Source organism: Chryseobacterium panacisoli (assembly GCF_008274625.1).
Lineage (GTDB): Bacteria > Bacteroidota > Bacteroidia > Flavobacteriales > Weeksellaceae > Chryseobacterium > Chryseobacterium panacisoli.
Genome location: NZ_VTRU01000001.1, coordinates 749,239 through 806,020, shown reverse-complemented (window position 1 = coordinate 806,020; position 56,782 = coordinate 749,239). Strand labels below are relative to the sequence as shown.

Below are 56,782 nucleotides of genomic sequence, written 5' to 3'. Positions count from 1 at the left end.
GGTAAACGAAAACATCTTGATGCTTTAAGCTATATGCTTTTCTTAATAATCTTAAATCTTTAAATTATCTTAATGGTTTAATGTAAAAGTGAGATGTTATTTTACTGCTGCAATAGCTGCTTCATAATTCGGTTCTTGAGAAATATCAGGTACCTGCTCTTCATAGATGATCTTTCCGGAAGGGTCTATTACTACAACAGCTCTGCTCAGAAGACCTTTCATGGCAGAATCTATCAGTTCTACACCATAGTTCCATCCAAAGTCGGAACGGAAATCTGAAAGCATTACTACATTTTTAATTCCTTCAGCACCGCAGAATCTTTTCTGTGCAAACGGAAGATCTTTGGAAATACAAAGGACTACTGTATTGGGAAGGTTCCCTGCCTCTTCATTGAAATGGTGTACGGAAGCTGAACAAACACCTGTATCTACACTGGGAAAGATATTTAAGATCACATTCTTTCCTTTGTAAGATTCCAGTGTCTGATCATTCATATTCACATCTGTAAGGGTAAATTTAGGAGCTGGCTTATTCAGCGCCGGTAATTTTGCATAAGTATGTACTTCTTTTCCTCCCATTAAAACCGTATTGATTGCTTTAGATTTTTGTGCAAAGCCTATTGCAGAAAAGAATAACAGTGTACTGAAAACTAATTTTGAAAACATGAAATTTTATTTTTCAGCTAAATTATTCTTTTTTCAGGAGCTGAGATTAATTTTAATTCAAATAGATCAAATCTATTGTCAGATTGTTTTTTTCAAAACATTTTACTTCTACCTTTATATTACAAAAACCTCCTTAGAAGGAGAATCTTATCACATAAAAAATACAGAGATTTATGAGTTCAGAAAATACAGCATCATTCCATCACATTTTTAAAAGTGAAAATGAAATTCCGGAAGAGTATAAAGTTCCGGTGATCCACCAGAGAACTTATTTGTTGAATGGTGAACTGGTAGAATGGAACGGAGATGTCACCGAAATTTATTCCCCGGTATGTATTCCTACAGAAAACGGATTAGAAAGAAAACTTTTGGGAAGTATCCCGAATATTGGCCCGAAAGAAGCCATGGATGTCCTTGAAGCCTGTGTAAAAGCCTATGACAATGGTCTTGGGGAATGGCCGACTATGTCTGTAGAAGGACGCATTAAATGTATGCAGAAATTCGTGTACCTGATGATCCAGCAAAGGGATCTGATCATTAAATTACTGATGTGGGAAATTGGAAAAACGCTTGCTGATTCTACCAAAGAATTTGACCGTACCGTAGATTATATCAACCAGACCATTGATGCCCTGAAGGATCTGGACAGAGAATCTTCCCGCTTTCAACAGGCAGAAGGTACCATTGCACAGATCAGAAGAGCGCCACTTGGAGTGGTTTTAAGTATGGGACCATTCAATTATCCTCTGAATGAAATTTTCACCACACTGATTCCTGCCTTGATCATGGGAAACACCATTCTGTTTAAACTTCCGAAACACGGCGTACTGGCTCATTATCCTTTATTAAACGCTTTTAAAGAAGCATTCCCGAAAGGAACTGTAAATACTTTATACGGAAAAGGATCAGAAATTATCACGCCAATCATGGAAAGCGGAAAAGTGAATGTTCTGGCCTTCATCGGATCAAGTAAAGTGGCTAACGGATTGAAAAAGCTGCATCCGAAAGTGAATCGTTTAAGAGCTATTCTGAGTCTGGATGCCAAAAACGCAGCTATTGTGACCAAAAATGCGAATCTTGATGTAGCCGTGAGTGAATGTATTTTAGGTGCACTTTCTTTCAACGGACAGCGATGTACAGCACTGAAGCTTATATTTGTTCAGAAAGAGATTGCTTTAGAATTTACAGAAAAACTAAGTGCAGCGGTTTCTGCTCTGAAACCAGGATTACCGTGGGAAAAAGACGTAAAAGTAACACCGCTTCCGGAAGTCAATAAACCTCCTTATCTGAAAGAATGTATTGATGATGCATTAAACAAAGGAGCTGCTGTTTTGAATAAAGACGGAGGTTATACGGATGAATCTTTTGTTTTTCCGGCAGTAGTTTATCCGGTAAACAGTGAGATGAAACTATATCATGAGGAACAGTTTGGTCCGGTGATTCCTGTTGTTCCGTTTGAAGACATAGAAGAACCTATAGAGTATCAGGTGAATGCTTCGCACGGGATGCAGGTAAGTATTTTCAGTGAAGATCCACAGGAAGTAGCAAGGCTGATTGATCCATTCGTGAACCTTGTAAGCCGTGTCAATATCAACTGCCAGGCACAAAGAGGTCCGGATGTCTTTCCGTTTACCGGAAGAAAAGACAGTGCGGAAGGAACACTTTCTGTTTTTGATGCGCTCCGTTCATTCTCAATCCGGTCTCTGGTAGCGGCAAAACTTACAGACTCCAATAAAGAATTACTCAATATTATTGTCAGAGAACATGATTCCAATTTTTTGAGCACAGATTATATTTTCTGATCCTATTGTATTTAACATAAATAAAAATCCTCAATAAATTTCTTTATTTGTTGAGGATTTTTTTAACTTAATGCCGAAAATTAGAGTTTTGTGTTATAATAAGATGATATTTTTTAGAAATATTATCTAAGGATCAGTGTGTAAATCATGTCTTCACCGGAAAAAGAATTTTTAGAGAAAATTGAAAAGCACAAAGGTGTTGTTTTCAAGATCTCTAAAATGTATATGGATAATAAGGACGATCAGAATGACCTCTATCAGGAGATCATCTACCAGGCCTGGAAATCATACGGTGATTTTCAAAAGAGGAGTGACTTCTCCACATGGCTGTACAGAACTGCGCTCAACACAGCAATTGTTTTCCTGCGAAGTGAAAAAAAACGTAGTTTTATACAGAATCAGAATGTAGATGGGCTGAGTGCCCGGCAGGAACCTTATAATGATACGGATGATGTGAATATGAAGCGGATGTATGAAGCTATTCATCAGCTGAGCCCTATTGATAAAGCGCTTATATTTTTCTTTTTGGAGGGTTTTTCGGGAAAAGAAATTGCCGTTCAGCTAGGAATTACTGAAGTCAATACAAGAGTAAAGCTGAAAAGGGCAAAAGAGAAGCTGAAAGAGATTATTACCAAACAAGGAGCAGGTTCTCATTAAAAGATAAAACGATGGAGTTAGAAAACTTTAAAGAACTTTGGAATAAAGATACAGGACAGGAATCTCCTGAAATTTCTCTTGAAAAACAGAAGGAAATACATTCCCCGTTACAGATGCTCAAAGTGAATATGGAAACAGAGTTCTGGCTGATGATTGTAACGCTGCCTTTACTGTTAACCAATTTCCCGTTTGCTTCTGCTGATTCTAATATTAAAATCATATCTGCATTTGTCACAATTCTGACCCTTGTTATTATCGTCTATTTTTATTCCCGCTTTCTGAAACTGTATAAGCTGCTTCAAAAGAATAGCATCAATACAAATTATGATTTGTTCAATCTTAAAACCCAGCTTCTCATATCGAAAGAAATTTATATAGCCTATTATGTCTCCTATATCCCTCTTGGGTTTCTTCTTTCTCTGATCAGGATTAATTTCCATTTTGAGATGGAATATAATCTGGCTATCTTCGGGATCAGCCTTCTGATCACTCTGCTCCTGATTGCTTTTATCATAAAATACTGGATCTATTATATGTACGGAAGGTATATTGATGATGTAGTACGCTTGGTAGATGAGCTTAATGAGATTGAGGTAAGTCCCGGACCTGAAAAGAAAAAAACGTGGTTTGAACGTTCACAGAAATTTTTCATGAATAAAATGGGTATCAAAGGAAATATTCTGAATACCGTTATATGGTTTGTTTCAATGTATATTTTTATCATTTTATTTTTGACAGCAGTACTTCTTCTTATTATCATAGTGGGTGCCAAATTTCATTTTCTTGATATAGGAACGCTGCAAAAAGCTTTAGATCAGTTGAATTAGAAGTTGCTCTGCCTTTCTTTAAATTTCCTATCTTTAGGACGTCGAGGTAAAAAAATGTAATATGGATGAGATTAAAAATCAAGTGTTTCCTATAGAGGAATTTCTTGAGCTTGTAAAGAATAAACAGGACCGGAAGACATCTTTTGATCCGGATTATAATTATGCAGTGTACTCTTCAAAAGATGAATTTGAACAGCAAATGAAAATCTTTATTGGTGACCCTTTGGACATTGGTGAGAATGATAATGAAATCTTACCCGATTTTGTTTTTCAAAATAAACTGAACTATATGTGTTCTGATGAGAATATTCAGGATGTTGTGGATCTTGCTTTTCGGCAATATGCTGGTGTCACTTCATCTCAGCTTATTGATGCCCTGAACCATTATCTTGAAAAAGACGACTTCTTAGATTTTAAATAAAGACTGAACGATGAACCTTATATTTCCCATATCAGGTTCTTTTTTTATACACATTTTAACTGCTTTTTACCAGCTGTTTAGGTTAATAAGGAAGATCCCTTTAAGGATGATTAAAATTCAACAAGAATTATTTCAGGTACTATTCAAAAAAAATAATAAACTTATAAGGACGCACAATGAGAGCCTGGCAGCATCTTTCTGTCTGGTTTTTTTATTTCTTTTGTAAAAATACTGTAACAATTTTTTTAAATGAAAACTAACTCTATAGAGTAACAAATCATGACCTCATTAGAACAAGAGTTTATAAGTCAAATTGAACAGCATAAAGGAATCCTATTTAAGATTTCTAAGATGTACATGACTGAAAAGGACGATCGGGATGATCTTTTTCAGGAGATTACCTATCAGCTCTGGAAAGCATTTCCTGGTTTCAGAGGTGAAAGCGAATTTTCAACATGGCTGTACAGAATCGCTTTGAATACGGCCATTATTTTCCTTAAATCAGAAAAAAGAAGAAGCTTTATTGCCCATGAAGATTTTTCCAATCATATCATTGTACAGGAAGACTATGATTACCGCAAAGAAGAGCGCCTGGCTGAAATGTATAAGGCTATTCATCAACTCAATCCTATTGATAAAGCCTTTATATTCTACTATCTGGAAGATTTTTCAGGAAAACAGATTGCAGAGCAGATGGGAATTTCTGAAGGAAATGTAAGAGTGAAAATGAACCGCGCAAAAAACAAACTTAAAGATATCTTAAGCCAAATAAAAACCAACAAACATTAAAATCAGTAATCCAATGAATATCGATGAATTGAAAAATACCTGGAATGAAGATATTATGGAGGAAACTCCAGAAATAAGTATTGAACAAAGAAATAAACTGAATCTCCCCCTTGAAAAAATACGTAAAAATATGCGTGTGGAATTCTGGTGGGTAATAGGGATTTTTGTTTTCGCTTTTTTGGTTTGCTCAGTCTGCAGGCCTTTTAAACTACAATTGTATATAACGGTTTTAATTGCTTCCATGCTTATTGTTACCGTTTTCTTTTTCAGTAAGTTCTTTAAACTGTATAATGACATCAGTAATCCTGCACCTAAAACCTACGATTCTCTGAAAGATCTGGTGATGCAGCTGAATCTGAATAAACAATATTATCTTTCATACTACATCAGTTTTGCACCGTTTCTGGTATGTGAGATCCTTATTGTTCTGGAATTTATCCCGTGGCCCAAACCTTTGAGTGAACTGAAAATTGCAGTAATCTTAATAGGTTCTGTGATTGGAGGATTGTTTTTGCTTTATCTGGCCGGAAAATTCTGGTTTCACCGGTATTACGGAAGATATATGCAGCATATTGAAAATCTTCTGGAAGAGTTGAAAAGATAGAAAAGAGTTCGGCGGGCTGAAAACCCGCCGAACCTTTATAAATTATTGTCCTTTATTGTCTTTTTCCTTAGCAATCTCATTTTTTATCCAATCCAGCTGTGGGTCTTTTTTGTCGATGATATCCTGCATGCTTTCAGTCACTACTACATCAGGAATAACGCCTTTCCGTGAGTCTGAAAATTTAATATTAGGCTGTACCAAAAGTAATCCGATAGGGAATCTGATTTCAGAATTAGGAAGTTTCTGGTAAGAATAGAAACCTGCAACTGTGCCGTCATTGGCCCCGCCGGTTTCTTCACCTACAAGAGTTGCCCTTTTATCATTCTTAAGCTTGGCGGTAATAATAGAAGATGCTGAGAAGCTTCCTCCGTTGATCAATACAAAAACCTTTCCGTGGAAAGCCTGTTTATTGGGCTTTGTGGGTTTATCAGCTTTCATTTTATAGAAAACCTTTCCGTCTTTTTTGTAGGTGCTGAAAGCCTGTGCAAAGAAATAACTTGGATAGGCAATACTTTTAAGAGCGTATTCTAAGGGATTGCTTTTTCTGAAATAATTGGTACGCAGTGGGGTATCCCTTGACGTTACCTGGGAAGGTTTGATCAGGGTAAAAGGAGCATCTGCTAAATAGGAATACAGGTTATTGATCTCATAGAGAGAGCCTCCGTAGTTATTTCGGACATCTATGATGAGGTAGGGCGCTTTGGCCTCATTGATCCTGGCAAAGGTTTTTTTATAAAATTCATCAGAATAATCTCTGGAGAAACTTTGTACCTTTATATAAGCGATAGAGCTGTCTTTGTCCAGGAATTTAAAACTTCTGTTGTAAGAATTACTTGACACTACATAATCGTTCAGTTTCTTTTCAAGCGTCTTTTTCTTCATTTCCTTATCTTTCTCAAGATCGAAGTCAGATTTTATTTCTCTGTTTAAAGTATACGTTCGTTTTTCTCCCTGATAAAGCGTTTCAAGAGTCGCTTTACTCCCCAATCCGTTCTCTGCAGTATAAAAATTAAAGAAAAGATCTTTTAAAAAATAGGGATGGAAAGTCGTATTATCACCGTCACTGCTGATCAGGCTTCTGTACTTCTTTATATAATCCGAAACAGGAACATTGTTAATTGATAAAATTTCAGTCCCCGGTTGTATATGCTCAACAGAATCTTTGTTTTGAATAATATACATCTGATCGCCTGATATATAATACTCGAAACGGCTGAACATTCCTTTCTGATGTTCCAGTTTTTTAAACTCCCTTTTGGTGAATTTTTTTCTGGGAATTCTCAATGAAAGATGCCCTTCACGGATTCCCGCAATGACAGGCTGAAGCTTAAAATAAAACTGAAGAGGGGTAAGAGATTCAGTGAGAGTCTGTTTAAGACTGTCAAATTTATGATCCAATTCCTTCTTGGGAATATACCAGTATAATTGAGGATGCATTTGCTGTAATTTTGAATAAGCAAAGTCCACATCCTCTTTGAGTTGCTCCGGTGGAATACATGAGGCCCGCTGTTCGTTGTGTTTTCTTATAGAGGCACAAGACGAAAGTATTGCGAGAAGAAATATTACCGAATAATTTTTCAATATATCTGAGTTTTTTTAAGGTGCTAAAATAGAAAGTTTAAAATTAATCATGACTTAAATGAATAATAAATTTTCTAAAATACATGATAAATTTAGTTAAAAAATGCACTAAAATGAAATAAATTTTCATTTAAAAGCAAAAGTCAATACATTTGATATTTATTTTCTACAGATGGTTTATTGGATTATTACGACAGTAGCTGTTCTTACAGTTACCTTTTTTATAGTGATCAATATGAAGGCATTTGGCGGCATGCCAAAAGGAAAGAGGCTGAAACGGATCAAGCAGTCAAAACTCTATAAAAAAAGACAGTTTCAGAATATCAGTTATACACCATCTATCACGGAAGGCTACAAAATGTCGAAAGTGACTTACGATTTCTTTTTAGGGAAAAAAGATCCGCTGTTGAAGCCGTTGAAAGAAATTCCATCTCTTCATACTGATTTAAAAAATATAGATAAAAATACCGATGTGTTTATCTGGCTGGGACATTCATCCTATTATCTGCAGACCGATGGTATTTCCTTCCTGATTGATCCTGTATTGAGTTCATATGGCTCACCTTTTAAATATTTTAACAAGGCATTCAAAGGATCAGATATCTTTAAACCTGAAGATATTCCCAATATTGATTATCTGGTAATAACCCACGATCATTTCGACCATCTGGATTACCCGACTGTAAAATCTATCAAAGACAGAACGGAAATGGCTATTTTACCTTTGGGAGTGGGAGCACATTTAGAGAGATGGGGATATACTGAAGATTCGTTTATTGAAGAAGAATGGGGAGCTGAAGTGAATCTGAAGAATGATATAAAAATTGTCTTTACCCCTGCCAGACACTTTTCAGGCAGAAGAATCAGGCAGAATGATACGCTGTGGAGTTCCTATGTTTTGATAACGCCAACCAAGAAAATTTTCTTAGGTGGAGACAGTGGTTATGATAGCCATTTTAAAACGATTGGTGAGCAACATGGTCCTTTCGACTATGCTATTCTTGAGAACGGACAATATGGAGAAGCATGGAGATATATCCATACACTGCCGGAAGATGTTATTCAGGCCGGTATTGATCTCAAAGCCGAGCGTATCATTCCTGTTCATGCAGCAAAATTTGCATTGGCTCTTCACCCATGGAATGAACCTTTACAAAAGATAACTGCTCTTGGAAAAGAAAAAGGATTGAATATCCTCACGCCGATGATTGGGGAGGTAGTAGATCTGAATCAGCAAGAACAGAAATTTACAGCCTGGTGGGAAGATTGATCAGGCATGCCAGATGTCTTTATACCTTACAGGATGGTTTTCAAACTGCTGCCGTACAAAATCACATTCAGGGTCTACAAGCAAATCTTTTTCCTCTGCGTAGCGTACCAGTTCATCCAGTAGTAATTTGGCGTATCCTTTTCCCTCACGTTCTTCATCAAGTTTCGTATAATACACAATAAGCAGTCTTCCATCAACCTCTATGGACATATAACCTGCCTTTTTTCCATCAATAAGTAGCTGTAATTCATCCTGATATGGAGTTACCTGAAACTTTATATTTTCCATGATAATGTAAGATTTGGTTGATAAAAATAATTTGGAGAACTTTCCGAGAAACATTCTCTCCACTAAAATTACGAAATTAAATAATATGAAATAATAGTTTTCAGGAATCTTAACGAAATTTATAACATAATGATGAAAAGATAAAAGATAAAAGATAAAAGATAAAAGATCTTATCGTTAAAATTCAATAGCGCTGGACTTTAGTCCAGCCAGACTTTAAAATATATCCATTGGCTTTAGCCAAAACTTACAAAACTTACTCTTTAAAACCCTAAAATTGATTATAATTCGCTGATTATTATTTGATTGTGAAACCCTGTTTAATAAAATGAACTGCATTCTGATTATAGCTTCAGAATGATTACCATGTAATAATTTCATGAAAATGTATGAAATATTTCAAAGATAATCAGTTGTTTATGATTTTTCTTAACAAATATTAGTATTTGCAATTAAGATTTGGCACTTTAATTGACTATGCCATCATGTTTAATTTAAAAGGGGAATGAAATGAAAAAGTTATTATTAACAGCATTTTTGGTTGGGGTGTTCAGTTTGACTTATGCCCAGTCAGATTATTACAACGATTACAGAAGGAGTATTTCGGATGTTAACTGGCAAAGAGTTGTTGCAGATCTGTTGCTGTCCAAAACACAGGCAAACCAGATTTATGTACTCAATGACCGATATCGTGATTACGATACATGGAACAGGGTATATGTGGTAGAGCCGGGAAGATGGAGAAACGACCGTTATTCAGAGTTGGAAAGAATTTTGGGCAGAGAAAAATATATTATTTTCAAGAAAAAATATTACCGAGGTCAAAATCCTGTGATTGTTTACGGAAGAAATAAGAATGATTATAAGAAATATCGTAAACAACAGGAGAAATATTATAAAAACCAGGAAAAATACTATAAAAAACAATCTAAACATCACGGTCATGGTCATGATGATGATTGGGATTAAATTATTATCAACTATATATTCACTTTTGAATGGCTGGCATCTTTGTCAGCCATTTTATTTTTTAAATAATTTTTTTTATTGATTAATTTGTTTGAATTTTATAATTTTGATTCATGGAATCACACGAATCACTCAAAGGTTTTTATGAAAGAAATGCTCCCAATCTGGCATCACAGTGCATCGGGGTCAGCAGAATGGGACACTTCAATGTCTTTTCACGGGAATACTGTTCTCCGTTGACTCCCTATAGCAGAAGAGATTATTATAAAATTTCACTGATCATAGGGAAAGGAAAACTCCATTATGCAGATAAGTGGATTAAAGTAGACCGGCCTGCTTTATTGTTTTCAAACCCTATTATTCCTTATTCCTGGGAGGCGGATGATGAAGACCAGAAAGGCTGGTTTTGTCTGTTTACCGATCAGTTTTTGCATAACGGAAGCCGCATGGGAAACCTCCAGGATTCTCCGCTTTTCAAAATTGGAGGAACTCCTGTTTTCTTTGTGGATGAAGAACAGCAGAGAATACTTTCTGATATTTATACCAAAATGATGACAGAGATTCAGTCGGATTATATTCACAAATATGATATGCTGAGAGCTTATCTTCATCTGATGATTCATGAAACCATGAGAATGCAGCCTGCAGAAAGTTTTGAACCTTATCAGAATGCCTCACAGCGGGTTGCTTCCTTATTTATGGAACTTCTGGAAAGACAATTTCCGATTGACAGTCCTGAAGCCTTTTTAAAATTAAAAACACCCAACGACTATGCCCAGAGTCTTTCCATACATGTGAATTCTTTAAACCGTTCCGTAAAGGAGATCACAGGGAAAACAACCAGCCAGCAGATTACCGGAAGGATAATTCAGGAAGCCAATGCTTTACTGAAGCATACAGACTGGAATATAGCTGAAATCGCCTACGGATTGGGATTTGAAGAACCTGCTTATTTTACCAATTACTTTAAAAAACAAACAGGAATTACTCCTAATGCCCTAAGAATGGATATTGTTTGAATTTTATAATTCTTAGTTTGAATTCTATATCGGAATTGGCCTTTTCATGTTCTAATTTTGTCATATAATTAAATCATACCTATCATGAAATTTAAAAAATTAGGAAACACAGACGAACAGTTATCAGCAATTGGGCTAGGCTGTATGGGAATGAGCTTTGCTTATGGTCCTACAGACGAACAGGAAAGTATCAATACCTTACACAGGGCTTTGGACCTAGGCATTAACTTTTGGGATACAGCAGATATGTACGCCAATGGAGAAAACGAAAAACTGATCTCTAAAGTTTTGGTTCCGAACAGGGATAAGATTTTTATTGCAACCAAATTCGGATTCAGGTTTAAAGATGGTAAAGCAAGCCACAGCGGAGCTCCGGGAACTTATTTTGACGGTTCTCCGGAATGGATCAGAAAGGCAGTCGATTTAAGTCTTCAGAGATTAAAAATAGACACTATTGATTTGTATTACGCTCACAGAGTGGATCCTAATGTTCCGGTAGAGGAAACAGTAGGAGCAATGGCAGAGCTGGTGAAAGCAGGAAAAGTGAAATATATCGGATTATCTGAGGCTTCAGCTGAGTCCATTAGAAAAGCTAATAAAATTCACCCGATTGCAGCTTTACAGTCAGAATATTCTATCCTTACGAAAGATGTTGAAAAAGAAATTTTACCAACGATCAGAGAACTGGGAATTTCTTTAGTACCTTATTCACCGCTGGCGAGAGGTCTATTTACCAATATCTATGATGTACAGAACCTGGGTGATGATGACTTCAGAAAATCACTACCACGCTATCAGCAGGAGTATCTTGAAAATAATACCAAATTAGCCAACGAGATTAATGATTTTGCAGCTTCCAAAGGAGTAAAAGGAACTCAGCTTGCCCTGGCCTGGGTATTGAATCAGGGAGACGACATCATCCCTATTCCGGGTACCAAACGAATTAAATACCTGGAAGAAAATATTGCAGCCGTCAATATAGACCTTTCCCAGTCAGATCTGGATACCATTGATACCATTCTGAAAAAATACCCGAATGTAGGGGAGCGATACACTGAAGGTTCAATGAAACTGGTGAACAACTAAAGACTAAAAACTGAGTTCCTGCTTATGATGGGAGCTCAGTTTTTTGTTATTATTCTCAATGAGAATGTATAAATAATGAAAAAAAAATTATGAACAGAAGAGAACTATTAAAGAATGGTTTACTGGCAGGAACATTAAGTATGATCCCTTTTTCCAGTGTACTGGCAGAAACTCCAAAAACACCTGAAAAAACAGGAGATGATCTTTCCGGATTTAAAAAACTGAAACTTGGAGAACTGGAACTGTTTGTTCTTACAGACGGATATATTCATGAAGAAAATCTCAATGCATTTGCTCCCAGAGGAACTGTTGCTGAATTGAAATCAATCCTTAAAAATAATTTCAGACCGGAAAATTATATTGATATGGCCATGAATATTCTGCTGATTAAAACGAAGGATAAACTTATCCTCTTAGATACTGGGATGGGTATTTTTGCTGATGAAAGAACTGGGTTCTTATTAAAAAGCCTCCAAAAAGCAGGGTTTTCACCAAAAGATATTACAGATGTTTTTATCTCTCATGCACATCCTGACCATATTGGCGGTGTGGTGGACAAAAAACAGAACCTCGTTTTTCCGAACGCCACTATTTTTATTTCAGAAATTGAACATGACTTTTGGATGAAAGCCACTATTAAAGATTTTAATAATAGTGAGTTGAAAAAGCAGCCTGAATTTCTTAATCAGATTATTCCCGCTATTCAGAATATTCTGAAAACCATTCAGCCGAAACTTAAGTTTTATGATCTTAATGACCCGCTCTATGACTATTTCAGTTTTCAGCTGGCTCCGGGTCATACTCCGGGGTTAACAGTAACAACACTTTCTTCGGGCAATGAAAAGCTGATTTACATTGCAGATTTGATTCATTCCGATGTAATCCTTTTTCCACATCCCGAGTGGGGCTACTTTGGAGATACCGATCTGGATATTGCAACAGCTTCAAGGAAAGAGCTTCTGAAACAACTGGCAGATACTAAAACCAGAGCATTTGCCTATCATTTACCCTGGCCGGGTTTAGGCTTTACAAAAACACAGTCCGGTGCGTTTGAATGGTTCCCCGAAAGTTTTATGAATTAGGTGGCAGGTAATAGGGGCGATAAATAAAACAAGTCATCTTAATCAATAGCAATCAGGTGCTTGGCATTCCCATCCTCTGAAGGGGTGTCATAAATTCAAAGATTTTTTGACGGGGTGGTTAATTATAAAAGATAATTCAATCAATAGCAGCGGACTTTAGTCCGCTTTTTCAATAAATATGTACTCATTCGGCTTTAGCCAAAACATATTAATCATCAGTTTATACGACAGATCCTCCCGGGCAACGGGAGGATCTGTTTCAAGATAAGAAAAGCTAGAGTTTTATTATACTTATGCCTCCCCAAATACCAGCTCCGGTGAATACAGCTTTCTGAACATCAGGTAAGTCATCGTAAGCACAGAGAAAGCGACTATTGCGTCTATTGTTGCTGGAAAACCCAGCACCGCAATTTTAGAGAAAAAAGCAAAAATAATATCGAAAAACATTCCTGCAAATACCCATTCTTTCAACCTCAGTAATCTGTTGGGAAGGAGAAGAACAAGAACGCCTGAAATTTTAAAAACTCCCAGTATATAAATAAAATGAGAAGGATAGCCAAGCTGTTGGGTAATATCCCAAACAACAGGATTTTTTGTAAGTTCAAAGAAACCGCTGGCTCCGAACCATAATGACATAAAAATAGCGCCTGCCCAATAGATGATTTTTGTTGTTTTTGTTTTCATTGTAGTATTATTTTTAGTTGTTATTATTACTGTGTTGTGTAAAAGTTATTTGAAAGCTGTTTTTGCTGATCCTGATATCTCTCCCGTTTTTTGGTTTTGAATAAAAGCTATGATTTCCCAGTTTTCAGGAGAAAAACCATCCGGAAGCTGAAATGTTGTTGTTCCTTCCGGCTGTTTATTGAGCGAAATTTGATTTTGCTTGTGAACAATCTGCCAGTGATGCAGATGACGACCTTCATTTTCACCTTTTCCTACCTGGGTAGAAGAATGTTTTTCAACCAGATTAATGAGAAGCATATTCTTAGAATCAATGGAAGATGTTTTATATTCTACATTGATGGTCTTTTGAGAAGTACTTGCCGTTAGTTTTACATTTGTTTTTTTAGAAGAAAATAAAGCTTCCCGTATTGCATTTTTGATATTGTTTTCATCAGATCCTACAAATTCCGTTTTTCCATTGACAACCAGTTGAGGTGTATAAACCTGCGAATTTAATATACGGCTGTATTGCTGTTGTCGCTGGGAGCTCTCAGCGGTGCTGAATCGGTCTTTCCATCCAAGACGATTCCAGTAATCCACATGGTAGGAGAGCAGATAAACGGGCTCATCTTTATATTCCTTCCCGATTTTCCCCATTAGTTCATCTGCCGGAGGGCAGCTGGAGCAGCCTTCTGAAGTGAAGAGTTCCAGAACAGCAAAACCGTTTTCTGTGGTTGGATGCTGTGCTGTCTTTTCTGATTTATCCTTATAAATAAATGCTGAAGTAGCAAATAATAATGCAGTGAAAGCGCTTACTGTGATTAAGTTTTTTAGTATCATGTCTTTTAATTTGATTCAAAAGTAGATACTCTGGAAAGGCAGAAGAATACAAAAATGGCTGAACCGGACAAATCAAAAGGTGAATCCGGAAATTGTGAGGGGGATGTTTTGAGGAAAGGAAGAGGGAAGCTAGAAGGTGGAAGTACTCAAGGTCTTTAATAGGAATAGTGTTTTTTCATAAAGTGATCAAAAATCAAATAAAAGAACCCTGATCATGACAATCAGGGTTATAATGTATTTAAAAAACTTCTATAGATTATAATGACTTCAACTACTTCCATCCTCAAACCTTCAGCTTCCATCCTTTTTTATCTGTCCTCCAGCCAGGTAAAAAAACTATGGGTTTTCTCTTTATTAATAAGTAGTTTTTCATGTGTTTCAACAGTAAGTTTAACCAGTATTTTACGCTGGAAATAATGTTCCATCTCCTTAATGGCTTTAAAATTAACAAGATATTGTCTGTTGACTCTGAAGAATTGCTTATCAGAGACCTGTTCTGCGACTTGTCCCAAAGGCTGACTAAGGGAAAACTGCTCTTTGCCGAAGGTTACCAGGTGAGTTATTTCATTATGGATATAAAAATAGGCAATGTCTTCCGTAGGAATTGTTGTATATTTTTGATTTTTAAAAACCAGAAAATTACTCTTCCCGGCAGAAGCAGGCTGGTTGATTTTTTGTATCAACAACTCCAGGTCAGGAAGATCATTCTTCTGAAAGAATTTTTTCAGTTCATCAACTTTTCTCAGCGCTTCAGCAATGTCTTCTTTGGAAAATGGTTTTAAAACATAATCCACTCCTTTGCTTTTAAAGGCATCCAGCATATACTGGTCAAAAGCGGTACAGAAAACCACCGGGCATGTGATGTCTACGGATTTGAAAATCTCAAATGAAAGTCCGTCCGAAAGCTGGATATCCATAAAAATGAGATCAGGTTTCACCTCTTTCAAGCCTTCAATACTTGTTTCGATACTGTCATAAACACCCAGTATCTTTGAGTCTGGTTTTAAATCTGAAATTAAATTCTGAAGGGATTTTGCAGCCCTGAATTCGTCTTCAATAATGATGATATTCATGAATTAATGGTAGTTTTATCTGAAAGTTTTTTTCGTCTGAATTAATGATAATATCTTTTTCAAGCAAATGTTTGTAACGCATTTTGATATTGTCTAACCCAACTCCCAATGAGTCTTCGGGATTTTTTTTTCGCTGTATTGGATTTTCAATCACAATGTTATCGTCAGCAGTATACATTTTAACATGTAAAGGCTTACTTTGTGAAACAATATTGTGCTTGATGCAGTTTTCCACCAAAAGCTGAAGCGTAAAAGGAGGAATAAGGGTTTGGTCCGTTTCTTTTCCGAGCTCGTTGGTAAACTTAATTCCTTCGCCAAAACGGGCTTTCTGAAGAAAAAGATAAGCGTCCACTATTTTCATTTCTTCCTGAACACTGATGAGGTCCAGTTTTCTGCTTTCGAGTGTAAATCGGTAAAAATCAGAAAGTTTTACAATGAAATCAACCGTTTCTTCATCATGCGTTTCTGCCATCAATTTTAATGTGTTCAGACTGTTGAAGAGAAAATGCGGGTTGATCTGTTGTTTCAGTAATTCGTACTGAGCCCCTAAATTATCACTTTTTACCTTCTCCAGCTCGAGCTGTATCTGCTGGCCTGTATAGTTATTCTGAAGCAGTGTCAGAAACATATAGCATACCAGGTTGATTAAAATTCCTCTTACTTCAACCATCAGCATTACCGGACCGAAATTGATATGAGATAAAATAAGCTGCTGAATCCAGGCAAGTCCAAACATAATCACCATACCGAAAGCCAATACGATCATCAATCTTGAATAGGAGATATGCTGTCTGCGCTTTGCTGTACGGTTCAGCATATAAATATTGAGGTACCACATGATGACAGAGAACGCCGCAGTTATCGCTGAATTCACTATTGCTTCCTTCCAGTCGAATTGGTGAGAGGCCAACTGAGGTACCGATGATAAAACACCCAGGAAAACAGAGCTTATCCAGATAATGGCAGGTGAGATCTTTATTTTTTGCTGTTGCATGAAATCTGCTGATTTGAAAAGGTTAAATTAATGCTTTTTATTGAAAATATTATGATAAATAGTAAGGGGCATCTATTATGGTCTGTTAACAGGACGGTAGCTCATGAAGTACTTTACTCTTTCTTCTTTATTATGAGAACTGATTTCCGGAAGATCATTTTTAACATCATAAGAAATATTTCCCGACCGATCGGCCTGAACCGTTTCGATGCTTACCAATTCACCCGTGATGGTACCGCCAATATATTGAGGATTGTCATGATACCGCCAGGTAACCAGCTTCATTACAGCACCGGCTTCGGGTGTCTGGCTTTCTTTCGATAAAGATTCCAAAGCCCTTTCATTGCCGTATAAAGCGGACATCGTTTCTTTCTTAGGGTTCAGAGAATTGGAAATGAATTTAAGATGGCCAGGGTCAAAAACAACCCTTGAAAGTCCATTATCTTTATCATTGTTTTCTTTGCTGCAAGCGGTAAGAGCAACAAGACTTACCAGTAAAATCAGGATGGTATTTTTCATTTTTTCTGTAAATTTTGGATTAATCTTTGGGTATTTACTTTCATCGGAACATCAAAAAGATAGCCTGTTTTTTCTGCGAGCTGTCTGTGGCAGGCGATGCATGATTCTTTGGCGAAAGATGCGGTTTTTCCAGTGGGATGAAGATCATCTCCGGAGAATTTTGCAAATCCCCAGCCTTCAGTATCTTTATATTGATGAGTATCTTTTACCATGAACTGAGCATTGATAAATTTTCCAGGTCTGATTTCTCCGTTGGGAAGTTCTTCCTGTTTCCATACAGATTTTACAACAATACTTCCGTCTGGCCATGGGTGAAAGTTTTCTGTTTCCACAGCTTTTACAGCAATATCATTTCCATAGATCACGCGGATAGACTTGTCAAAAAGAGTACTCATACTGATGACTTTCCAGTTTTTGAAATCAGGAGTGTACTGAACTCCATTGGGAGAAACCGGAAATTTTGCAGGAGCTGCAAAAGGTGGACTGGAAGCTGGATGAGGTTCATTTTTATGTTGTGCTGCAAGGTTTACTGAAGATAATGAAAGTGTATATTTTTTAATGATTTCAATATCTTTTGGGGTAATCTTGGCAGATGGATGCAGAAGAGTGTATTCGTGAAGGGGCATTTTCCCGCTCTGCATCATATTGAGAATGGCGTACATATTTCCCTGATGCTCTGCAGGAGAGAGCTTTTCCCATTCTGAAAAATTCAGGACTTCTCGGGCTCTCCTGATGTCTTTGTTCACAGTCCAGGAAACAGGAGCAAGTTTATCATACCAGCTGAGGTTTTGCTGGTTGGAATGACAGCTGAAACATAAGTTCTCAAGAATACTGATCACTTCCTTCGGCGCTTCAATCTTTCCTGTAACCGGTTTTCCTTCCAAAGGTTTGCTGAATAGCTGCAACCCTCCGAAGATTGCTAATATCACCAGAAATGCTATGGCGATGGGATTTCTTTTTTTCTTTACGGTATCCATAATGAGTATTGTTTTTATTTCTGGGTCAAAAGTAAATGGGTAGCGTATGCTGGGAAACGGAAAACAGACCGAGTTAGACAAATTAAAAGGTGAATCCGGAATTTTTGGACCTGAAAATACTCAAGAAAAATCCCGGTAATTGTGTTACCGGGATTTGATTAAATCTGTTATCTATAAAGTAATACCGCCGTCTATTACAATTTCGGTTCCGGTGACATAACCTGAAATCTGATCATCTGACAAATAGGTAACCAGTTTGGCAACTTCTTCGGCCGCTCCCATTTTCTTCAATGGAATCTGATCTATGAGATGATTTTGAATGTTTTTCAAAGTCTCTTCATCCAAACCGGCCTTACTCATTATTTCAGTTTTTATAGGACCAGGGCTTATCATATTTACCCTGATTTTTCTTGAAGCTAATTCTGCCGCTGCTGTTTTTGCAATTGAGTTCAATGCGGCTTTGCTTGCCTGATACGCTGAACTGTTGGGTTTATAAGTAGAAGCCACAATAGATGATAAGAATATGACAGAAGCGCCATCATTCAATAAAGGAATGAATTTGCTTAACGTAAAATAAGCTCCTCTGAAATTAATATTCATCACCTGATCAAAATTTTCGAGATCCATGTTTTCAATGGAAGTTAGGGTTCCTGTAATTCCTGCGTTAATAAACAGGATATCTATTTTCCCGAACTGTTTCTCTATTTCTTCCTTTAAAAGATCAATATCATTAAGGTTTGCCTGATCTGCGATGAACGGGATTGCTCCAAGTTCCTGAGCCGCTTTTTCTACAGCTTCCTTTCGTCTTCCTGTGATAATGACCGTTGCTCCTTCTGAAATAAGTTCTTTTGCTGCAGCGAATCCGATTCCGCTGTTTCCTCCTGTTACAAGAGCCACTTTGTTACTGAATTTTTTCATTGTAAAATTTTTGACAAAGTTATTTCAAAATGGTATACTTTTGTAACCAGTATCACAGAGTATACCAGTATCATTCATGATATCATTTAACTTTGCAACTATGGAAAGAGATCAGACAGAAGAACTTAGAGCCTTACAGGACACCCTTTATTTTATAGGTGGGAAATGGAGAATCCCGGTGATCAATTCACTTTGCAACGGGAACAGACGGTTCAGGGAAATCGAAAGAAGTATTCCCGGAATTACCACCAGAATGCTTTCAAAAGAACTGAAAGATATGGAACTGAACAAACTGTTAAAACGCACCGTTTACCCGGAAACTCCCGTTTTAATAGAATATGAACCCACGGAATATTGCAGAACCTTTGGAAATATCATCCAGGAAATGATCAGTTGGGGGAGAGAGCACAGGAGAGTGATTGTGGAGGATAGGTAGGTGAGAGGTGGCAGATGTTAGGTAACAGGGATTAGGGATTAGGGATTAGGGATTAGGGATTAGGGATTAGGGATTAGGGAGGCGCTGGACTTTGATGAGTAAGTATGTATTCATTATTTCCTTACTCCGGATGGACCGAAAGTTCAAAGAGTTTTTGACGGTTTATTACCCACAAAAAAAGCCCCTTAAAAAAGGAGCTTTTATATTAATCTATATCAAAACGAAAAATTAAATTCCGTCAATGATTTCATTTAAAACAGTACTAGGTCTCATCGCTGCATACGTTTTATATGTATCAGTTTTGTAGTACCCTTCAATGTTTTGAGGTTTACCCTGAGCACCAATTAATTCAGCATTGATTACTTCTTCGTTTTCCTGCATTGCCTGAGCAATAGGAGCAAACTTAGCAGCCAATTCAGCATCAGCAGTCTGGTTAGCCAACGCTTCAGCCCAGTACATTGCTAAATAGAAGTGAGAACCTCTGTTGTCAATCTGACCTACTTTTCTTGCAGGAGATTTGTCTGTAGCCAAGAATTTAGCATTCGCTTCATCCAATGCATCAGCTAAAACCTGAGATTTTGTATTGTTCTGAGTTTGTGCCAAGTGCTCTAAGGAAGCCTGAAGTGCTAAGAATTCACCCAGAGAATCCCATCTTAAATATCCTTCTTCTAAGAACTGCTCAACGTGCTTTGGAGCAGAACCTCCGGCACCAGTTTCAAATAAACCACCACCGTTCATCAATGGAACGATAGAAAGCATTTTTGCAGAAGTACCAAGCTCAAGGATTGGGAAAAGGTCAGTTAAATAATCTCTCAATACGTTTCCGGAAACAGAGATTGTATCTTTACCTTCTCTTGCTCTCTTCAGCGTTTCAGTCATAGCATCTTTTACATCAAGAATTCTGATGTCAAGACCTGTTGTATCGTGATCGGCAAGATATTTTTCTACTTTTTTGATGATTTCTCTGTCGTGAGCTCTTCCTTTGTCTAACCAGAAGATAGCAGGAGTATCAGATAATCTTGATCTGTTTACCGCTAATTTTACCCAGTCCTGGATAGGTGCATCTTTTGTCTGACACATTCTGAAGATATCATCTTTTTCTACTTTTTGAGAAAGAAGAACGTTTCCAGCCTCATCCTGAACTTCTACAGTTCCGTCAGCTGCTAATTGGAAAGTTTTATCGTGAGAACCATATTCTTCAGCTTTCTGAGCCATCAAACCTACGTTTGGAACAGATCCCATTGTTGTAGGGTCTAATTTTCCGTGTGCTTTCATATCGTCAATTACAGACTGATAGAAACCAGCGTAAGAACGGTCCGGAATAATACAAACTGTATCTTCTTCGTTTCCTTCTTTGTTCCACATTTTACCTCCGCCTCTTACAAGAGCAGCCATAGATGCATCAACGATGATATCAGAAGGTACATGGAAATTCGTAATTCCTTTGTCAGAATTTACCATTGCCACTCTAGGTCCTGCAGCAAGAGCTTTTTCAATGTCAGCTTTGATGTCAGCCTCCTGAGCATTTCCTTTGATTTTATCAAAAAGATCAGCAAGACCGTTATTTGGATTGATATCTAAAGACTTGAAAGTTTCAGCGTATTTAGTAAATACTTCTTTGAAGAAAGTCTCAACGATAGCCCCAAAAATGATAGGATCAGAGATTTTCATCATCGTAGCTTTCAGGTGAGCAGAAAGAAGTACATTTCTTTGCTTAGCTTCCTCGATTGCTTCCTGAACGAATGCTTTTAACGCATTTAAGTTCATTACAGAAGAATCAATCACTTCACCAGCCTGAAGACCTGCGAAGTCTTTTAATACAGACTCAGAACCGTCATTTCCTTTGAATACGATTCTGTATTGTGTAGCATTTTCTAATGTTGTAGAAGTTTCTGTACCGTAGAAGTCACCATTGTTCATGTGAGCTACGTCAGTTTTGCTGTCAGATGCCCAGTCACCCATTCTGTGAGGGTTTGCTTTTGCATAGTTTTTAACAGCTTTTGGAGCACGTCTGTCAGAGTTTCCTTCTCTTAATACAGGATTTACAGCACTTCCTAATACTTTAGCATATTTAGCTTTGATGGCTTTTTCTTCATCATTTTTAGGTTCTGCAGGATAGTTGGGAACGGCGAAACCTTTACCTTGTAGCTCAGCAATAGCTGCATCCAATTGAGGTACAGAAGCAGAAATGTTAGGTAGCTTAATGATATTAGCGTCAGGTTGAGTTGCCAGTTGGCCTAGTTCAGCCAAAGCATCACCTATTTTCTGGTCGTCTTTTAAAAACTCAGGGAAGTTTGCAAGAATTCTTCCTGATAAAGAAATATCCGGAACCGAGATTTCGATATCTGCTGATTTTGTGAAAGCTTTTACAATAGGTAAAAACGAGTGAGTAGCCAGCATTGGAGCTTCATCAGTAAGTGTGTAATAGATTTTTGATTTTTCTGACATTATACTGTTATTTTTTATTTGAAATTTTAAGTCCCACAAATTTAGTAAATATCATTGTTTTATTTGAGATATTTCCATAAAAAAAGTGGCTTTTATATCTTTAATTTTATATCTGTGTAATTGTATTGCTTCCGGATGTCTTGTTATTAATTCTAAAAAGAATTGTATAATTTCAGGTGTTGAACTTTAGAAGTCTAAAGCTTATTTTTTTAGAGCCACTGGCATGTAAGCAATTTTGTTTGAAAACTGATGAGCAGGTGAAAAAGTTTTATTTTCACTTTAAGATTAATTTAACCATAATAAGTCAGCAGAAATTTTCTTTTTTCATTAAATTTGAAAAACTAAAAAAATAAAATTATGTCCACGACAATCACTTTAAAAGGAAACGAAGTACACACAATAGGAGCATTACCATCTGTAGGAACCACAGTAAAAGATTTTGCATTGGTAGATTCAGGATTAGCGGTGAAAACACTTGAAACTTTTGCAGGAAAGAAAAAAGTATTCAATATCTTCCCAAGTATTGATACCCCTACTTGTGCTGCTTCTTCCAGAAAATTCAATGAAGAGGCTTCAAAACTTGACAATACAGTAATCATCAATGTTTCAAAAGACCTACCGTTTGCTTTAGGAAGATTCTGTGCCGCTGAAGGATTGAATAATGTAGAAACGCTTTCAGATTTCAGAAGCAGCTTTGGAGACGATTATGAAGTAACAATCGCAGATTCTCCTTTGAAAGGGTTATTGAGCCGTGCCGTGATCGTTACAGACGAAAACAATAAAGTAGTATATACTGAGCAGGTTCCGGAAATTGCTGACGAACCTAATTATGATGCCGCTCTTGCAGCATTGAAATAATAGAAATAATTTTTGTAGAAAAGCCTTGTGAATCATTTTGCAAGGCTTTTTTTGAAAATAAAACCTAATCAAATCACACCAAATGATGTCAGATAATTATAAGAAATACGGAGAACTTTTCCAGGTAGATTCAGATCATTTTGAAGAATTCTACACTTTACTTCATGATACAAAGCTCTTAAAATCTGATTTTTTTCTCAAACAGGGGGAGAAATGCAAATATCTTGGCTTTATCAAAAAGGGGACTATCAGATCTTTCTACATCAATGATCAGGGACGTGAAATCAACTTTGGATTCTATTTTGAAAATGAATTTTTTACTGATTACGAAAGCATACTTTGCGATACGGTGTCCAATATGAACATCCAGGCGCTTGAAAACTGTGAAATATTACTTCTGAGTAAAGATCATCTGCAGAATTTATATAAAAGAGAAGCTTATTGGCAGCAGTTCGGGAGAATGATGAGTGAAAAGATTTATCTGGATGCCAAGAAACGGATTGATGATCTGTTGTGCTTTTCCCCTGAAAACAGATACCTTAATCTTGTAAAAAAGCAGCCTGCACTCTTTCAAAAAATAGCCCAGAAACATATTGCCAGCTACCTTGGCGTAACAGAACAGTCACTCAGCCGTATAAGAAGCCGTATTGTTAATTAACTTAAGTTAACGTCCACGGATGTTTTAAACCGTAGCTTTATCATCATCAAATTTTAACACAATCATTATGGAACAAAAAGATTTAACCATTATTTTGGTACACGGAGCATGGGGAGACGGATCGCACTGGCAATACATTATTCCTTCATTGACAAAAGCAGGATATAAAGTAAGAAGTGTTCAGAACCCATTAACCTCACTGCAGGACGATATTAATAAAACAAAAGACCTTATTGATGCCCAGGAAGGGAAAGTGCTTTTAGTAGGACATTCTTATGGAGGTGCTGTTATTTCAGGAGCCGGGCACCATGATAAAGTAGCCGGACTGGTTTATATTGCTGCTTTTGCACCTGATGCCGGAGATAGTTTGGGATCTCTGTTAGGAAGAAGAGAATCGCCGGGTGGAGCAAGTATTTATCCTGATAACAAAGGCTTTTTATGGATTAAATATGATGAATTTAAATCTGCCTTCTGTCAGGATTTAGATGATGAAAAGGCACTGGTAATGTCATTGTCACAGAAACCTATTCATGGTCAGTGTTTTGGTGATGTAGCGGGTGAGCCGGCATGGAAGACACGCCCAAGTTGGTATCAGATATCATTGCAGGACCGTATGATTCCTGCAGAAACTGAAAAAGAAATGGCAGAACGTCTTGAACCTAAAAAGATAATTTCTCTGGATGCAGGACATGCTTCATTGGCATCCCATCCTGAAGAAGTTACACAGTTGATTTTAGAAGCAGCCGCTTCCATTTAATAGAAGATACAATACAATAATTTATTAAGTCTTGTGAAATTTTATGTAATTTCACAAGGCTTTTTTAATGAAAAAATTACTGTAAAATGGTAAAAAGAATTGTAGCCAATATCAAAACGGATGATCTTTCCAAAGCCAATCAGTTCTATCAGGACATTCTGGAACTGGATGTTTTGATGGATCATGGTTGGATCAAAACCCTTGGTAATGATGAAGAAGCAAAAGTTCAGATCAGTTTTGCGGAACAGGGAGGAAACGGTACAGAAGTTCCCGATCTTTCCATTGAAGTGGATAATGTAGATGAAATTTATGATAAAATGAAAAATGCTGGTTTTGAAATCACTTATGAATTAACCAATGAAGAATGGGGAGTTCGGAGATTTTTCGTTAAAGATCCATTTCAGAAACTGATCAATATACTGTCTCACCAATAAAAATACACAATGAAAGCAGAACGTATTATTCCTATATTAAGAATCTTCGATTATCAGAAAACAAAAGAATTTTATGTAGAATGGCTGGGATTTGAGATCGTATGGGAACATTATTTTGATGAAAATACTCCCGTTTATATGGAAGTGAAAAGAGAAAATATCATTTTCCATTTAAGCGAACACCACGGAGACGGAACGCCCGGAACAAGGGTTGCGGTCTGGGGTGAAGGCGTTCCGGAATATCATAAAGAACTTATTGATAAAAAATACAAATATAACCGTCCCGGACTTGAAAAAACGTTTTACGGATCCATATCGTTTACTGTAATTGATCCTTTCGGAAATAAAATTACTTTTGAAGAAGAATATGATGAAGCAAAACATAAAGATCTGAAACTGTATTCTCACGATTAATAAAGCAATGTTTTCAAATATACATCAGGAGTTTGAAGTTCCTGAAGGACTTAGGGATACCATTAAATGTTTTTGGTATAACAGAAGAGACTATGGTGAAAAACAGTCTGGGTTTACGGTGATGCCGGATGGTTATGCTGAAATCATCTTTCATTTTGGAAGTGGATGCAGTATTGCTCATCAGGGAATTTTACAGGATTTACCCTCTCCGTTCATCATGGGACTGCTCAATCAGCCAGCTCTTTTTCATGCTCAGAATCAATTAGAAATTATCGGGATCAGGTGTTTTCCATGGACTGTTTTTGATTTACTGGGGCTGTCATCAGAAAAAACTGAGAATGGAGTTCATACTCTCGAACATCCTGTTGCAAAGCTTCAAGCTGTATTGAATGATCTCGTAAGTCAGAGGAAAATAGAGGAAGCCGTCTCTCAGGTTGAACAGTACTTTTTGAAATTACACTCGCTGATTACCATAGACAGTCTTCTTTTCAAAGCTGGAGCTGCCATGAGGAAAAATAATGGAGCGATTCCTGTAAATCAGGTCGCTGATTCAGCTCATACAACAGTTCGGACATTAGAAAGAAAATTCAAGAAGTCTTCAGGGCATACTGTAAAAGATGTATCCGGAATTATGCGTTTTGAACAGATCAGAAACCGTTTGTGGCATGTTCCTGAAACATCTATTGCTGCACTTGCACAGGAATTTGGATACACAGATCAATCTCATTTAAGCAGAGAATTTAAACGATACAGCGGTACAACACCAGCTGTTTTCGCACGGGAAGCCCAAAAAAGAAAGCAAGCCATAAGCAATGATTTTGTCGCATTTGTACAAGCATGATACCATTGCATTCCTGAATTTTGTGCCATAATAAATACATTAAAATTATGGTACTGAATCATAAAAAAGTAGCAGTTATCGGCGCTGGACCTGTAGGTTTAACCATGGCCGTTTTATTACAGCAAAAAGGCGTTGAAGTAAAAGTTTATGAAAGAGATCTGAATGCAGAGACAAGAGTCTGGGGCGGTACGCTGGATCTTCATCAGGAATCAGGACAGAAAGCTATGAAAAAGGCTGGTTTGCTGAATAAATATTACGAGATGGCACTGCCTATGGGAGTCAAAATTGCTGATGAACATTGCAATATACTTTTTACGAAAGATATCACCCCTGAAAACCAATATGACAATCCGGAAATCAACAGAAATCATTTAAGAGAAATGCTTCTGGCCAGCCTTTCAGATAATACGGTAATTTGGGATATGAACTTTACCGGAATGGAAGAAAATGACGGGAAATGGATACTTCATTTTAAGGACAAACCGGATGTGACTGCAGATTTGGTTATAGGAGCCAATGGCGGAATGTCTAAAGTAAGGAAATATGTAACAGACACTGAGGTGGAAGATACAGGGACTTTTATTATTCAGGGAGATGTTCCGCAGCCAGAGAAAACATGTCCCGAATTTTTCAGGTGGTGTGAGGGGAAAAGACCAATGGCCGCTTTTGAAGGGAATTTATTGGTGGCTAATCCTTATAATAACGGAGCCCTGACTTATGGAGTTATATTCAAAAAACCTGAAGAATGGAAAGATGGCTGTACTCTGGACTTTCAGAATACAGAACAGGTTCGCCGGTTTCTTACTAAAAGATTCTTTGCTTGGAATGAACTGTATCAGCAGTTATTCCTTTCAACTTCCTTTTTCGTAGGGCTGCCAACAAGAAAGATCCCATTAGACAAATCCTGGAAAGACAATCGCTCTTTGCCCGTAACACTTATTGGTGATGCCGCTCATCTGATGCCTCCTTTTGCAGGGCAGGGAGTCAATAGCGGGCTGATGGATGCTTTAATTTTATCGGAAAATCTAACAGAAGGAAACTATCAAAGCATAGAGGAAGCTATTGATGTTTACGAACAAAAAATGCTTATCTATGCCAAAGAAGCACAGTTTGAATCCTCCAAAAATGAACTGGAAATGCGCGATGCCAACTTCTCTTTTACCAGCCTTATCCAATAGTTGGTGATTCAATGATACAATTAATGATTCTGATCATTAAATAGTAAGATGAATAAAACCTACCTTTACATTTTAATAATAGAATGAAACGTTCAGGAACAGCAGATTTACCTCTTCACTATGGCAAAGTACCGCCATGGCTGTATGAACGTATGTCTGTGCTGGGACTTTCCATTATAGAAGTCATTCTCATGGATTACGGTAAAGATGAGGTATTGCGCCGATTGGCAGATCCGTTCTGGTTTCAGAGTTTTGGAGCCGTGATGGGAATGGACTGGCATTCTTCAGGAATTACTACTTCTGTGATGGGAGCATTGAAACGTTCCATCAATCCCAATTCGCAATCGCTGGGACTTTATATCTGCGGTGGAAAAGGAAAATTTTCCCGGGAAACCCCATCAGAATTAATCAGAATTGCAGATAAAACCGGACTTAACGGAACAGATCTGGTAAGAGCCAGTAAGCTTTCTGCAAAAGTGGATAATACAGCCATTCAGGATGGTTATCAGTTGTATCTGCATAATTTTATTCTTTCAGATAACGGAAACTGGAGTGTTATTCAGCAGGGAATGCATGAATCGGATGGAACTGCAAGAAGGTATCACTGGCATTCCGAAAATATTACCTCCTTTGTAGAAAAACCTCATACAGGAATCAACGGAATTTCTAGAGGAAAGATTCTTAACCTTACCGATACCGAAGCTTCAGAAAACAGAAAAGGAATTTTAGATATTTCCCATACCGATTCAGCAGAAGTGATGAAGGATTTTGCAAGGTTGATACTTCCTGCCCATCATGATGTTCAGGCTTCTGATGTAGATTTAAAACGCCTGGGAGCTCTTTTATATGTTACCCGGGAACAGCAGCCTCAGAATTTTGAAGATTTGCTCATGCTGGAAGGAGTAGGTCCCAGAACCATGCAGTCATTGGCTTTGGTAAGTGAAGTCATTCACGGGGCACCGTCAAGATTTGCCGATCCGGCAAGGTTTTCTTTTGCTCATGGAGGGAAAGACGGACATCCTTTCCCTGTTCCTGTCAATACCTATGATGAGAGTATCAGTATTATCAGAAAAGGAATAGAAAAGTCCAAACTGGGAAATTCTGATAAACTGAACTCTTTAAATAAACTTCATCAGATTGTAGCTGAAGCAGAAAAAGATTTCACCCCGGATTTTGATATTCAGCAGGTGATTGAAGAAGAAAGACAAAATTCATGGCGTTTTGGCGGAAAGACCGTGTTCGGGGATGCCCAAAAACCCAGCGCTCCAAAATCCATACAGCTTTCTCTGTTTTAAAAATTTTTCCTTTTAAACGTTTACCTCTGTAACCGACCAATAATCATTCCCATCTTTTGGAGGGGTGGCGAAACTTCAAAAGAATTTTTGACGGGGTGGTAAAATAGTATGTTTTGAATAGTTGTTTAAAAAATTATCAGCATGTAAATCTCTTTGATTTCAATGCAGTATGTGTCTTTTTATAAAGGTGATGGGTTCTTTGTTTAATGTTTTTTGCTCTTAATTCAATTAAAAATTTTATTTTTAAAGTCTTAAAAAAATTGACACCAATGACCAATAAAGCTTTAGAAATCTGCTATGATTTTCCCTTCTTTTTCCCTGAAGAGCTTGCAGAAATATTTCAGGCTCATGAAAAAACATCTTTCCAGAAAGGTGATTTCATTCTTGAAGAAGGAAAAACAGCCAACGAATATTATATTCTTGAAAGCGGATTGGCGCGTTCCTATGTTAATGATTTCAACGGAAATGAAGTAACCACTCATTTTTTCGTAGAGAATGAGGTGATTATTGAGGTTTTGTCAATGTTTCAGCGAGTTCCGTCTCAGGAAAATATCGTTTGTATTACAGACTGTGAATGCTGGAGACTGGATTATGATACTTTTCAGGAATTATTCCATAAAATTCCAAACCTCAGAGAATGGGGAAGATCATGGATGTCTCAGGAGCTTTTTGCCTACAAACAACGCTCTGTAGAAATGTTTACCCTTTCAGCAACCAGAAGATACCTTAATCTCCTGGAACAAAAATCTAAAGTCATACAATTTGCACCATTGAAGCAGATTGCTTCCTATCTGGGCGTTACAGACACTTCTTTAAGCCGTATTCGAAAAGAAATAGTTTCCCATCCTAAGAAAAATTAAATCTTGCCCTATGACAAGTTGATTTTCATTGCACCTTGGTAATTTTGGATAACAAATTAACACTAAAATTACAAAAAATGAAAGTCAATCAAATTTATGTGAACCTTCCGGTAAAAGATGTGCAGAAAACAAAAGAATTCTGGACCAAGGTAGGTTTTTCGATTAATGAACAATTCTCTGATGATAAAGCAACATGCGTTGTTTTGAATGATACTATTTATGTCATGTTTCTGCAGGAAGATTATTTTATGACCTTCACCAATAAGCCTGTAGCTAAAGAAAATACCAGCCAGGTTCTTGTAGCAGTAGGGCTGAACAGCCGTGAAGAAGTAGATAAAGTAGTGAATACCGCTGTAGAAAATGGAGCGCGGCAGCATGAAGAACCTCAGGATTACGGTTGGATGTATCAGAATTCTTTCTGGGATCTTGACGGTCACGGCTGGAACATTACTTTTGCTGATCTATCTCAAATGCCGGCAGAATAATTTAAATCCAAATAAAGATTAAATCTTGTCCTATGGCAAGCACATTCTTACCCTACCTTGGTAATTTTGGATAACAATCACCACTAAAATTTACAAAATGCACATCAACGATATCTACGTCAATTTACCCGTAAAAGACGTACAAAAAACCAGAGAATTCTGGACAGATCTTGGCTTTTCTATCAATGAACAGTTTTCAAACGATCAGGCAATATGTGTGGTAATGAAGGAAAATCATATTTACACAATGTTTCTCAAAGAAGATTTTTTTCAAACCTTTACCAACAGACCTTTTGCTAAAGGAGATACAACACAGGTGCTTTTGGCCATTGGTGTCAACAGCCGTGATGAGGTAGATAAGATGGTAAAAACAGCTATCGAGAACGGAGGTTCAAAATATAATGAACCTGTGGATTACGGATGGATGTATCAAAGCAGTTTTGCAGATATCAATGGCCATCAGTGGGAAGTGATGCATGGAGATGCCTCTCAGATTCCTACAGAATAATTTTTAAATACCAACCACATGGAGACACAATCAAATGATATAGAAATCATAAAAAATCAGGTCGTCAGCACATATTATGTAATTACTATGAATATCGACGGTATTACTCATGAAGAATCTATGATTTTTCCTAATGGTGAAGCCAACTGTATGAACTGGATTCTGGGACATCTGATCCACATCAGAAATCCTTTATTGAATATTCTTGATGAAGAATCTGTTTGGGACAGTGATAAATTTTCATTTTACAACAGAGGGGAAATTGCTTTAGATCACAAAGATAAATTGATCAACTTTGAAGATTTAAAATCCTATTTGAAACAATCCCAGGACAAATTGGAAGCAAAACTCAATACGATTGAAAGTTTTAAGCCCGAAATGATTAAAGATATATCAACCCTAAGCCTTCATGAAATTTACCACAGCGGGCAATTAGGTTATCTCCGCAGAATTTTAGGAAAACCTGGCGCCATAAAATAGATTCCTTGCTTCGCTCGGAATGACAAATGAACTGTCAAATTTTTCCATGCTATTTTTAGAAGAGTGCAATTTTATCGGAGATAAAATCTCTGCGCTTTAAAAACGTACAGCTTGTAAATATCCTGCGCCTTTGCGTTTCTCCAACTTTCTAACCTCTAATTTCTAACTTCTAATCTCTAATTAAAATGGACACACCAAAATCAAAAAAAATGGAACTCGTTATTCCGGCTTACAGAATGCACTCCCAGAGCTTTATGAATGTTTTGGATGGCATTTCGGAAGAAGATGCATTGAAAAGAATTGAAAATAAAACCAACCATATCGTATGGATGGCAGGAAACTTTGTCAACATACGCTATGGCTTAGGCTGGGTGCTTGGAATACAGGAAGAAGACCCTTACAGTGACTTGTTCTTCCAGGGAAAAGCACTGGATGAAAGCTTTAAATATCCAACTTTAGCTGAATTAAAAGAAAACTTTCATAAAATTTCTGCTAAAGTATACCAAAAACTTCATGAAGTAACTGATGAAGAACTGGATGAGATATTTGAAATAGGAATGAATATCCCTTTCATTAAAGAAACAAAACTCAATTTTGTCGGAATGTGTATCGGCCGTGAAGATTATCTCTGCGGGCAGATAGGCCTGATGCGAAGAATTCTGGACTATCCCGGAATGAAGTATGATGTAGACGAAAATCTTAAGTACTAATCATGAATCCGGTAGAAAAAGGCTATAAAAAAGTCAACGGAATCCAATTGTATTACGAGATCTATGGATCCGGAAAACCTCTGGTTTTGATTCATGGCGGAGGATCTTCCATTCTGTATGATTTTAAAGAGGTGATTGCCAGGCTGGGAGATAAGTTTCAGCTCATAGGAATCGATCTGCAAAATCACGGGCGCAGCGAGCACCGAGATATTCCTGAAACTTTTGAACAGGACGCCGATGATGTTGCCGGACTTTTAGCAGAACTCAACATTGGAAAAGCTTCCTTCTGGGGATTCAGTAACGGAGGAAGTACTGTAATGCAGATTGGCCACCGCCATCCCGGAATTGTAGAAAAACTGGTCGTAGCCTCAGCATTTTATAAAAGAAGCGGAATGATAGACGGCTTTTTTGAAGGAATGCAGGAAGCAACTTTTGAATCGATGCCCGAACCTTTCAAAATTAATTTTTTAAATCTCAATCCTGATTTTTCAAAACTGGAAAACCTTTTTGAGAAAGACTGCAAAAGGATGCAGACGTTTAAAGACTGGGATGATGAGGTGCTGACTTCCATACAATCACCTACATTATTCATCAGCGGTGATCAGGATGTGATGAAACCGGAGCATGCTGCAGCGATGTGGCGTCTGGTAAAAGGCTCCCGGTTAATGATACTTCCCGCAACTCATGGTGTTTATATGATGCCTGACTTTGATGGAAGTATTGATGTAAACTTAATAGACTTTACCGTAAGAGAAGTAGAAAAATTTATAAACCATTAAGAATTTTGAAAAAATAGGAAGTGGAGCCAAGTGAATTATAATGATTTAAAAACGAAGCTGTATTTACTATTCACTCAATTAATTATTCCTTAATGGATCAACAATAGAACCTTATATTTTATAATAATAACTTTAAAATTAAAAATCATGGCTAAATTAAATCCGTATCTGAATTTTGATGGAACAGCTGAAGAAGCTTTCAATTTTTACAAAACTGTTTTCGGGGGTGAATTCGTCGGAGGAATTCATAAAATGGGAAATGCTCCCGGTACAGAAAACCTTTCAGAAGAAGAAAAAAACAGGGTAATGCACATTGCTTTGCCTATTGGAGGTGACCTTTTAATGGCATCAGATATTGTACCCGGTTTTGGGCAGACTCTTACCGTAGGAAATAATAATTATGTTTCTGTTTTTCCGGATTCCAGAAATGAAGCCGACAGAATCTTTAAAGAACTTTCTGATGGCGGAAATGTAGAAATGCCGATTGAAGATCAGTTTTGGGGAGACTATTTCGGATGCTTTCAGGATAAATATGGTGTTCATTGGATGGTGAACTATAATGATGAATACGCAAAATAATCCTATATTTAACTAATTATAAAAAGAGGTGCCCATCTTTGGGCAGCTCTTTTATTCAAACTATAAAAAATTAGAACTATGGATCCAATTAAAATAGACATTACAATTTTAGCACCCATTGAAAAAGTCTGGAATTATTTCAATGAGCCAAAACATATCACAAAATGGAATTTTGCTCACGAAAGCTGGCAGTGCCCTAGTTCTGAAAATGACCTGAAGGTAGGAGGCAAATTCAAAAACAGAATGGAAGCTAGAGACAAAAGTTTCGGATTTGATTTTGAAGGCGTTTATGATGAAATTATTCCTCATGAGGTAATCAAATATCATATGGAGGACGGACGGAAAGTAGAAGTTGTTTTCGATAAGATAGATGAAAACACAACGAAAGTTATAGAAATTTTCGATCCGGAAAAACAAAATTCTGTGGAAATGCAGCGAGATGGCTGGTATGCTATTCTTAATAATTTCCATAAGTATGTTGAGAATCATTAACAATATTTTTTGTAGCCATGATCAATTTAGTTATCATGTCCAAGAGTTTAAATTCCATTTATGCTTTTAATTATGACCCTAAAGAAGAATTTCTTCATGGGGTTATTGCAATACCTGCAAGAAGAGCCTTAGAAAAAGAAAAAATAAATTCTTTGGAAAAACTTTCAGATTATTCCGAGAAAGAAATTATGCAGCTTCATGGTTTCGGGAAAAATACGATGGTAAAACTGAAGAATTATATGCAAGAAAATCAGGTATGCTTTAAAGAAGCATAGAAAGTATAACTAGACATTTTTACAGTGTCATTGCAGATAAAGTGAAACAAACTCTTTAAATGCAAAGACATTAGATTTCTTTTGCTGTAAATTAATCAGCAGATGAAAACACTATCCCTATGAAAAAAGTAAAATAATATAAAATCAATCCATTTAAATATAAAATTATGAATAACGATATTTTCCCATGTCTCTGGTATGACGGAGATGCCAAGCAGTCTGCCGAGTTTTATTGTAAAGTTTTTGGGGGCGAGATCACGGCAGATACCCCTGTAGTGATGAATATTGATTTGTTTGGACAAAGATTGATGCTTCTGAACGGAGGTCCGCAATTCAAAAAAAATCCTTCCATATCTTTCATGGTAATTTGTGAGACAGAAGATGAAGTACAAAAATACTGGGATCAGCTGCTGGAGGGCGGAATGGCCTTGATGGAGCTGGGATCTTACTCATGGAGCCCAAAATACGGATGGGTTCAGGATAAATATGGAGTAACATGGCAGTTGTTTTTGGGTGAAAAAGCAAGTGAGCAGAAAATAATTCCTACCTTAATGTTCATCCATCAGAACAATGGAAAGGCAAAAGAAGCTATGGAACTTTATACCAAAACATTTCCCAACTCAAACATAGGAAACATATTGACCTATGGAGCAGGAAGTGAAGGGCACGATATCCCGGAACCGGCAGAAAATGTTCAGCATGCCCATTTTACAATAGACAATTACAGCTTATTCTGTATGGATAATTCTTACGATCACCAGTTTGATTTCAATGAAGGAATATCATTGGTAGTAATGACGGACGATCAGCAGCAGACTGATAACTACTGGAACACGCTGACAGCTGATGGCGGCAGAGAAAGTATGTGCGGCTGGCTGAAAGATAAATATGGATTGAGCTGGCAGATTGTGCCTAAAAGACTCATTCAGTTAATGAACGATTCCAATCAGGAAAAAGCCTATAAAGTAGTTCAGGCTATGATGAAAATGCAGAAAATTATCATCCAGGATTTGGAGGATGCTTATCATTCTTAATCTATTTCGGCGTATTGTTTGATGTGATTTAGAGAAAAGATTTGCATATGAAAACACAGAACAAATCACAATCTAAGTCAAAAGTCCCTAAAGAAGGGCTGTTTCCGGAAATTATCCGGAACGATTATCAGGGAAGCCGGAAGCTGAAGGGTAAAAAAGCAGTTATTTCCGGAGGAGACAGTGGTATAGGACAGGCTGTAGCCGTTCATTTTGCCAGAGAAGGGGCGGACATTGCTATTATTTATAAAGAAAGTGACGCTGATGCTAAAGAAACTCAAAAACTGGTTGAAAAAGAAGGACAGGAATGTATTCTCATCAAAGGCAATCTAACCCGGAAAGCATTCAGAACCCAATGTGCAGACAAGATTAAAAAAGAGTGGAAGAAACTTGATATTCTTGTGAATAATGCAGGGATTCATACCTCTAAAAGCAGTCTGGAAAAAATCTCTGATGAGCAGATTCAGAAAACATTTGATACCAATATCATGTCTATGATTTCTTTCACCAGAAATTTTCTTCCAATGATTGGAAAGGGAGGAAGAATCATCTGCACGACCTCTGTCACAGCATACCGAGGAAGCAATCATTTACTTGATTATGCCGCTACAAAAGGAGCTGTTTTGTCTTTTATCCGCTCACTGGCGGATAATCTTGCCGAAAAAGGAATTCTGGTGAATGGCATTGCTCCCGGGCCTATATGGACTCCGCTGGTGAAAGAAGCTTTTAATAATCTTTCCACATTTGGAAAAGATACTCCGCTGAAACGTGCGGGGCAACCGTCGGAAGTAGCTCCTGCTTATGTTTTTCTCGCGTCTAAAGATGCAAGTTATATTACAGGAGAAATCATTCACATCAATGGAGGTGATTTTGTCGGAGGATAGAATGAGAAGTTAGGAAGTTAGAAATTGTAGTTTAATACACTCTTACTCTAAAACTTTCAAACCCTCAAACTCCAATCCAATCACCTGCAACCTATTATCTACAACCAAATAACTAAAATAAAATGGAACGATTATCATATGAAATAGAAATCAATGCTGAACCTGAAAAAGTATGGAGTGTCCTTTGGGGAGATATTACCTACAGGCAATGGACAACAGCATTTACAGACGGTTCTTTTTATGAAGGAACACTCGAAGAGAACAATATTGTTAAATTTCTTGACCCCAAAAACAATGGAATGTACAGCAGGGTAGAAAAAGTTGTTCCCAACGAAGAAATAAGATTTTTGCACCTGGGAGAAATTTATGACGGTATTGAAGTTCCTCAGGACTGGGGAGAAGCAACAGAAGCTTATTTTCTTGAAGAAAATGAAGAGGGAACGCTGCTGAAAACAGAAATTCAGACTCCTGCAGAATTTAAAGAGTTTTTTGAAGAGAAATTTCCAAAAGCGATGACCATCGTTAAACATCTTTCAGAAAATCAGCTTTAAACATTTCAGGTTTGAATACACCTAAAGTAATTCATAACCCAATCACTGTAAAAAATATAAAAAATGGAAACCTTATCATACGAAACAGTAATTGATGCTCCTCTACAAAAAGTATGGGACATTCTTTGGAACCCTGAAACATATAGCGAATGGACCCGGTTCTTCGGTGCAGGATCTGTCATGAAATCCGATTGGAAGATAGGCGGAAAGACTTATTTTCTTAATGCTGAAGGAGAAGGAATGGTTTCAACCATAGACAGCCTGGAAGAACCCAATCAGATTGTTTTTAAACATCTGGGAATGGTAGATAAAAATGGAGTAGAAGATACCCAGAGCAAGGAAGTAATGGAATGGAACGGAAGCTTTGAAAAATATTTTTTAATAGATTTTGGAGGGAAAACAAAACTTCATGCTGAAGTTCAGGTTGAAAAACAATGGGAAGATCACATGAACACGGGCTTTACAAAAGGGCTGATGGTCGTGAAAAGTCTTGCAGAAGGAGTAAGCCTTGATTCAGTGTGATGAAGTTCAAAGTTTAGAGTTATTGGTTATTTAATCATAGTCTCAATTCTTTTATCTTGATCCCTAATTTCTGCTGCCTGCCACCTATCATCCATCACCCATCACCTAAAAAATGAAACTACTCGTAATACTTTTCGCAACATGTATTCTGGCTTTGCTGGGAACTTTTTTGCTCCAGGGAAAGCCGGATTTTATATTTTCAGGAAACCTGGGAATGGCTGTATTTATCATATTTACAGGATTTTCCCATTTTAAGTTTCAGAAAGGGATGGCCATGATGATTCCTGATTTTATGCCTGCCAGAATGTTTTGGGTATATTGTACAGGGGTACTGGAAATTGCTGCGGGAATCGGGCTTATGATTCCGGCAATTCGTGAAATTACCGCAATTTTACTGATCATTTTTTATGTATTGGTTTTTGTTGCCAATATCAATTCTTCCAGGAAAAGGATTAATATTTTTAAAGCAGATTACACCGGCCCGGGAATGAAGTACCTTTATACTCAAAGGATTCCCATGCAGATTATCTTAATCGTCTGGACCTGGTATTTCGGAATTTATTTACATTAGATAAAAAAGACAGCCACTAAGGCTGTTTTTTTCATATAACCGATATTTTTTTTAATTAATTGATAAAAGAATGTAACGTTTTGTGGGTATAGTATGTCTTATTATATAAATGCATTTGTTTCTATTGTTTTAAAAATGAGTGCTTTCTGATAACTTGAACCTTAAAAAACAGAAGTTATGAACCTAAATCACAACATTTTCGGTACAGCCCTTATTGTACTTTCTACCATTATGACCAACGCACAGAGTTCCACTGCCAAATTGCCGGGAGATCCTACTTTACCCTCTTCCAAAGCCAATCTTGAGAAACTTATTTCTTATGACAAAGGAAACTTTAAATACAAAGTGGAAGACTATTTTGCAAGACCAAAAGCTTCAGCATTTAAAATTTCTCCTGACGGAAAATACCTTTCCTATAAAGAAAAAGATCAGGATAAAAAGAACCACGTTTATGTAAAAGACCTGAGTACAGGAAAAATTACCAAAGCCATCGTGGAAAAAGATGACCTGATCAGAGGGTATGGCTGGCTGAACAAAAAGCGCCTTTACTACACACAGGATAGAGGAGGAAATGAGAATATTCATTTGTATGCTACAGATGCGGATGGTGGAAATCAGAAGGATTTAACACCCTTTGACGGAGTGAAAGTACAATCAATCATTCCTATAAAAGATACAGACTTTGTTGTGGTTACCATGAACAAAAACAATAAGCAGATCTTTGAACCTTTTAAAATCAATTTCGTTACAGGGGAAATGACCCAGCTGTATGAAAATAAAGATGTCAACAGTCCTATCGACGACTATCTTTTTGATAAAGATGGAAATCTGAGAGGCTACAGCGTTCTTGAAAACGGATTAACAACAAAGACCTATTATAAAGACGTGCAGACAGGGAAATTTAACCTGATCAAATCCGCAGACTGGTCTGATACCTTCAGTATTATAGAATTTAATGAAAATTCTAAAAATAAAGATGAAGCCTATGTAGTAACGAATCTTGATAGTGATAAAGCGAGAATTGTACTGTATGATCTGAAAAAAAATACTGTGATTAAAGAAATTTATTCCAATCCGGTATATGATGTAAGCTCCATAAGCACAGCCGGTAAAAACAGAAACTATGAACTTGATTTTATCAGCTATGAAGGAACCAAAGGAGAAACAGTTCCTGTAAGTAAATTTTATAAGGAAATAGACGATAAATTGAAGTCTCAGTTTGGAGACAAGGAATTCGGTATCGTTTCTTCGGATGATAATAATGACAAACTTCTGGTTGTTGTAGGAAGTGATAAGCTGTACGGAACTTATTACGAATACGATACAAAAACCAAGCAGACCAAGCTTCTTTACAACCTGATGCCCCAGCTGAAGGAAGAAGATATGGCCGAAATGAGACCTATCGAATTTAAAAGCAGAGACGGATTGACTATCCATGGATATATCACATTGCCTAAAGCCGCACTGGAAGGGAAAAAAGTTCCTTTGATTGTAAATCCTCACGGCGGCCCTCAGGGAATCAGAGACAGATGGGGATTCAATCCTGAAACACAGCTTTTTGCAAGCAGAGGGTATGCCACACTTCAGATCAACTTCAGAATTTCCGGTGGATATGGAAAATCATTCCAGAAAGCTGGTTACAAACAGATTGGAAGAAAAGCGATGGATGATGTGGAAGATGGAGTAAAATATGCCATTGAGCAAGGATGGGTAGATAAAGATAAAGTAGCCATTTATGGAGGAAGCCATGGTGGATATGCCACTCTTATGGGGCTGATCAAAACTCCGGATCTCTATTCTTGTGGAGTAGATTATGTAGGGGTCTCCAACATTTTTACCTTCTTTGCTTCTTTCCCGGAATACTGGAAACCCTATAAAGAAATGGTAAAACAGATCTGGTATGACCTTGACAATCCTGAAGAAGCGAAAATTGCTAAAGAAGTTTCGCCGGTTTTCCAGATAGACAAAATCAAGAAACCTCTATTTGTAGTACAGGGAGCCAACGATCCAAGAGTAAACATCAATGAATCTGATCAGATTGTAAAAGCAATGCGTGCCAAAGGCTTTGAAGTTCCTTATCTGGTAAAATATGATGAAGGACACGGCTTTGGAAAAGAACCGAACAGAATAGAACTTTATAAGTCAATGTTAGGATTCTTTGCAGAAAATTTTAATAAGTAAACTATTAATTTTATAATGATTAAACGGAGGACTCAGATCTTCCGTTTCTTTTTGTTATTACGACTAGGTGGGATGTTTAGATTCCTACGGAATGACAAGCTGTATGGATAAACTGTCATTACAATTGTGTCATTCCGTAGGAATCTCAAATGAAGTTAGAAATTGAGAATGGATAAAAAGGTCATTATCATTCATCATTGATACTCCCTCCTAGCCCCGATAGCAGCGGTTACCCCGCAACAAGCATGGGATATTAGGTTAGGTTCAGGATGGCAGTTTGGCGTGAGGAGTATGAGCGGATAGCGGGAATAAGCTCCATAAAATAAATAATCAGTAATCAGTAAATAATTGATAAGATAAAATGCTGATGGATAAAAGAAAAATTGAATTGTAAAAAAAATATTTTAAATTTATTAAAGTAAAACCAAAAGGCTGTCCGTCATAGCAATATGGAGGTTGTCGAAAAAATAACAATGCCACAGAAGGAGAAAGAAAGCATCATCTCACAGACCGTTTCCAACTACGGAGGGAAGCTGATGTCCTATATTCGTCCGAAGGTGAAAAACACGGAGGATGCGGAAGATATTCTGCAGGAAGTGTGGTATCAGTTCAGTAGCCTTACGAATATTTCGGAGATCGTAAATGTTGGTGGGTGGCTATATAGGGTAACAGCGAATAAAATTACAGACCGTTACCGTAAAAAGAAAACAGAAAATCTTGAAGATTTCGTATATGAGGATGAAGACGGGAGTTTTTCTATCAAGGATATCCTTTTACTGGACGATAGCGCTGGTCCTGAGGTGAAAATGTTTCAGGATGAGATCTGGAAAAAACTGTTTGAAGCACTGGACGAACTCCCCGAAAAACAAAGGCTGGTCTACGTAGAAAATGAACTGAACGACAAAACCCTCCAGGAGATTGCCGATGAACAGGGAGAAAACATCAAAACCATCATCAGTAGAAAAAACTATGCTGTGAAGCATTTGAGAAACAGATTGAGAAAATTGTACGAAGATTTAAAAAGTTAGAAAAAGAAATTATGAATCATAAACACAAAAAGGGTTGGATTTTTTTATTATTATGCCCGCCATTAATTTTAGCCGCTGTTACATGGATTGTAATGATGCTTTGGAATTGTCTTCTCCCGGAAATTTTAGGAGTAAAAGCGATTACATTCTGGCAGGCTATGGGAATACTGATCCTAAGTAAAATTCTTTTTGGAGGTTTCCATTTCGGTAAAGGAATGAAAGATTTCAAGGAAAGAAAAATGAGAGAAAAAATGGAAAGCTGGTCACCTGAAGAAAGAGAAAAATTCAAAGAAGTGTGGAGGAATAAATGTTCAGGTGGATTCTTCAACAGAAACAACGAATAATCTGAAAAAACAAAAGAAGTAGTAAAGTAAAATTCAGATTCATTCGTCTCTATAAAAAACAAGAAGTAGTAAAATTTAAAATTTTGAAAAAATGAAAAATTCAGCATTAAAAGGAGCTCTGGGAGCATTAGCCGTTGTGGGCGTAGCCTTAATCGCTAAAAAAGCAATACAAAGAAAAAGATTTATCAAAGGTATTTTTGATGAGTATGGAATTAAAGAAAAATCACCTTTCGGACTGGCAGATAAGATCAGAGAAATGAATGATGAAGATTATCAGGAACTGAAAGGAAAATTCAAAAAAGAATTCCATTCAAGATGCTGCAAAAAGGATAATACCTGCGAAGCATAATACGTAAAGACTAAATTGAAATTGTTTAATTCCGGCGCGGGAAGCTCTGCTTCCCGCGCCGGAATTTTTTTATTAAAAAACAAATATAATCTGAGATGAAAAAACTTATATTTTTTTCCGCAGATTGAAATTCCTTGCTTTGTCTGGAATAGCAAGTGTGCCGTTGAAATCTCCGCAAAATCTTTTATAACAGTACAATTTTGTCGGAGATAAAATCCTTGCACCTTAAAGCATACTACTTGTAAAACCTTAGCGCCCTTGCGTTTTTCCAGCCCCATTCATTAATCAGTAATGAGATTGTTTCATCTTTGATTCGCAATGACTTTCACATCTGTTTTCCCACTAAATTTTTGTAATAAATATCAGACACAAAGAAAAATAAATCCTTATTTTTGTATTTCTCAATGAAAGACTACTATTATTTTCTCGGTATATCACTGGATGCTTCAGAAGAAGACGTCAAAAAAGCCTATCGAAAACTGTCTTTAAAATATCATCCCGATAAAAACGACAATGACGACTTTTTTGCTGACCGTTTCCGCGAAATTCAGGAAGCTTATGAAACGTTGAGTGACCCTGTCAGAAGACGTGCCTATGATCAGAATTTAGAAAGTCATCAGCGAAGTTTCAGGTATAATATTCCACCTGCAATCAAAACTTTTACAGCCAATAAAATTCATGCAAAAAAAGGGGAGGAGATTATCATCAACTGGCAGACAAGTAATGCCGATGTGGTGAAGGTATTGCCTTTCGGATTAGAAAAGCCATATGGAGAGAGGATCTTTAAGATCACAGAATTTAAAGATGGAAAATTCCAGCTTCTGCTTCATGCAACAAATTCTCTTTTACACAAAACCGTTGTTCAGGGAATTACGATTACAGAAGTTTTTGAGAACGATTCTGAGAAGTTCAAAAATACAGTTGAAGAAATGTTTAAGCCGCAACCCAGAACAGTGATGAACAGGTATGGACAGCCTAAAATTATAATGCTGTTTTGGGGAATTATTGTACTGGCAATTGCCTTATACTTTTTGATTAAAACGCTGGGCTAGCCTAAGCCATTTTCTTTCTTCCCGGGCATTTCTTGCATCTTTTTCCTTTCTTGAACTTTTTACAACACGATTTCTTTTCACAGAACATCTCTTCGTTATTGAATGAGTAAGGTGCCAAAGGCGGAACTTTAAATGGGACAATCATATTCATGCTGCAAATATATTAATTTAGAATAAATATAATTAATAAAATTTCATAAAATTCTTTATACCTGATGTATAGCAGATATAGCTTGCTTTTTAATGGATGATCAAACCTTAATTGTAGGTCTGATTACTTCTTAAATTCTCCTTGAATTGAGGTTAAGTTTACATTTTGGATAATTCACGTTGTTTTAAATAATATGACAGTAGTGTATTGAACGCGAATTGATTGTTTTGTTATATATTATGTATAGAATAGGGAGTATGCTTGTTAAAACTGATGTAAACCTTGTTAAAAGATTGTTAAAAATACAGTGTGATAAAAATCACAAATAATTTTGTGAATTATCCGCCCGGATATGCTCTTGTACAATCATCCAAAAAATTGTAATTTTACCCATCTTTTTACAAACAAAATCTAATAAATAAAAATGAATACAGAACAGTTTGTGAGCCGTCACATTTCCCTTAATGAAGCCGATAAACAGGCGATGTTGGAGAAACTTGGCGTTTCTAGTATTGAAGAGTTAATTTCTCAGACCATTCCATCTTCTATCCGTTTAGAGAAAGATCTTGAGATCTCGGAACCGCTTTCTGAATACGAAATGTTGAACCACTCAAAAGAATTGGCATCTAAAAATACAGATTATACGAGTTATATCGGATTTGGGTACCACAATACACTTTTGCCTTCAGCAATCCAGAGAAATATTTTTGAAAACCCTAGCTGGTATACAGCCTATACTCCATATCAGGCAGAAATTGCACAGGGAAGACTTGAAGCTCTTCTGAATTTCCAGACTGTAGTATGTGATCTTACAGGTTTTGCATTAGCTAATGCATCTTTGCTGGACGAATCTACTGCTGCAGCTGAAGCAATGCATATGTTCTTCAACAACAGAACGAAAGATCAGAAAAAAGCAGGAGCTAATAAGTTCTTTATTTCTGACCTTGTTCTTCCTCAAACAGTTTCTGTATTAAAAACAAAAGCTGAAGGATTAGAAATTGAAATCGTGGTAGGTGATCATAAAACACACCAGTTTGATGGTTCTTATTATGGAGTTTTATTACAATATCCTGGTAAAAACGGAATCGTTTTAGATTATACAGAAGATATCGTAGAATACAAAAAGCTTGACCTTCAGGTTGCCGTTGCTTGTGATCCTATGGCTTTGGTAAAACTAAAATCTCCTGCAGAAATGGGAGCTGACTGTGCGGTAGGAACTACACAGAGATTCGGTATTCCATTAGGATACGGAGGTCCTCACGCCGCTTTCTTTGCTTGTAGAGAAGACTATAAGAGAGATATCCCTGGAAGAATTATTGGTGTTTCTCAGGATATGTACGGAAGACGTGCATTGAGAATGGCTTTACAGACAAGAGAGCAGCATATCAAAAGAGAAAAAGCTACTTCAAACATCTGTACAGCTCAGGTTCTTTTGGCAGTAATGGCTGGAATGTATGCTGTTTATCACGGTCCAAAAGGATTAAACTATATCGCAGATCAGATTCACTTTAAAGCAAATGCTTTGAAAAATGGTCTTAAAGCATTAGGATATCAAACAGTAGAAGAGCCTATCTTCGATACTGTAAAGATCACGATGGCTGAAGATGAGAAGGCAAGATTAGTAAGACTGATGCTGGATCACAGACTTAATCTAAACTATTTCACAGAAGGTGTAGTAAGTATTGCGATCAACGAAAGTACCACATTAGAGAAATTAAATGTTCTTATGGCTTCTTTCGCTCAGTTTAAAGATAAGCAGACTTTCAAATTAGAAATAAAAGAAGGATATAGTATTCCTGAAGAAAACTTAAGAAAAGATGAAATTCTTACGGAATCAGTATTCAACAAATACCATACGGAAACAGAATTGATGCGTTACATCAAGCGTCTTGAGAGAAAAGACCTGTCATTGACACATTCAATGATTTCTTTAGGATCTTGTACGATGAAACTGAATGCAGCAACTCAAATGTTACCGCTTTCATGGGAAAACTGGGGCGCAGTTCACCCGTTTGTACCTGTAAATCAGGCTGAAGGTTACCAGGAAATGATTCGTGAACTTGAGAAAGACTTAGCAGAAATTACAGGTTTTGCAGGAACTTCTCTTCAGCCAAACTCTGGAGCTCAGGGTGAATATGCAGGATTAATGGTAATCAGAGAGTACCACATCTCAAGAGGAGACCACCACAGAAATGTAGTATTGATCCCTCAGTCTGCACACGGAACCAACCCGGCTTCTGCTGCTATGGCAGGAATGAAAATCGTTGTTGTGAAAAACCTTGAAAACGGTGAAATCGACTTCGAAGATCTTAAAGCTAAAACAGAACTTCATTCAGCAAACCTATCTGCTGTAATGATCACTTATCCTTCAACTTACGGATTCTTTGATGCTAACATTAAAGAAATTACCAACCTTATCCACGAACACGGAGGACAAGTATATATGGATGGTGCCAACATGAACGCTCAGGTAGGATTTACAAGTCCTGGAAACATCGGAGCTGACGTTTGCCACCTTAACCTTCACAAAACTTTCGCAATTCCTCACGGAGGTGGAGGTCCTGGAGTAGGTCCAATCTGTGTTGCTAAACACTTGGTTCCTTTCCTTCCTTCTAATGCGAATATCAGAATCGGGTCTAAAGAAGCTATTGAGGGTATTTCTGCTGCACCTTACGGTTCAGGATTGATCCTTAATATTTCTTACTCTTACATCAAGATGTTGGGAACTGAAGGTCTTAAAAAGGCTACAGGTCACGCAATCATGAATGCTAACTACCTGAAAGAAATTTTAGCAGAACACTTCCCAATCTTATATTCTAATGAAAACGGAAGAGTAGCTCACGAATGTATCGTAGATTTCCGTCAGTTCAAGTCTTTAGGAATTGAAGTGGCTGATGTGGCGAAGAGATTAATGGATTATGGTTTCCATGCTCCTACCGTTTCTTTCCCGGTTGCAGGAACATTGATGATTGAGCCTACGGAATCTGAAAGCAAGTCTGAAATTGACCGTTTCGCAGAAGCATTGATCTCTATCAAAAAAGAAATCGATGAAATAGCCAACGGAGAAGCAGATGCTGCAAACAATGTATTGAAAAATGCTCCTCACACAGAACAATTGGTCATCTCAGATTCCTGGGATAAACCATACAGCAGAGAAAAGGCTGCTTATCCATTAGAGTGGGTAAGAGACCATAAATTCTTCGCTTCTGTATCAAGAGTAGATGAAGCTTACGGAGACAGAAACTTAGTTTGTACTTGTGAGCCTATTGAAGCTTATATGTAATCTCAGTTTTTTAACTATAAAAAATCCCTTTCAGCAATGAGAGGGATTTTTGTTTTTATTCATAGTCATTGCGAGCAAAGCGAAGCAATCTCTTTAACGCAAATGTCGCAAGGATTTTTCGACAACTAATTGTTTCAATGTTCGCAAAGGTGTTCCACTCAGCGAAGCTTAAACGATATGTTTTTTTCGACAAATTGCGAGACTTGTACGGTCATTGTCATTGCGAGCGTAACGAAGCAATCTCAATTTTCTATTCATCTAATTTATATTTCACTCTATAATCTTCTTTTGCCTTAAAATGTCCTGATTTTTTATCATAAAGAAAAATATATTCCACAGGGATTTTTTGAAAAGGATGATCAACGGAATAATTGACCTGCTTACCATTTATTGTTGTAAAATCATACCAGTCACCATCCGGAGTCCGTCCCCGGATCAATACAGATTTTCCTTTGAAAGCAATATCATTGAACCCATCGTAGTTATAATCTTTGATCTTTAATGTTAACTCATAAGGTTCATAAATTTTGTTGTCTTCATGAGCGTCATAAGTCCTTAGATTAGTGTCATAATATCCTTCATATACATTTTCCAAAGAATCTGCTGTTATCTTATAAAGTTCATGTCCGCCATTTCCATGCCCTGTTACAATAGTTGCCAGTAAAAAAGGGTTTTCTTTTGGGAAGACAGAAACAAATTCATATCGTTCAGCAGCTAATGTTTTGACCAGCTTCCCATTTTTCGCTAACAATAACTGATATTTCCAAGGGTATTGTGAAGTAGATCCAACCTTCCAGTCATACTCAATAAAATAATAATCCTGATCTGAACCATTGATCTTTACTTTCCTGAATACTGTTATTTTTTCACTTTCCTGCTGAGGCGGGCTTTCATGAATATGAAGATCAAAGGCCTGTTTAAGATTTAGAATAAACCTCGAAGAGTCTTTGATTGCCGGATAATCTTTAAGATATTCAAATGGGGTAGGGACTTTAGGTTTTGCTACTACTTCTTCTTTATTTGTATTCTGAATTTGAATTATCTCTTCTTTTTTAGCTTCCTGCTTTTGAGTACAGTTAAGGACAAGTAAAGGTAAGATTACTGCCAGAGGTGTTTTTTTCATAGGCTTATTAGTTGCGGAAGGAAATTTTTTGAAATTTATTATATTTTAATGAAATGCCAATCATTTAATTGCTATTTTAAAAATAAAAACACCTCCCAAAACTGAGAGGTGTTCTATTGTTTTCTGTCATATTTCTTTACCTTCTTTTAAAGCTATAAGCAAGCAAAATAGCTACACCCATAGTAACGCAGGTTATAATTGAAATAGTTTCAATGGAGATTCCACTTTTCATCTGTGTGTTTTCTTTTTCACATGAATAAAAGAATAATACTGCTATAAATAGACAGCCCGAGAGTAATTTTTTTGTCATACATCTATTTGTTTGGTTACGAAAGTTTTACATCAAAAAGTATACCGAATTTATAGACTATAAAAAGCCTTTTGTTGTAAGGTTTTTGGCTATACTAATGTTGGTAATAAATAATTTAATATAAACAATTAGGACAAATAGTTAATTTTATGAACGATTTTTTTTATCAATCCCCGGTTTCCAAAATAGCAAAGTAAATGATTGATCAAAAGTGCTGAAAAAGGAAATAGATTACCGAAGATATCTTTAAAATTAGCCATGGTAATAATGAAAAAAATAAGCGAAAAGAGGTTTAGTTTCTATAGCTTTACTTTGTAAGTTAGTGTTTTGTTGTTTTCATTATAATGAATTTCCCATTATCAATTAAAGATAAATAATGCCAATTGGATCTTTCTTTGAAAAGGCCTTCATCGAAAGAAACAAATTTCGGCCCGTAAAGAATGTTTTGAACCTTTTTTTCTCGCAATATATCACGGACTGTATAAATAACCTGATCAGATGTTTTGTCTTTGATAATTTCTCTCTCAAAAGTATAAGTAAATGGAAACATATAATTTTATACTTTTTTGTTATCTTCATCCCAATAATAACTGTCCGGATAGATTCTTGCCCCAAACACTGCAGTTCCCACCCGTACAATGGTAGCTCCTTCTTCAATGGCTGTTTCCAGGTCTCCGCTCATTCCCATAGAAAGCTCTTTCATTTCTACATTCGGAATATGTTCATGGATGATTTCTTCCTGAAGGGTTTTTAAAATTTTGAAACAAGCTCTTACTTTCTCTGTTTCTGCACTGAACAGGCCAATGGTCATCAATCCTTTTATTTTTAATGTAGTGAGCCTTGAAATTTTTCTGGTAAGTTCAATCGCTTCACTGGGATCAATTCCAAATTTACTCTCTTCATTGGAAGTATTCACCTGGATTAAAACATTCATCGTTTTGTTTTCGGCCAAAAGCCTTTGGTGAAGTTTTTCGGCCAGTTCCAGACGATCTATAGACTGAACACAAGTAACATCATATTTCAGGATATCTTTGATTTTATTGGTCTGAAGATGGCCTATAAAATGATTTTCATGGGGTGTGTTCTTTAAGTCTTCGTACTTCTCCTTCAGTTCCTGTACTTTATTTTCTGCAATTAAGGTTTGTCCGTTTTTCAAAGCAATTTTGATATGATCTGCAGAAACTGTTTTGGTGGCCAATAATAACTTCACTTCATCAGTTTTCCTTCCGGATTTTTCACAGGCATTTTTTATCCGGTTATTGATGATGGCAAGATTGTGAAGAATGTCTTCTTTCATGATGTGGGTTTTCTTTCAATTGTTTTCACGCTTAAATCAGCAAACATTCATGATGTTCATAAATCCTTTATGTGTTAATCTAAATATTTTCATCTTCCCAAATAACTGAATTTATTTTCCAACCTTTTGCAGTCTTAACATACTGAAAAAATTTAGTGCCATTTCCTTCAAAATAATTACCATTGAGGTATCCATGCTTTTGGTATTTAGAAAAGCGTTGAGCAATATTGTTGACTATTTTTGTTTCCTCATTGACTTCATATTCCTCAAATTCGATAAGTGTTCCGTCTGTTAAAATTTTTTTTCTTGGAGTAATAAAACTGTCAAGGGTATAAACTTCTTCGTTATCTTTATCCTTTTTGATTATTATTGTTTCATTTAAACAAATATCATCAATACTTTCAAAATCCGGCTTTTTTCCATTAGTATTGGTAAACAAATTAAAAAATGACTTGGTGAGCTGATTGAGTAAAAATTTATCGTCCATTTGTGTTGATTCTGGTGTTTTAAAATTAATAATTTTCAAATTCAAAATGGGTTTTAATTCCGTACTTACTAAATTGATATTTTTTAATAAAGAAAAAATTCGTTTCCAGGAAAACGGATTCGTATAATTTCGGCAATTAATTTAGTGATCTCAATTCTCAACTATTTTTGCTTCCAGTTTTTTGATTAAAGCTGCTTTAACGGCGGTTAAGGCATAATCTTTCGCTTCAGCAAAAGAAATAGAATACTTTCTTTCAACTGTTCTCATTTCTTCAGGAAACTGTGCCAGTAACTGATCGTAGAATGTATCCAGAACTTCGGCAGAAGGCATTTCATAATTGATCTTTAGCTGAAAACGTCTTAGCAGAGCTGTATCAATAATCTCAGGATGATTGGTAGCACAAAGTAAAAGGGAATGCTCAGGATAATAATCAATTAATTGAATCAATGTATTCACCAGTCTTCTCATTTCCCCTACATCTTTGTCATCACTGCCTCTCGCTTTCCCGATCTGATCCAGCTCATCAAGAAAAAGTACAGATCTTTCCCTTGCTGCTTTATCAAATATCATTTTGATGTTCTGAGAAGTTTCGCCGATACGTGATGAGACGATATTGCTCAGGTTGAGGATCATTATATTTTTTCCTAAAGCATTGGCAACAGCCTTTGCTGTCATTGTTTTTCCGCATCCCGAACTTCCCTGAAGCAAAATCTTATTATTAACTGGAAGGCCATACTCCTGCAGCTCTTTTATATAGTTGTGTTCCTTGATAAGCTGAATAAGATGCTCCTTGTTATTTTTATCGAGAAATACTTCGTTAAGGTTTACTTGTTCTTTATCCTGAATAATAAGATTGTACAGACTCATGATGATGATAAATGATTATTGAGTAAACAAAGATAAAGCTTTATTAAATGCCGGAAGAAATCCTGAATCATAATAAACATCTGGTCCAGCTGAAAACAGCTTATAAATTATAAATGAGTTATCAATGATCGATAAAAATATTCAAAGCCATTTGTGGAAATCTGTGTATCCTTTGGGCAAATGAAAGAATTTCCCGGGTTTACAACAAAAAAATAAAGCCAGACTTGCGACTGGCTTTATTCATTTGGATATTAAAATTTGTTATGAAACTAAGATCTTTCTGCTTATGTTTTTGGGCCCTTTTACCCGATGGTAAAAGAGCAATCCGATCTCTCAGACTAAAAACATAAAACAATATAATTAGTATAAATTTTCTATAGGCTTGTTTTGTTTAAAATTAGTTTCTCTCTCTTCTTACTGTCATGAAATATGAAGTGATTACTACTAAACCTGTTACGATACCGATATAAGTTACCATTTTGTATTATTTTTAATTATTTGACTTTTTTTTATCAATCTTTCAATTGCAATATTACTACTTTCAAATCACGTGCCAAAGTAAATACTTATGATGTATATCAGTGTATTACGGTGGTTGGAGTTCATGTATTGGTTAATTTTTGTTTACATTAAATTAATGCATTATTGAGAATTTATTAATACTTTTATTATTCTCTCTGTAAAATTATGTGAAAACGTTAACCGTTTCTTGACTTCTATATTGGAGTTGATAAAACAAATAATAAATAATGCGTTGCATAATATTGTTTCAAATCGCTTTTTTTGAATGTAAATTTTTCACGCGGAAAGGATTTTCATGTTAAGAAAATTTATTTTTAGAGTCTTTTTCCGTTCGGAATTTTTGTCATTTGTCACATTTCATGACATGGAGAAATATTATTTTTGTGTCAGAACGGAGAAAAAAATTGCTGCAACGATATGTTTGTTTACCCGTTACAATGTTTAATGTTGTTAAAAATAAAGCACTTAAGATGACCTAAGTGCACATGAGGTGTATAATCGTATTAAAAAACTGAGAATTTTCACTGGTAGTAAAACAGAGAATATCACTGTTATTCCTTTTTGGAATTACCGGAGTGCTTTTACTATTTTTGTATAAAGAATGAATTTATGGGACGCAGTTATATTTTTCTTGCTTTAGCTATTGTATTTGAGATCATCGCTACAAGTTTTCTGAAAAAATCTGAAGAATTCTCCAAACTCTGGCCATCCGTAGTGACCGTCATAGGATATGCCTGTGCTTTTTATTTTCTAAGTCTTACGCTTCGTCAGATTCCTGTAGGGATTACCTATGCCATCTGGTCCGGAGTGGGAATTGTCTTTATAACAATAATTGGGGTTATCGCCTTCAAACAGGTTCCTGATCTTCCGGCCATTATCGGTATTGCTCTGATTGTCATCGGGGTGATTATTATTAATGTCTTTTCAAAAATGGGAACGCATTAAATAATAATGTCCTGATGCATTTGCTGCTGTTTCCAGTGCTGGGATCTTTTTTTGTATAAAAAGAATTTTCCAAGTTTATATTTGAATTTTAAATAACCTCTGAACTCAATACCGTTAAATAGGGTAAAAGGTATTGAAGGATCTTCGGCAAGAGACTGTTGGATTCCTTTGCTGAATACGGTAGGCCCTGTAGTTGCATGCACATTATTCGGATAGCGGTGATGATTGATATTATCCAGCATCAGCTCCAGTGTCTTCTTCAGAAAAGGATGGTTTTTATTGAAAATAAGGGCCCATTGTACATATAGGTTCTTATGTCTTTCTGCACTGATAACAGCCTCGTCATCTTCTTTAATGAGCTTTCGGAACGGCTGTATTGTGCTGCTGTCAATATCCAGATAAATACCTCCTTTTTTATATAATATGGCATACCGGAAAAAGTCTGCTTTTGCAGCACCAATAGTCAGTTTATGATACGTTTCTATATAGATGGACGGAAATTCTTCTCTGAGAAAATTCTCTATGTCCTGATCATCATAAAAGAAATAATTGTATTCAGGATTTTTTCGCTTCATATTCCAGATGTGATATCGGGTGATTAAAGGAAGCTTTTTTGTTTTAAAAGTTTGAAATATTTGTTTGGGTACAGACATACTCTTTTCTTTAGTAAATTCTTAATAAAATCCTGAAATTATTTTCATCAATCATTGGCATGCGAGGTAATAAGATTTTTCATGAAAGAGAATCTCTGAATTTGTGCTTTTTCTGTAGTTTTGATTGTAATTTGCAAGAATGGTTAAATGGTGGAAGCAGAAAATTTTAATTTTTTTTTAATATCCTTAATTAGAGAACTCCAGTGATCTGTTCGGATATTGTAAAAATCAAAATCCTGTGTTTACAGAAATTGTTTTCGACGTTATTTTGTTTTTTTTCTTTCAAATGGATTATAAGAAATTCCAACATTGAAATAGAATGAAGGTTTATAAGTTCCTTTCCATATATAATCATTAAAGGAATCCTGTTTTTTAAAAGCTCTGGAATTGATATTTGCTCGGAGTCCTGTTTTAAAAGTTCCTATAAAGTTTCCTCCAAGATTATGCTCATAAATTGCCCCTGAATTGAGGGCAACCTGTCGGAATTCATACGTGTTGTTGTTACGATAAGTATAAAATGAGTTATTATCCATTTCTGTTCCCAGAGATATTCTACCGTTTGAAGCAATGTCTTTTCTTATCAGTACTTTTTTTGGAAGCAGAACATCCAATACCCACCCGTTATTGAATCTGTTTTCATAAGTGAAGATAGGCAGTATGGGGATTTGGGAACTTGGGTCGATAATACCAGCCAGCCCGAGAGACATTTTTGTTTTTGGAGTTGCTTTTAAAATCAATGAAGCAGTTATCAATCCTCTGATCCGTTCAAAATGCTGGTCACTGCCGTCTGCAGAAATGCTGGCTGAATATATTGCTGTCTTTTTGAATAACCTTGAAAAATAGCTCAGATTAATAGCTTCCGAATGATAGTGAAAGTTCTCTTCAGATTCAATTCCGGGAACTACAGGATTTTCGTTACTGATTGAAGTATAGCGGTAGTTCAGCGCAGTGCTCAAAAGCCAGCTTCTGTTTTTGATGAAATAAATATTGGCATCTGCCTTCATTTGCTGAAAGCTTTTCACTTTATTGTCCGGCAGATCCTGACCTTGCAGCTGGGAAGAGAAAGAGGATGGAGTGGCAAAGGTATATTCTACATTGAAATTCCGGGCCTGTGGAATTTTATCAGCAAAAAAAGCACGTACCTTCAAAGGAATGCTGTCCTTTTTCTGGGCATACGTAATGTTCTTTAAAGGGAGTATGACCAGCGGGATCAGTACTCTTCTCAATGTTTTCATAGGCAGTTTATTTTAAAGGGTGAATAATAGATTGGAAGAAATTAAAGCTGAAAATTTTTTCATAGAAGATATCCAGGCTGTTTTCAATAATTGTATCTGCATAGCCGGCTGTATCCGGTACAAATGTTTCCTCTACAAAAACAAACCAGAGCTCCGAAAGTCCATATCTTCTTCTGAATTCTTCGGAGGCATTGCTGTCAGGCACGGCAGAATGTTTCATATCACAAAACAGGATTCCAATTGTATTTCCCTGCTGTTCTATAATATTAATAGGATGGTGGAGATAGCTCAGGATTTTAATTTTCGGATCAAAACATTCTACAAAATGGTGTAAATCAATAAGCTGTATTACTTTTTCTTCCTGTTGAGATTCTGTCATAAAGAAACATTCTGATGATATTTCCTGAGTTAGTTCATGAAAAGCTGTTAATTCCATATGTGTTCATTTTACAGTACAAAGGAATAGAGAAAAATATTGCGTGAATTTGTTTTTATACAAAATGGCCTGGATTTTATACAAAACCCGGACGTGTAATAATTGGTATAATAAAATACAGGTTTCGTATAATAAAATAGTTGTAAATTCCGTTATTGTCTATTTTTGTTAATGATAAAATGAGTCCATCATATGAAATACAGTCCGCAGAAATTTGAAGAAACCTTTGTAATGGATTTTTTGGTGGAAGCAAAATATGGGCTCCGAAGGCATCTGCTGTTTCTGATCTTCTTTTTCTTTCTGCTGTATAGCGCGAGATTCTGGCACTGGTATTCGGGAATATATCAATACTATGTTTTATTCTTTGTGTATACTATTCTGATTGCAATGGTTTACATTAATATATATGTGTTGGTTCCCCGGTTTTTCTTTAGAACAAAATACCTCACCTATCTTGTACTGCTTATTCTGATGGGAGTTGTGGGGCTTAATTTTATTGGATATAGTTTCAGACATCTTTTTGAGGACTTCAGAATACAATATACTCCTAAAGATAATGAAAGAGGAGGGATCTATGAAGGTATCCTGATGTGTATTCCGATTATTCTCACGACTACAACCATAAAACTTCTGCAGAAATGGATCAGTGATAATAAAAGGATCAGTGAGCTGAGTACCCTTACTCTGAATATGGAACTGAATGAACTGAGAAACCAGATCAATCCGCATTTTCTTTTTAATATGCTGAATAATGTAAAAGCATTGATCAGAACAGATCCCGCAAAAGCTTCAGTAGTGATTGTAAAACTTTCCGAATTTCTCAGATATCAACTGTATGAAAACAGTGAAGAAAAAACGTTACTGGCTTCAGAAATTGATTTCCTGTCCAATTTTTTAAACCTTGAAAAAATAAGAAGGGATAATTTTTCTTTTGATATTCAAACTGATGTTGACAAAAGAATAATCAGCAGTACGTTTATTCCTCCGAATTTGTTTACTACTTTCGTTGAAAATGCCGTGAAACATAGCGTAGATCTAAGTGGAGGAGAGTCTTATGTGAAAATAGAAATCAATATTGAGCATAAACAGCTGCATTTTATTTGTATGAATTCAAGAAGTGTCGGCTATACCGTTTCGGACAAGAAAAGCAGCGGGCTTGGGCTTGCCAATATCACCAGAAGATTGGAGCTTCTTTATAATGACACTTTTAATTTGCAGATAGAATCCGGTGAAAAAGAATATATTGTAAATTTAAAAATTCCCTTGTGATGAATTGTATTATAGTTGATGATGAACCTTTGGCAAGATCCGAAATGAGATCTCTGATCGCTGAAATCTCCAATGTTGATATCCTTGGCGAATTTTCCAATGCTCTCTCTGCACTAGAGTTTCTTAAAGATAATGACGCAGATCTTATTTTTCTCGATATAGAAATGCCCATGGTGACAGGTCTTGAGTTCGCAGAAATGCTTCCCAAAAAATCACTGATCATCTTTACAACGGCCTATTCTCAATACGCGTTGAAGAGCTACGAATTGGAAGCAGTAGATTATCTATTGAAGCCTATTGATCCCCAAAGACTTGAAAAGGCTATTGAGAAAGCTATACTTTACACCGAACTTTTATCCAAAGACACTGTGAAAAATACGGTAGAATCTAATACAGCAGACTTTTTATTTATCAAAGCAGAGCGAAGATTCTATAAAATAAGTTTTTCAGATATTAAATTTATAGAAGGGCTGAAAGACTATGTAGTCATTCATACAAAGCAGCAAAAGCTTATCACTGCAATGAATTTAAAAACCATTCATCAGAAAATATCCGGTGAAACCTTTATAAGAGTCAGCAAATCATACGTTGTGAATATGAATTATATTGATTCATTTGATAATCATAATGTATACATTGAAGACGCTGAGATTCCCCTTGGAGAAGTATACCGTTCTGAATTTTTTACACGATTTGCGGGAGGATTTTTAAACTCAGACTGAGGTAAAATGAGTAATGAATAATAAGAATGTGAAATAGGGGTTTCCGGGATTCACAATGCAAAAAAAACACATCATTATCTGTGAAAATCTGCGTAATCTGTGGTGAAAATTATTCAATAGAAACGGGCTTTAGCCCGTTCAGATAAACAAACCCTTCAACGGCTTTAGCCAAAACTTACAATAGTATTGATCTAATAAAGTTTCTGATCTTTTTCACAAAAGAAGCTTCTTCTTTTTCCTTTACCCGTTTGTTTCTTAATCAATTTCTGTCCACATATCGGACATATAGATTTGGTATGAACAAGCCAGTGCTTTTTCAAAACAAATTCTCTTTTCCATTTCAGAAAATCAAAACTGTAATTTCTGGCTTCAGCGATGAGCTCTTTCCTTTTTTTGAGTGGAAGATTCCCCAACAGGCTTTCCGGCTGAACTCCAATTCTGAAAAGTACTTCATTTTTAATGATATTGCCGACACCAGAAAAAATATGCTGATTCATCAATGCATCACAGACCATCATTTCCGGATTGGATTTTAATTTCTCTTCAGCTTTCTTAGGATTCCACCGATCGCTCATTACATCTGCTTCCCAATCAATTGTAGAGAGAAAATCAAGATCTACGGATTTTACGGAACAGGTATAAAAATAGATACTTCCGGCAGGAAAAAACAATGCCAGACGTAAGCTTTTATCCGGCTTGGTCTGTTCATCAATGCTGTAAGAGCCAAACATCAGTAAGTGAATCCGGATGGCTGCTTTTTCAAAAATGAGATAAGTTTGTTTTCCAAAAGTTCGGATTTCCAGAAGGGATTGGCCAACGAAAGTCTCTTTCTCAAATTTGGCATTTCCTGAAACTTCTGTTACTTGCTGACCCGCAAATGGCTGCAGGCTTTCTTTCATTAATATGATGGATGGACCTTCAGGCATACGTTTATTTTGAGATAAAGATTCAAATAGTATTCCATAACCCTATAAAATCTAAAGCTTTATCCCAAAATAAACCTGTTTAAAATATTCAGACCATTTTTTGTCCCACAAAACGGATTACAGAACCTGTTCCATTATGAAACAATCCTTCATTGAGCTCGATTTCTGTTTCTGTTAATTCAATAATGTTATAATCCGGAAAATCTGCCTTAATTTCTTCAATAGAGAACAGAGATTCAATATCCTTTGGTCCGCCTACCTTTTCATTCTTTGCGATATATTCGAGATGATTTTTACTGAAAGCTTCAAAAATAATAAAACCGCCTTTACGCAGATACTGATTCAGCATTTGATGGATGGAAGATTTAATATCTCCCGGAAAGTGAGCGTAAATAAGAGCAATAGCATCAAACTGTTGTTCCTGATAATTCAGTGCTGAAAGTTCTCCAACCTGATAATCAATCTTAGTCTCTTGTTGCTCTGCAAGCTGTAAAGCTTTGCTTCTGCCATT

63 protein-coding genes (1 of these 63 cut by a window edge) are annotated in these 56,782 nt (G+C 36.4%); 43 read left to right on the top strand and 20 right to left on the bottom strand.

What is annotated here, in order from left to right; all coding sequences use genetic code 11:
- Window positions 1-96: 96 nt before the first annotated feature.
- Complete coding sequence (tpx, locus tag FW781_RS03840; protein ID WP_394349721.1) at window positions 97-594, bottom strand: thiol peroxidase; 498 nt, start codon at window positions 592-594, stop codon at window positions 97-99.
- Between the two features lie 245 nt (window positions 595-839).
- On the opposite strand from tpx (FW781_RS03840), the gene FW781_RS03835 reads away from it, so the two are divergent.
- The 6 genes from FW781_RS03835 (at window position 840) to FW781_RS03810 (ending at window position 5,766) form a co-directional block, all read left to right on the top strand.
- Window positions 840-2,468 (top strand): NADP-dependent glyceraldehyde-3-phosphate dehydrogenase, encoded by a 1,629-nt coding sequence (locus FW781_RS03835; protein WP_149386199.1) that lies wholly within the window; start codon window positions 840-842, stop codon window positions 2,466-2,468.
- 147 nt (window positions 2,469-2,615) lie between these two features.
- Complete coding sequence (locus FW781_RS03830) at window positions 2,616-3,125, top strand: RNA polymerase sigma factor (RefSeq protein ID WP_047385529.1); 510 nt, start codon at window positions 2,616-2,618, stop codon at window positions 3,123-3,125.
- Between the two features lie 11 nt (window positions 3,126-3,136).
- A complete protein-coding gene (locus FW781_RS03825) occupies window positions 3,137-3,952 on the top strand; it encodes a hypothetical protein (protein WP_149386198.1) in 816 nt (271 codons plus the stop codon).
- 61 nt (window positions 3,953-4,013) lie between these two features.
- Window positions 4,014-4,373, top strand: coding sequence for a DUF7716 domain-containing protein (locus tag FW781_RS03820; protein ID WP_149386197.1), 360 nt, complete (start codon window positions 4,014-4,016; stop codon window positions 4,371-4,373).
- Between the two features lie 279 nt (window positions 4,374-4,652).
- Complete coding sequence (locus FW781_RS03815) at window positions 4,653-5,162, top strand: RNA polymerase sigma factor (protein WP_149386196.1); 510 nt, start codon at window positions 4,653-4,655, stop codon at window positions 5,160-5,162.
- 13 nt (window positions 5,163-5,175) lie between these two features.
- A complete protein-coding gene (locus FW781_RS03810) occupies window positions 5,176-5,766 on the top strand; it encodes a hypothetical protein (RefSeq protein ID WP_149386195.1) in 591 nt (196 codons plus the stop codon).
- A 42-nt stretch (window positions 5,767-5,808) separates the two neighbouring features.
- On the opposite strand, the gene FW781_RS03805 is transcribed toward FW781_RS03810, so the two are convergent.
- Window positions 5,809-7,203 carry a S41 family peptidase gene (locus FW781_RS03805; RefSeq protein ID WP_228720131.1) on the bottom strand — a complete coding sequence of 465 codons (1,395 nt, stop codon included), beginning with the start codon at window positions 7,201-7,203 and terminating at the stop codon, window positions 5,809-5,811.
- A gap of 316 nt (window positions 7,204-7,519) precedes the next feature.
- Between FW781_RS03805 and FW781_RS03800 the strand changes: the two genes are divergently transcribed.
- The gene (locus FW781_RS03800; protein ID WP_149386193.1) at window positions 7,520-8,617 is read left to right on the top strand and encodes an MBL fold metallo-hydrolase; all 1,098 of its coding nucleotides are present in this window, start codon (window positions 7,520-7,522) and stop codon (window positions 8,615-8,617) included.
- Here FW781_RS03800 and FW781_RS03795 read toward each other — a convergent pair whose 3' ends face one another.
- Complete coding sequence (locus tag FW781_RS03795; protein ID WP_149386192.1) at window positions 8,618-8,905, bottom strand: GNAT family N-acetyltransferase; 288 nt, start codon at window positions 8,903-8,905, stop codon at window positions 8,618-8,620. It abuts the gene before it with no gap.
- Window positions 8,906-9,415: 510 nt separating this feature from the next.
- On the opposite strand from FW781_RS03795, the gene FW781_RS03790 reads away from it, so the two are divergent.
- The 4 genes from FW781_RS03790 to FW781_RS03775 all read left to right on the top strand — a co-directional run bounded on the left by FW781_RS03790 (window position 9,416) and on the right by FW781_RS03775 (window position 13,061).
- Window positions 9,416-9,874, top strand: coding sequence for a hypothetical protein (locus FW781_RS03790; protein ID WP_149386191.1), 459 nt, complete (start codon window positions 9,416-9,418; stop codon window positions 9,872-9,874).
- Window positions 9,875-9,987: 113 nt separating this feature from the next.
- Window positions 9,988-10,893, top strand: a complete 906-nt coding sequence (locus FW781_RS03785; RefSeq protein WP_149386190.1) for a helix-turn-helix domain-containing protein — start codon at window positions 9,988-9,990, stop codon at window positions 10,891-10,893.
- Window positions 10,894-10,977: 84 nt separating this feature from the next.
- The gene (locus FW781_RS03780; protein ID WP_149386189.1) at window positions 10,978-11,979 is read left to right on the top strand and encodes an aldo/keto reductase; all 1,002 of its coding nucleotides are present in this window, start codon (window positions 10,978-10,980) and stop codon (window positions 11,977-11,979) included.
- Between the two features lie 89 nt (window positions 11,980-12,068).
- Window positions 12,069-13,061: an MBL fold metallo-hydrolase gene (locus FW781_RS03775; RefSeq protein ID WP_149386188.1), complete on the top strand. Its 993-nt coding sequence runs from the start codon at window positions 12,069-12,071 to the stop codon at window positions 13,059-13,061.
- A 291-nt stretch (window positions 13,062-13,352) separates the two neighbouring features.
- Here FW781_RS03775 and FW781_RS03770 read toward each other — a convergent pair whose 3' ends face one another.
- From FW781_RS03770 to FW781_RS03740, 7 genes are all read right to left on the bottom strand, one after another.
- Complete coding sequence (locus FW781_RS03770) at window positions 13,353-13,745, bottom strand: DoxX family protein (RefSeq protein ID WP_149386187.1); 393 nt, start codon at window positions 13,743-13,745, stop codon at window positions 13,353-13,355.
- Between the two features lie 45 nt (window positions 13,746-13,790).
- Window positions 13,791-14,564, bottom strand: a complete 774-nt coding sequence (locus FW781_RS03765; protein WP_149386186.1) for a DUF1223 domain-containing protein — start codon at window positions 14,562-14,564, stop codon at window positions 13,791-13,793.
- A 308-nt stretch (window positions 14,565-14,872) separates the two neighbouring features.
- Window positions 14,873-15,637: a LytR/AlgR family response regulator transcription factor gene (locus FW781_RS03760; protein ID WP_149386185.1), complete on the bottom strand. Its 765-nt coding sequence runs from the start codon at window positions 15,635-15,637 to the stop codon at window positions 14,873-14,875.
- Window positions 15,618-16,631 carry a sensor histidine kinase gene (locus FW781_RS03755; protein ID WP_149386184.1) on the bottom strand — a complete coding sequence of 338 codons (1,014 nt, stop codon included), beginning with the start codon at window positions 16,629-16,631 and terminating at the stop codon, window positions 15,618-15,620. Before FW781_RS03755 ends, FW781_RS03760 begins: the two co-directional genes overlap by 20 nt.
- Window positions 16,632-16,706: 75 nt before the next feature.
- A complete protein-coding gene (locus tag FW781_RS03750) occupies window positions 16,707-17,150 on the bottom strand; it encodes a hypothetical protein (RefSeq protein WP_149386183.1) in 444 nt (147 codons plus the stop codon).
- Window positions 17,147-18,127, bottom strand: coding sequence for a heme-binding domain-containing protein (locus FW781_RS03745; RefSeq protein ID WP_149386182.1), 981 nt, complete (start codon window positions 18,125-18,127; stop codon window positions 17,147-17,149). The genes FW781_RS03750 and FW781_RS03745 overlap by 4 nt, the downstream gene beginning before the upstream one ends.
- Before the next feature lie 171 nt (window positions 18,128-18,298).
- Window positions 18,299-19,045 (bottom strand): SDR family oxidoreductase, encoded by a 747-nt coding sequence (locus FW781_RS03740; RefSeq protein WP_172625655.1) that lies wholly within the window; start codon window positions 19,043-19,045, stop codon window positions 18,299-18,301.
- 100 nt (window positions 19,046-19,145) lie between these two features.
- Here FW781_RS03740 and FW781_RS03735 point away from each other — a divergent pair, with 100 nt between their 5' ends.
- The gene (locus FW781_RS03735; protein ID WP_149386181.1) at window positions 19,146-19,481 is read left to right on the top strand and encodes a winged helix-turn-helix transcriptional regulator; all 336 of its coding nucleotides are present in this window, start codon (window positions 19,146-19,148) and stop codon (window positions 19,479-19,481) included.
- Window positions 19,482-19,709: 228 nt separating this feature from the next.
- Here the strand turns inward: FW781_RS03735 and FW781_RS03730 are convergent, their stop codons facing one another.
- A complete protein-coding gene (locus FW781_RS03730; protein ID WP_149386180.1) occupies window positions 19,710-21,929 on the bottom strand; it encodes an NADP-dependent isocitrate dehydrogenase in 2,220 nt (739 codons plus the stop codon).
- 357 nt (window positions 21,930-22,286) lie between these two features.
- Here FW781_RS03730 and tpx (FW781_RS03725) point away from each other — a divergent pair, with 357 nt between their 5' ends.
- The 28 genes from tpx (FW781_RS03725) (at window position 22,287) to gcvP (ending at window position 45,479) form a co-directional block, all read left to right on the top strand.
- Window positions 22,287-22,787, top strand: a complete 501-nt coding sequence (tpx, locus tag FW781_RS03725; RefSeq protein WP_077416481.1) for a thiol peroxidase — start codon at window positions 22,287-22,289, stop codon at window positions 22,785-22,787.
- Between the two features lie 82 nt (window positions 22,788-22,869).
- Window positions 22,870-23,445 carry a Crp/Fnr family transcriptional regulator gene (locus FW781_RS03720; protein ID WP_149386179.1) on the top strand — a complete coding sequence of 192 codons (576 nt, stop codon included), beginning with the start codon at window positions 22,870-22,872 and terminating at the stop codon, window positions 23,443-23,445.
- Between the two features lie 67 nt (window positions 23,446-23,512).
- Entirely contained in the window at window positions 23,513-24,202 is a 690-nt protein-coding gene (locus FW781_RS03715) for an alpha/beta hydrolase (RefSeq protein ID WP_149386178.1), read from the top strand.
- Between the two features lie 86 nt (window positions 24,203-24,288).
- Window positions 24,289-24,636, top strand: coding sequence for a VOC family protein (locus FW781_RS03710; RefSeq protein WP_149386177.1), 348 nt, complete (start codon window positions 24,289-24,291; stop codon window positions 24,634-24,636).
- Between the two features lie 9 nt (window positions 24,637-24,645).
- Window positions 24,646-25,050 (top strand): glyoxalase superfamily protein, encoded by a 405-nt coding sequence (locus FW781_RS03705; protein WP_149386176.1) that lies wholly within the window; start codon window positions 24,646-24,648, stop codon window positions 25,048-25,050.
- Window positions 25,051-25,057: 7 nt separating this feature from the next.
- A complete protein-coding gene (locus FW781_RS03700) occupies window positions 25,058-25,891 on the top strand; it encodes a helix-turn-helix domain-containing protein (protein ID WP_149386175.1) in 834 nt (277 codons plus the stop codon).
- Window positions 25,892-25,938: 47 nt separating this feature from the next.
- The gene (locus FW781_RS03695) at window positions 25,939-27,069 is read left to right on the top strand and encodes an FAD-dependent oxidoreductase (RefSeq protein WP_149386174.1); all 1,131 of its coding nucleotides are present in this window, start codon (window positions 25,939-25,941) and stop codon (window positions 27,067-27,069) included.
- Between the two features lie 83 nt (window positions 27,070-27,152).
- Window positions 27,153-28,364, top strand: coding sequence for a DUF763 domain-containing protein (locus FW781_RS03690; protein ID WP_149386173.1), 1,212 nt, complete (start codon window positions 27,153-27,155; stop codon window positions 28,362-28,364).
- A gap of 269 nt (window positions 28,365-28,633) precedes the next feature.
- A complete protein-coding gene (locus FW781_RS03685) occupies window positions 28,634-29,224 on the top strand; it encodes a Crp/Fnr family transcriptional regulator (RefSeq protein ID WP_149386172.1) in 591 nt (196 codons plus the stop codon).
- A 77-nt stretch (window positions 29,225-29,301) separates the two neighbouring features.
- Window positions 29,302-29,709, top strand: a complete 408-nt coding sequence (locus FW781_RS03680; protein WP_149386171.1) for a VOC family protein — start codon at window positions 29,302-29,304, stop codon at window positions 29,707-29,709.
- A 97-nt stretch (window positions 29,710-29,806) separates the two neighbouring features.
- Window positions 29,807-30,217, top strand: a complete 411-nt coding sequence (locus FW781_RS03675; protein ID WP_149386170.1) for a VOC family protein — start codon at window positions 29,807-29,809, stop codon at window positions 30,215-30,217.
- A gap of 18 nt (window positions 30,218-30,235) precedes the next feature.
- Window positions 30,236-30,697 carry a hypothetical protein gene (locus FW781_RS03670; RefSeq protein WP_149386169.1) on the top strand — a complete coding sequence of 154 codons (462 nt, stop codon included), beginning with the start codon at window positions 30,236-30,238 and terminating at the stop codon, window positions 30,695-30,697.
- A gap of 185 nt (window positions 30,698-30,882) precedes the next feature.
- Window positions 30,883-31,407 carry a DinB family protein gene (locus FW781_RS03665; protein WP_149386168.1) on the top strand — a complete coding sequence of 175 codons (525 nt, stop codon included), beginning with the start codon at window positions 30,883-30,885 and terminating at the stop codon, window positions 31,405-31,407.
- A 2-nt stretch (window positions 31,408-31,409) separates the two neighbouring features.
- Window positions 31,410-32,186, top strand: a complete 777-nt coding sequence (locus FW781_RS03660) for an alpha/beta fold hydrolase (RefSeq protein ID WP_149386167.1) — start codon at window positions 31,410-31,412, stop codon at window positions 32,184-32,186.
- A 147-nt stretch (window positions 32,187-32,333) separates the two neighbouring features.
- Window positions 32,334-32,765 (top strand): VOC family protein, encoded by a 432-nt coding sequence (locus FW781_RS03655; RefSeq protein ID WP_077416506.1) that lies wholly within the window; start codon window positions 32,334-32,336, stop codon window positions 32,763-32,765.
- A gap of 78 nt (window positions 32,766-32,843) precedes the next feature.
- On the top strand, window positions 32,844-33,257 hold the full coding sequence (locus FW781_RS03650; protein WP_149386166.1) for an SRPBCC family protein: 414 nt from the start codon (window positions 32,844-32,846) through the stop codon (window positions 33,255-33,257).
- Between the two features lie 35 nt (window positions 33,258-33,292).
- Window positions 33,293-33,532, top strand: coding sequence for a helix-hairpin-helix domain-containing protein (locus tag FW781_RS03645; RefSeq protein WP_228720130.1), 240 nt, complete (start codon window positions 33,293-33,295; stop codon window positions 33,530-33,532).
- Window positions 33,533-33,699: 167 nt separating this feature from the next.
- On the top strand, window positions 33,700-34,566 hold the full coding sequence (locus tag FW781_RS03640; RefSeq protein ID WP_149386165.1) for a VOC family protein: 867 nt from the start codon (window positions 33,700-33,702) through the stop codon (window positions 34,564-34,566).
- Window positions 34,567-34,613: 47 nt separating this feature from the next.
- Complete coding sequence (locus tag FW781_RS03635) at window positions 34,614-35,447, top strand: SDR family oxidoreductase (protein WP_149386164.1); 834 nt, start codon at window positions 34,614-34,616, stop codon at window positions 35,445-35,447.
- Between the two features lie 122 nt (window positions 35,448-35,569).
- Window positions 35,570-35,998: an SRPBCC family protein gene (locus FW781_RS03630; protein ID WP_149386163.1), complete on the top strand. Its 429-nt coding sequence runs from the start codon at window positions 35,570-35,572 to the stop codon at window positions 35,996-35,998.
- Between the two features lie 63 nt (window positions 35,999-36,061).
- Entirely contained in the window at window positions 36,062-36,520 is a 459-nt protein-coding gene (locus FW781_RS03625; RefSeq protein ID WP_149386162.1) for an SRPBCC family protein, read from the top strand.
- A 112-nt stretch (window positions 36,521-36,632) separates the two neighbouring features.
- A complete protein-coding gene (locus FW781_RS03620; RefSeq protein WP_149386161.1) occupies window positions 36,633-37,091 on the top strand; it encodes a DoxX family protein in 459 nt (152 codons plus the stop codon).
- 177 nt (window positions 37,092-37,268) lie between these two features.
- The gene (locus FW781_RS03615) at window positions 37,269-39,272 is read left to right on the top strand and encodes a S9 family peptidase (RefSeq protein WP_149386160.1); all 2,004 of its coding nucleotides are present in this window, start codon (window positions 37,269-37,271) and stop codon (window positions 39,270-39,272) included.
- Window positions 39,273-39,745: 473 nt separating this feature from the next.
- On the top strand, window positions 39,746-40,300 hold the full coding sequence (locus tag FW781_RS03610) for an RNA polymerase sigma factor (RefSeq protein WP_228720129.1): 555 nt from the start codon (window positions 39,746-39,748) through the stop codon (window positions 40,298-40,300).
- Between the two features lie 11 nt (window positions 40,301-40,311).
- Complete coding sequence (locus FW781_RS03605; RefSeq protein ID WP_149386158.1) at window positions 40,312-40,644, top strand: hypothetical protein; 333 nt, start codon at window positions 40,312-40,314, stop codon at window positions 40,642-40,644.
- Window positions 40,645-40,735: 91 nt separating this feature from the next.
- Window positions 40,736-40,993, top strand: coding sequence for a hypothetical protein (locus FW781_RS03600; protein ID WP_047385468.1), 258 nt, complete (start codon window positions 40,736-40,738; stop codon window positions 40,991-40,993).
- Between the two features lie 404 nt (window positions 40,994-41,397).
- On the top strand, window positions 41,398-42,045 hold the full coding sequence (locus FW781_RS03595) for a J domain-containing protein (protein WP_149386157.1): 648 nt from the start codon (window positions 41,398-41,400) through the stop codon (window positions 42,043-42,045).
- A 575-nt stretch (window positions 42,046-42,620) separates the two neighbouring features.
- On the top strand, window positions 42,621-45,479 hold the full coding sequence (gene gcvP / locus FW781_RS03590; RefSeq protein ID WP_149386156.1) for an aminomethyl-transferring glycine dehydrogenase: 2,859 nt from the start codon (window positions 42,621-42,623) through the stop codon (window positions 45,477-45,479).
- A 250-nt stretch (window positions 45,480-45,729) separates the two neighbouring features.
- On the opposite strand, the gene FW781_RS03585 is transcribed toward gcvP, so the two are convergent.
- From FW781_RS03585 to FW781_RS03570, 4 genes are all read right to left on the bottom strand, one after another.
- Complete coding sequence (locus FW781_RS03585) at window positions 45,730-46,602, bottom strand: hypothetical protein (protein ID WP_149386155.1); 873 nt, start codon at window positions 46,600-46,602, stop codon at window positions 45,730-45,732.
- Window positions 46,603-47,468: 866 nt separating this feature from the next.
- Window positions 47,469-48,209: a YggS family pyridoxal phosphate-dependent enzyme gene (locus FW781_RS03580; RefSeq protein WP_149386154.1), complete on the bottom strand. Its 741-nt coding sequence runs from the start codon at window positions 48,207-48,209 to the stop codon at window positions 47,469-47,471.
- A 79-nt stretch (window positions 48,210-48,288) separates the two neighbouring features.
- Entirely contained in the window at window positions 48,289-48,735 is a 447-nt protein-coding gene (locus tag FW781_RS03575) for a DUF4440 domain-containing protein (RefSeq protein ID WP_172625654.1), read from the bottom strand.
- A gap of 111 nt (window positions 48,736-48,846) precedes the next feature.
- Window positions 48,847-49,563, bottom strand: coding sequence for an AAA family ATPase (locus FW781_RS03570; protein ID WP_149386152.1), 717 nt, complete (start codon window positions 49,561-49,563; stop codon window positions 48,847-48,849).
- A gap of 1,131 nt (window positions 49,564-50,694) precedes the next feature.
- Between FW781_RS03570 and FW781_RS03565 the strand changes: the two genes are divergently transcribed.
- Entirely contained in the window at window positions 50,695-51,030 is a 336-nt protein-coding gene (locus FW781_RS03565) for a DMT family transporter (protein WP_149386151.1), read from the top strand.
- Here FW781_RS03565 and FW781_RS03560 read toward each other — a convergent pair.
- From FW781_RS03560 to FW781_RS03550, 3 genes are all read right to left on the bottom strand, one after another.
- Window positions 51,027-51,605 carry a glycosyltransferase family 32 protein gene (locus FW781_RS03560; RefSeq protein ID WP_228720128.1) on the bottom strand — a complete coding sequence of 193 codons (579 nt, stop codon included), beginning with the start codon at window positions 51,603-51,605 and terminating at the stop codon, window positions 51,027-51,029. The genes FW781_RS03565 and FW781_RS03560 overlap by 4 nt on opposite strands.
- A gap of 341 nt (window positions 51,606-51,946) precedes the next feature.
- Window positions 51,947-52,918 (bottom strand): hypothetical protein, encoded by a 972-nt coding sequence (locus FW781_RS03555; RefSeq protein ID WP_149386149.1) that lies wholly within the window; start codon window positions 52,916-52,918, stop codon window positions 51,947-51,949.
- Window positions 52,919-52,925: 7 nt separating this feature from the next.
- The gene (locus tag FW781_RS03550; protein WP_149386148.1) at window positions 52,926-53,354 is read right to left on the bottom strand and encodes a hypothetical protein; all 429 of its coding nucleotides are present in this window, start codon (window positions 53,352-53,354) and stop codon (window positions 52,926-52,928) included.
- A gap of 192 nt (window positions 53,355-53,546) precedes the next feature.
- Between FW781_RS03550 and FW781_RS03545 the strand changes: the two genes are divergently transcribed.
- Complete coding sequence (locus FW781_RS03545) at window positions 53,547-54,623, top strand: sensor histidine kinase (protein WP_149386147.1); 1,077 nt, start codon at window positions 53,547-53,549, stop codon at window positions 54,621-54,623.
- Window positions 54,623-55,345, top strand: coding sequence for a LytR/AlgR family response regulator transcription factor (locus FW781_RS03540; protein WP_149386146.1), 723 nt, complete (start codon window positions 54,623-54,625; stop codon window positions 55,343-55,345). Before FW781_RS03545 ends, FW781_RS03540 begins: the two co-directional genes overlap by 1 nt.
- Window positions 55,346-55,536: 191 nt before the next feature.
- Here the strand turns inward: FW781_RS03540 and FW781_RS03535 are convergent, their stop codons facing one another.
- On the bottom strand, window positions 55,537-56,271 hold the full coding sequence (locus FW781_RS03535) for a DNA-formamidopyrimidine glycosylase family protein (protein WP_149386145.1): 735 nt from the start codon (window positions 56,269-56,271) through the stop codon (window positions 55,537-55,539).
- Between the two features lie 88 nt (window positions 56,272-56,359).
- Window positions 56,360-56,782, bottom strand: the 3' portion of a protein-coding gene (locus tag FW781_RS03530; RefSeq protein ID WP_149386144.1) for a class I SAM-dependent methyltransferase. Its footprint extends 207 nt past the window's final position; only the last 423 of its 630 coding nucleotides appear in the window; the start codon falls outside the window, past its right edge; the stop codon is at window positions 56,360-56,362.

What these genes read in the sequence shown, in the direction of transcription:
- FW781_RS03780 (WP_149386189.1), top strand. Translation starts at nt 10,978, where the DNA reads ATGAAATTTAAAAAATTAGGAAACACAGACGAACAGTTATCAGCAATT.
- FW781_RS03740 (WP_172625655.1), bottom strand. Translation starts at nt 19,045, where the DNA reads ATGAAAAAATTCAGTAACAAAGTGGCTCTTGTAACAGGAGGAAACAGC.
- FW781_RS03605 (WP_149386158.1), top strand. Translation starts at nt 40,312, where the DNA reads ATGAATCATAAACACAAAAAGGGTTGGATTTTTTTATTATTATGCCCG.
- FW781_RS03660 (WP_149386167.1), top strand. Translation starts at nt 31,410, where the DNA reads ATGAATCCGGTAGAAAAAGGCTATAAAAAAGTCAACGGAATCCAATTG.
- FW781_RS03610 (WP_228720129.1), top strand. Translation starts at nt 39,746, where the DNA reads ATGCCACAGAAGGAGAAAGAAAGCATCATCTCACAGACCGTTTCCAAC.
- FW781_RS03710 (WP_149386177.1), top strand. Translation starts at nt 24,289, where the DNA reads ATGGTAAAAAGAATTGTAGCCAATATCAAAACGGATGATCTTTCCAAA.
- FW781_RS03655 (WP_077416506.1), top strand. Translation starts at nt 32,334, where the DNA reads ATGGCTAAATTAAATCCGTATCTGAATTTTGATGGAACAGCTGAAGAA.
- FW781_RS03705 (WP_149386176.1), top strand. Translation starts at nt 24,646, where the DNA reads ATGAAAGCAGAACGTATTATTCCTATATTAAGAATCTTCGATTATCAG.
- tpx (WP_077416481.1), top strand. Translation starts at nt 22,287, where the DNA reads ATGTCCACGACAATCACTTTAAAAGGAAACGAAGTACACACAATAGGA.
- FW781_RS03745 (WP_149386182.1), bottom strand. Translation starts at nt 18,127, where the DNA reads ATGGATACCGTAAAGAAAAAAAGAAATCCCATCGCCATAGCATTTCTG.
- FW781_RS03540 (WP_149386146.1), top strand. Translation starts at nt 54,623, where the DNA reads ATGAATTGTATTATAGTTGATGATGAACCTTTGGCAAGATCCGAAATG.
- FW781_RS03650 (WP_149386166.1), top strand. Translation starts at nt 32,844, where the DNA reads ATGGATCCAATTAAAATAGACATTACAATTTTAGCACCCATTGAAAAA.
- gcvP (WP_149386156.1), top strand. Translation starts at nt 42,621, where the DNA reads ATGAATACAGAACAGTTTGTGAGCCGTCACATTTCCCTTAATGAAGCC.
- FW781_RS03685 (WP_149386172.1), top strand. Translation starts at nt 28,634, where the DNA reads ATGACCAATAAAGCTTTAGAAATCTGCTATGATTTTCCCTTCTTTTTC.
- FW781_RS03615 (WP_149386160.1), top strand. Translation starts at nt 37,269, where the DNA reads ATGAACCTAAATCACAACATTTTCGGTACAGCCCTTATTGTACTTTCT.
- FW781_RS03720 (WP_149386179.1), top strand. Translation starts at nt 22,870, where the DNA reads ATGATGTCAGATAATTATAAGAAATACGGAGAACTTTTCCAGGTAGAT.
- FW781_RS03730 (WP_149386180.1), bottom strand. Translation starts at nt 21,929, where the DNA reads ATGTCAGAAAAATCAAAAATCTATTACACACTTACTGATGAAGCTCCA.
- FW781_RS03795 (WP_149386192.1), bottom strand. Translation starts at nt 8,905, where the DNA reads ATGGAAAATATAAAGTTTCAGGTAACTCCATATCAGGATGAATTACAG.
- FW781_RS03805 (WP_228720131.1), bottom strand. Translation starts at nt 7,203, where the DNA reads ATGCATCCTCAATTATACTGGTATATTCCCAAGAAGGAATTGGATCAT.
- FW781_RS03535 (WP_149386145.1), bottom strand. Translation starts at nt 56,271, where the DNA reads ATGCCTGAAGGTCCATCCATCATATTAATGAAAGAAAGCCTGCAGCCA.
- FW781_RS03570 (WP_149386152.1), bottom strand. Translation starts at nt 49,563, where the DNA reads ATGAGTCTGTACAATCTTATTATTCAGGATAAAGAACAAGTAAACCTT.
- FW781_RS03580 (WP_149386154.1), bottom strand. Translation starts at nt 48,209, where the DNA reads ATGAAAGAAGACATTCTTCACAATCTTGCCATCATCAATAACCGGATA.
- FW781_RS03585 (WP_149386155.1), bottom strand. Translation starts at nt 46,602, where the DNA reads ATGAAAAAAACACCTCTGGCAGTAATCTTACCTTTACTTGTCCTTAAC.
- FW781_RS03565 (WP_149386151.1), top strand. Translation starts at nt 50,695, where the DNA reads ATGGGACGCAGTTATATTTTTCTTGCTTTAGCTATTGTATTTGAGATC.
- FW781_RS03625 (WP_149386162.1), top strand. Translation starts at nt 36,062, where the DNA reads ATGGAAACCTTATCATACGAAACAGTAATTGATGCTCCTCTACAAAAA.
- FW781_RS03700 (WP_149386175.1), top strand. Translation starts at nt 25,058, where the DNA reads ATGTTTTCAAATATACATCAGGAGTTTGAAGTTCCTGAAGGACTTAGG.
- FW781_RS03790 (WP_149386191.1), top strand. Translation starts at nt 9,416, where the DNA reads ATGAAAAAGTTATTATTAACAGCATTTTTGGTTGGGGTGTTCAGTTTG.
- FW781_RS03810 (WP_149386195.1), top strand. Translation starts at nt 5,176, where the DNA reads ATGAATATCGATGAATTGAAAAATACCTGGAATGAAGATATTATGGAG.
- FW781_RS03835 (WP_149386199.1), top strand. Translation starts at nt 840, where the DNA reads ATGAGTTCAGAAAATACAGCATCATTCCATCACATTTTTAAAAGTGAA.
- FW781_RS03755 (WP_149386184.1), bottom strand. Translation starts at nt 16,631, where the DNA reads ATGCAACAGCAAAAAATAAAGATCTCACCTGCCATTATCTGGATAAGC.
- FW781_RS03715 (WP_149386178.1), top strand. Translation starts at nt 23,513, where the DNA reads ATGGAACAAAAAGATTTAACCATTATTTTGGTACACGGAGCATGGGGA.
- FW781_RS03830 (WP_047385529.1), top strand. Translation starts at nt 2,616, where the DNA reads ATGTCTTCACCGGAAAAAGAATTTTTAGAGAAAATTGAAAAGCACAAA.
- FW781_RS03815 (WP_149386196.1), top strand. Translation starts at nt 4,653, where the DNA reads ATGACCTCATTAGAACAAGAGTTTATAAGTCAAATTGAACAGCATAAA.
- FW781_RS03750 (WP_149386183.1), bottom strand. Translation starts at nt 17,150, where the DNA reads ATGAAAAATACCATCCTGATTTTACTGGTAAGTCTTGTTGCTCTTACC.
- FW781_RS03545 (WP_149386147.1), top strand. Translation starts at nt 53,547, where the DNA reads ATGAAATACAGTCCGCAGAAATTTGAAGAAACCTTTGTAATGGATTTT.
- FW781_RS03600 (WP_047385468.1), top strand. Translation starts at nt 40,736, where the DNA reads ATGAAAAATTCAGCATTAAAAGGAGCTCTGGGAGCATTAGCCGTTGTG.
- FW781_RS03775 (WP_149386188.1), top strand. Translation starts at nt 12,069, where the DNA reads ATGAACAGAAGAGAACTATTAAAGAATGGTTTACTGGCAGGAACATTA.
- FW781_RS03595 (WP_149386157.1), top strand. Translation starts at nt 41,398, where the DNA reads ATGAAAGACTACTATTATTTTCTCGGTATATCACTGGATGCTTCAGAA.
- FW781_RS03620 (WP_149386161.1), top strand. Translation starts at nt 36,633, where the DNA reads ATGAAACTACTCGTAATACTTTTCGCAACATGTATTCTGGCTTTGCTG.
- FW781_RS03770 (WP_149386187.1), bottom strand. Translation starts at nt 13,745, where the DNA reads ATGAAAACAAAAACAACAAAAATCATCTATTGGGCAGGCGCTATTTTT.
- FW781_RS03680 (WP_149386171.1), top strand. Translation starts at nt 29,302, where the DNA reads ATGAAAGTCAATCAAATTTATGTGAACCTTCCGGTAAAAGATGTGCAG.
- FW781_RS03560 (WP_228720128.1), bottom strand. Translation starts at nt 51,605, where the DNA reads ATGAAGCGAAAAAATCCTGAATACAATTATTTCTTTTATGATGATCAG.
- FW781_RS03820 (WP_149386197.1), top strand. Translation starts at nt 4,014, where the DNA reads ATGGATGAGATTAAAAATCAAGTGTTTCCTATAGAGGAATTTCTTGAG.
- FW781_RS03635 (WP_149386164.1), top strand. Translation starts at nt 34,614, where the DNA reads ATGAAAACACAGAACAAATCACAATCTAAGTCAAAAGTCCCTAAAGAA.
- FW781_RS03690 (WP_149386173.1), top strand. Translation starts at nt 27,153, where the DNA reads ATGAAACGTTCAGGAACAGCAGATTTACCTCTTCACTATGGCAAAGTA.
- FW781_RS03695 (WP_149386174.1), top strand. Translation starts at nt 25,939, where the DNA reads ATGGTACTGAATCATAAAAAAGTAGCAGTTATCGGCGCTGGACCTGTA.
- FW781_RS03825 (WP_149386198.1), top strand. Translation starts at nt 3,137, where the DNA reads ATGGAGTTAGAAAACTTTAAAGAACTTTGGAATAAAGATACAGGACAG.
- FW781_RS03550 (WP_149386148.1), bottom strand. Translation starts at nt 53,354, where the DNA reads ATGGAATTAACAGCTTTTCATGAACTAACTCAGGAAATATCATCAGAA.
- FW781_RS03785 (WP_149386190.1), top strand. Translation starts at nt 9,988, where the DNA reads ATGGAATCACACGAATCACTCAAAGGTTTTTATGAAAGAAATGCTCCC.
- FW781_RS03555 (WP_149386149.1), bottom strand. Translation starts at nt 52,918, where the DNA reads ATGAAAACATTGAGAAGAGTACTGATCCCGCTGGTCATACTCCCTTTA.
- FW781_RS03765 (WP_149386186.1), bottom strand. Translation starts at nt 14,564, where the DNA reads ATGATACTAAAAAACTTAATCACAGTAAGCGCTTTCACTGCATTATTA.
- FW781_RS03630 (WP_149386163.1), top strand. Translation starts at nt 35,570, where the DNA reads ATGGAACGATTATCATATGAAATAGAAATCAATGCTGAACCTGAAAAA.
- FW781_RS03800 (WP_149386193.1), top strand. Translation starts at nt 7,520, where the DNA reads ATGGTTTATTGGATTATTACGACAGTAGCTGTTCTTACAGTTACCTTT.
- FW781_RS03670 (WP_149386169.1), top strand. Translation starts at nt 30,236, where the DNA reads ATGGAGACACAATCAAATGATATAGAAATCATAAAAAATCAGGTCGTC.
- FW781_RS03760 (WP_149386185.1), bottom strand. Translation starts at nt 15,637, where the DNA reads ATGAATATCATCATTATTGAAGACGAATTCAGGGCTGCAAAATCCCTT.
- FW781_RS03675 (WP_149386170.1), top strand. Translation starts at nt 29,807, where the DNA reads ATGCACATCAACGATATCTACGTCAATTTACCCGTAAAAGACGTACAA.
- FW781_RS03735 (WP_149386181.1), top strand. Translation starts at nt 19,146, where the DNA reads ATGGAAAGAGATCAGACAGAAGAACTTAGAGCCTTACAGGACACCCTT.
- FW781_RS03665 (WP_149386168.1), top strand. Translation starts at nt 30,883, where the DNA reads ATGGACACACCAAAATCAAAAAAAATGGAACTCGTTATTCCGGCTTAC.
- FW781_RS03640 (WP_149386165.1), top strand. Translation starts at nt 33,700, where the DNA reads ATGAATAACGATATTTTCCCATGTCTCTGGTATGACGGAGATGCCAAG.
- FW781_RS03645 (WP_228720130.1), top strand. Translation starts at nt 33,293, where the DNA reads ATGTCCAAGAGTTTAAATTCCATTTATGCTTTTAATTATGACCCTAAA.